This window comes from Luteimonas sp. A501 (genome assembly GCF_054052085.1).
This window is the reverse complement of the sequence record NZ_JBSVRI010000002.1, coordinates 165,000-221,840: the sequence shown is the minus strand read 5'-3', so window position 1 is coordinate 221,840 and position 56,841 is coordinate 165,000. Positions and strand designations below refer to the sequence as shown.

The following is a 56,841-nucleotide window of genomic DNA, read 5'->3' as shown; positions in this document are numbered from 1 at the left end:
ACCTGGTGCAGCGCCATCCGCCCGAGGCGCTGCGCCACGCGCTGATGTCGGCGCACTACCGGCAGCCGCTGGAGTGGTCGGACGGCCTGGTCGAGCAGAGCGTGCGCACGCTGGACCGGCTGTACGGGACGCTGCGCGACGTCGATGCGCTGCTGGCGCAGCACGGCGCCGTGGACGGCGGGATCGCCGCCCCGGTGGACGTCGCGATCCCGAATGCAATCGAAGCCGCGCTCGACGATGACCTGAACACCCCGCAGGCGCTGGCGGAGCTGGCGGCGATCGCCGGCAACGCGCGCGTGCTGCGCAGCGCGATCGCCAACGGTGACGCCAGCGGCGACGGCCCGCTGCTGGCGCTGGCCACGCTCGGCGCCAGCCTGCGCGCCGGCGGCCGCGCGCTCGGCCTGCTGCAGCAGGCACCGGCAGCCTGGTTCGCCCGCGGCACCTCCGGCGATGACGACGCCCGCATCCAGGCCCTGGTCGACGAGCGGGGTGCGGCCAAGCAGGCGCGCGACTTCGCCCGCGCCGACGCCATCCGCAACCAGCTTGCCGGCGAGGGCATTCTTCTTGAAGACACGCCGCAGGGCGTACGCTGGAAGCGAGGCTGAACCCATGGATGCCAGGACACACTTCCCGATCGAAACCACCGCCGCCGAAGCCCAGGCCACGATCCGCGACGAATTCGCCTTCTTCAGCGACTGGTCCGAGCGCTATCAGTACCTGATCGACCTCGGCCGCAAGCTGCCTGAATTCCCCGCTGAATTCCGCACCGAGGCGCACCGCCTGCACGGTTGCCAGTCGATGGTCTGGATCGTGCCTTCGGGCGATGCCTCGCGACTGGACTTCGCCGCCGCCAGTGACTCGGCCATCGTCTCCGGACTGGTGTATCTCGCGCTGCGCGTCTACTCCGGGCGCAGCGCGCAGGAAATCCTGGCCAACGACCCGTCCTACATCGCCGACATCGGCCTGGCCAAGCACCTGTCGCCGACCCGCAGCAACGGCCTGGCCGCCCTGCTCGCCTTCATCCGCGACGCGGCGCAGCGCGCACAGGCGTAAGCGGAAGCGGGCCGGGTTCCGTCGCCCCCACCCACGGGGCGACGCCGGGCGCGCCGGCCCACTGACACGGTACGCGATTGCCTAGAGACCGACTTCTTGGTGGACTTGCTGGCCGAAGTAGTTGATTTCCATGCCAGGCCTCAGCGCACAGCTGATGCTTGCGGCACTGAACGGGAACTGGGTTGCCGGCAGCACCGGATCCCAACCGATCACGCTGAATCCACCGGCCGGCACGCTGATCGTGGCCGGAGTGGAGACCGAGCCGTAGAACTCGTTCCCATTGACGAACGTGCACGACAGGGTGGCCGCTGCAGTGCCGCGATTGGTCACGCTTGCCGCCACCTTGAATGGGTTGGAGGGGTTTGCGTCGTCCCACACGGCGGAGCAGGTGACGAAGGCGATGCTTGCTCCCTCGTTGGCAATGGCTTTCGGACGTTTGCGAAGTGCGCCTTCGTAAGTGGGCAGCGCACCTGTGCAGGCACTACCGCCGTTGTGTACGTAGGCGCGCTCCACCGTCGCCGCGTCGGCCTGTGCTGGCATCGCGGACGCGCAAACGCCCACCGACAGCATCGCTGCGAAACAACAGGTGCTGGAGAACTTCATGCGTGGCATCCTGATCGACTGCCCCCGGGACAACCCGCGGGAATGGACCGTTGCCCCGCCTGACATAGACGACGCTGCAACCTGTTTCAGGACATTTGCGCGCGGGACACGCTTCTCTCCCAGCCGGGAGAAGGGCCAAAGAAAAACCCCGCCTGCGCGGGGTTTTCCGTGGGACTCGATGACGCAGCAGCCTCAGTCGCCGATCTGCTTCTGCAGGTGCTCCCAGCGCTCCTGCTCGTCGATGGTGCGCTCGGCGGTCAAGCGGGCCTCGAGGCGATCCAGGCCGATTTCTTCGCCGGAGTCGACGCTGAAGCCGTAATCACCCGAATCCACGCGCTTGAGCGTGCTGTCGATCTTGCCGATCAGCTTGCGGTAGCGATCGCGGGTACGCAGCTCCAGGGAATTCTCGGTCTCGCGCGTGGCACGCTCCGCGTCGTCGCCAACGTCGCGCACTTCGTCCTTGAGGTTCTCGATGGTCTGCTTGGACTCGTCCACGAGGTCGGCGCGCCAGTCCGCCAGGCGCTGGCGGAAGTACTCGAGCTGCAGCGCGCTCATGTATTCCTCGTCCGGGCCGGGCTTGTAGCCCGCCGGAAGGATCGGACGGCCGGTGGCCTCGTCGATCTTGTGGGGAATGGTCTTGTAGCGGGTCTTCGGCGCCGGAGTGGTGGCGGGCCTGTTGGTCACGGCGACCGCCACCTTACCCGCCGGACGTGCCGGGATCTTGCGTGCCGGTGGCACCTGGCCGACCTTGGTCGAAGGCTTGGCGGTCGCCTTCCGGGCCGCGGGCGCGGCCTTCTTCGCGACCGGCGCGCTGGCGGCGACCTTCGTCGCAGCCGCCTTCTTCACCGGCGGAGCGGCCTTCTTCGCCACCGCCTTCTTCACGACAGCCTTCTTCACGACGGCCTTTTTCGCCACCGGGGCGGACTTGCTGGCCGCGACCTTCTTTTCCACGACCTTCTTCACCGGAACTTTTTTCACAGCCACCTTCTTCACTGGGGTCTTTTCAACCGACGTTTTATTCACTGCCGCCTTCTTTGCCGCAGGCTTCGCGATCTTCTTCACCGCGGCCTTCGCCGGCGCCTTCTTCACCGCGGCCTTCACCGGCGCCTTCTTCACGGCGCCCTTGGCCGGCGCTGCCGCGAGGGCCTTCTTCGGGGCGGCCTTCTTCGGGGCGGCCTTCGTCGGCGCAGCCTTCTTCGAGGCCGCCTTCTTCGGCGCGACCTTCTTCGGCGCGACCTTCTTTGAAGCGGCCTGCTTCGAAGCGCCATTCTTCGCTGTGGGCTTGACGGCCTTCGCGGCCTTCTTGACGGTCTTCTTCACTGCCACGTTCGGCGATCCTTCTTGTAGAAGTGGGTTGCCGGTCCGCTCCACGCGGCCGGCCACCGGCCAATGCAGCGGAAGTGGGGCATCCAGCGGTACGTGGCCGCATCGCGGCGACGACTGACGTGTCCGGCCACCGGTAGCGTTTTTGAGGACGCGCTCGTGGCCGGCGCCACACTCCCGGCGCTTGGACGGGAAAGCGGGCTGTTATACCCTGCCCTGACTGCAGCGGCAACCGCGGCGCGCCGCGCACCCCACTTTTATCCGGCGCCCCCTTGATCGACCGCATGCTCATCGCGCTGCTGCGCGGCTATAAACGCTGGCTCAGCCCGCTGCTCGGTCCGCGCTGCCGTTTCCTGCCGACCTGCTCGGAATACGCCATGCAGGCCATTGCGCTGCACGGCGCCCTGCGTGGAAGCTGGCTGGCCGCGAAGCGCGTCGGGCGCTGCCACCCCCTCAACCCCGGCGGCATGGACCCGGTCCCGCCGCGCGACGACGGAAGCCCGCCATGACCGACACCCTCATCCTCAATGCGCGCCTGGTCAATGAAGGCCGCGAATTCGATGCCGACCTGCGCATCCGCGACGGCCGCATCGACGCCATCGGCAGCCTGGCGCCGCGCGCCGGCGAAACCATGGTCGATGCCGAGGGGCGCCGGCTGCTGCCGGGCATGATCGACGACCAGGTGCATTTCCGCGAACCGGGCATGGAATACAAGGCCGACATGGCCACCGAGTCCGCGGCGGCCGTGGCCGGCGGCCTGACCAGCTTCATGGACATGCCCAACACCAGCCCCCCGACCCTTGATGCCGCGGCGCTGGAGAACAAATACCAGCGCGCCGCCGGCCGCGCCCACGCCAACCATGGTTTCTACATGGGCGCCAGCAACGACAACCTGGAGGCCGTGCGCGCCATCGACCCGCGGGCCACGCCGGGGCTGAAGGTGTTCATGGGCGCCTCCACCGGCAACATGCTGGTGGACGATCCGGAGACCCTCGACGGCATCTTCCGCGACACCCCGGTGCCGATCATCACCCACTGCGAAGACACCCCGATGATCGACGCCGAGCAGGCGCGCTACCGGGAGAAGTACGGCGACGACATTCCCGCCGCCTGCCATCCCGACATCCGCTCGCGCGAGGCCTGCATCAAGTCCACGCGCCTGGCGCTGGAGCTGGCGCGCCGCCACGACACCCGGCTGCACGTGCTGCACATCTCCACCGCCGACGAGCTGGCGCTGTTCGAGGCCGGCCCGCTGGTCGACGCCGACGGCCGGCTGCGCAAGCGCATCACCGCCGAGACCTGCATCCACTTCCTGCGCTTCGACCGCGCCGACTACGCGCGCCTGGGCCACCAGATCAAATGCAACCCGGCGATCAAGGACGCCAGCGACCGCGAAGCGCTGCTGCGCGCCCTGGCCGACGACGTCATCGACGTGCTCGCCACCGACCATGCCCCGCACACCTGGGAAGAGAAGCAGGCGCCGTATACGCGCGCGCCCAGCGGCCTGCCGCTGGTGCAATACGCCCTGGTGGCGGCGCTTGAATGCGTGCACGAGGGCCATTTCGACGCCGCGCGCGTGGTGCAGAAGTTCGCCCACGCCCCGGCGCAGCTGTTCGACGTCGCCGAGCGCGGCTTCCTGCGCGAGGGCTACCACGCCGACCTGGTGCTGGTGGAGGACGTGCCGTTCACCGTGAAGCGCGAAGACGTGCTGTCCAAGTGCGGCTGGTCGCCCTTCGAGGGCACGACCTTCCGCTCGCGCATCGCCTCGACCTGGGTCAACGGCGAACTGGCCTGGGATGGCGCCCGGCTGGTCGGTGCGCCGAACGGCCGCCGGCTGGAATTCGCGCGATGAAGGTGACCGCAGCGCTGTTCGTCGGCCTGCTGTCCTCCCTGCCCTGGGCGCTGGCCATGGCCCAGGCGGTGCCTGCGGTGGCCGCGGCCGACACGGCGGCGGACCTGCGCGTGGCGTTTCCCGAACGCGTGCAGCAGGGCGCTCTGGTCCTGGGCAAGGTGCCGCCGGGAAGCCGCGTCGAGTACGACGGCCGCACCCTGCGCAGCACCGGCTACGGCACCGTGGTGTTCGGCGTCGGTCGCGACGCCAGCGGCCCGCTGCGGGTGGCGGTGACCCGCCCCGACGGCAGCCGCACGGAGGCCAGCATCCTCGTCGACCCGCGCGACTGGCCGATGGAACGCGTCAACGGGGTGCCGCCAAAGACCGTCGACCCGCCACCGGCGATCGCCGAGCGCATCCGCCGCGAGCAGGCCAAGGTGACCGCCGCACGCACCCGCGACGACGACCGCCCCGACTTTGCCCAGCGCTTCACCCGTCCGGTCGAGGGCCGCATCAGCGGCCGCTTCGGCAGCGGCCGGATCTACAACGGCAAGCCAGGCGCCGGCCATTCCGGCATGGACATCGCCGCCCCCACCGGCACCCCGGTGAAGGCCCCGGCCGCCGGCATCGTCACCTTCGCCGACCCGGGCCTCTACCTGACCGGCGGCACCGTGGTGATCGACCACGGCCACGGCGTGAGCTCCAACTTCCTGCACCTTTCACGCATCGACGTCACCGTGGGCGACCGCGTCGAGCAGGGCCAGGCCTTCGCCGCCGTCGGCGCTACCGGCCGCGCCACGGGACCGCACCTGCACTGGGGGATGAACTGGTTCAACGTGCGGGTGGATCCGTTGCTGGTGCTGGAGAGGCCTTGAAAGCTAGGACAATCTGCTTTTCCGCGGGCTCTCAACCAGGGCGTTGCATCAAGCGGCCCAGAAGCCCCGCACCGGGCGAGTTCGCAAGGTCCTGCGGAGAGACCAGGCGCGGGTTCGGAGCGTGGGCCAGGCTGGCGCCAGCGCCTGCGCTGCGCATCAGGCCGTGGTTGTCCGGCTGCAGCTGCGAGAGGACCCGCCGGCTTGCCTGGTCCAGGGCCTCGTCGGAAATATCTTCGCCCTCTTCGAACAGGGCTTCGGCGCTGCGGAATCCCGGGCCGGTACCGCGGGCAACCGCTTCCGCGGTGCCTGTGCCCAGCAGCGGGCCCATCTCGTCGATCAGCCTTTTCCAGTCGATTTCGGGGAACGGCGCCCTGCCGCGTTCGCCCTCGATGATCCGCGGCGCCAGCCGGCCGCGCGGCTCCACCGCGCACTCGGCCCAGCTGCGATAGACGACTTCGCTGCAGAGCATCGCCGGGGATTCGGACGGGACGGCGTGGTCCAGCGCCAGGCGCACGAGTTGGCGTGCCCAGGGGTGGACGGGCCACTTCCCGCGCAGCGCCATGATCGCGCCGAACAGCGCCAGCTGATCGACCGGGTACGGGGCACCCAGCAGGGCCTGCGCGTGTTCGCGAACCAGGCGGCGCTCGCCGGAATCGAAAGGACGGCCCTGGTCATCATGGGCGCGGAAGGCGTCGATCCAATGATAGTGGTCGACCTCGCCCAGGCGCTTCGCAAGCGGATAGCGCCGCACCCCGGACAGCGAGGCCTCGATCAATTCGCCCTGGTCCACGACCATCGCCGCATGGCTGTACGTGCCGTCGCTGGCCCAGGCGATCAGGTCCGACAACGGCCCATCACCCATCATCAACAGGATGTCGCCTTCCTGCAGGCTGTCAATCGCGATCGTGTCCATGCTGTCTCCGGTTGTCTTGCTGGTCATGATGTGGCCGTGGCCGGCTGGCCGTCCCCTGCACTCGAGACGCGGTTGCGCCCGCCCTGCTTGCTGACGTACAGCGCGGCGTCGGCGCGCTCGACCAGCGCCTCGGCGGATTCGCCGGCCACGTATTCCGCCACGCCGATGCTCAGGCTGCCATCCAGCCGCAGCATGTCGATCAGCAGCGGGCGGCCGTTGACTGATGCAAGCATGCGCCCGGCCACGTCCAGTGCCTCGCCGAGGCCGGCGCCTGGCAATACCGCCAGGAACTCATCGCCGCCATAGCGGCCAATGACATCCCCCAGGCGCAGCTGGTTGCGCACGCGCTTGGAGACGATGCGCAGGCCCTGGTCGCCGATGCCGTGCCCGTGCACGTCGTTGATCGTCTTGAAATTGTCGATGTCGAGGAAGGCGATGCTCATCGGCTCGTCCTTTTCCATCGCCCCCTGGATCGCCCGGCGCAGCTCGACCTCGATGCCGGCGCGGTTGAGCAGGCCAGTAAGTTCGTCCGCCCGTGCCAGCGCACTGGCCTGGTCGCGGTCGCGGCGGAGCTCGAGCAGCTTGTCCGCCAGGCCGATGGTCAGCAGCAGCCCGGCGAGGGCAAAGGCCCCGGCCAAGCCCTGGGGCAGCCACGCCGGGCCCGCCCACAGTCCCATCATCTCGCTCGCCATCAATGTGACGAGCAGCATCAGCGGCAGCCAGGACGCCATCACCACGCGCCCGGGACGATCGCCGCGCAGCGCCAGAATCGTGCTCCCCGACAGCAGCACGGCTGCCGACAGGATCAGTCCAATGTTGCCGATGCGCCCCAGCCACACCGCGTCGAAGAAAATGCTGCCGATGCCTGCCACCGCCGCCATGGCGGTGGTCGCCCACAGCATCCGGTCCAGGCGCGGCAGTTTGCCGCGAAGGTCGAGATATGCGCGCTGGAAGAGATTGCTGCAGACGATGCCGAACCCGCCGGCGATGCGGTTGACGCGATGCGAGTTTCCAAACAGCGCATCGGCACCCGTCAGCAAGCGGAAATCACCGCTGATCGACACCATGTACAGCACCGCAAAGCACAGCATCGCGCCAAACCAGGCAAAGCTTGGATCACCGGTTCCGAAGCGGAACGCGAAGGCCAGCAGGGCAAGGACCAGCAGCACCGACAGCACGGACGCCCGCCAGCTGGCATGGAACAGGTCGTCGCGATGCACGACATCGAGCGGTTCGATCGAAACCGGCATCTGCAGCGAGGATGCGGTGGAGATCCGAAGCCACACCGCCTGCCCCGCCGGGATGCCCTGCGGCAGGTCCACGACGAGGGCGCGGGGCGAGTGGCTCGGGTCCGCGTGCCTGCCGTACAGCGCATGGCGCGCGGGCTGGTCGCCGCCGGGCGCCCACGCCTGCACCTGGTTGAGGAAGGGCGCGCGCAGCAGCAGCTTCGGCTGGTCGCCGGCGCCCACGGGTTCGCGGGTCGTGACCCGCCACCAGGTCACCTCGTCCCTTGACGCCCTGATGACGGGTGCCACGGGCGGGCCGAGGCGGTCATCGAGCGCGCCGGAGAGGACCGCGGTGGGTTCAGGGTCGCCGGGCAGCGCTTGCAGCACGATTGCGGGATTCGCCCACGCGCCCGTACACGCGCACAGCAATACGATGCACAGCCAGACGCTGCACGACCAGGACTGCCGTTTGACCCTGCGCTTCCCCCACATCGCGCAATCGTACCCCGGCGGCGGGGCATCAGGAGATGTCTTCGCTTACCCCACCACACCCGTCACCCGCGCCACGGCGTCATGGGCGTGCAGGCTCTCGAAATGCGAGACGGTCACGTCGAAGCGGGCGACGCGCGGACTGGTGGACACGACGGCGGCAACGCGGCGGGCGGCATCCTCGCAGAACATGAGGTTGGCGGCGTTGGCGCGGGCGAAGGCCTGTTCGTCCTCGCGCTTGACCGCGGTCTGCACCGGGGTGCCGAGCGCGGCCTCGATGGCGTCGACCAGTTCCAGCAGCGGCAGCGCGTCGACGTCGTCGCGCAGGGTCACACGCACATCGGCGCGGCTGCGCTGGGCGTGCGGCGTGGCGGCCATGCCGCGGCCGGAGCCGAGCCATGCGTGCACGTCGACCTTGGACGGTGCCTGGTCATCGGCGAAATCGGTTTCGAAGGCGTCGGCATTGGCGCGGCGCGACAGCGCAGCCGAGGCCGGGCAGGTGCTGGAATATTCGACGCCAAAGGCGAGCACGATCTCCGCGCCCGAAGGCGACAGGCTGGCGTCGATCTCCACCGGATAGGACTTCCAGCCGGCGTTGTCACTGGCCAGCGCGCGGCGCTTCAGCAGCTGCTCCCAGCGCAGGCCCAGGCGCGCGGTGGTGGCAACGCCCGCCTGCGAATCGATGCAGTCGCGCAGCAGTGCGCGCAGCGAGGATGCGGTCAGCGGCTCCACCGGAAGCCGGTCCTGCAGCAACAGGTACAGGCGCGACATGTGGATGCCGCGGGTTTCGGCGCTGGCCAGGTCCACGCCGATGTCGGCCCAGGCCGGCACCTGCTGCGGTTGCCCGCCCTCGCCGGCCACGCACAGCGGCAGCGCGACGCGGCGCATGCCGACCCAGTCGAGCGGACGGGCCGCGGCGGCACGATCGTAGGCGACGTCGGGCAACGCCGGGGACGGGCTGGAAGAAGTCACGCGGAACCCTGCAAATGAGAACGGTCCGCAATTCTAACCGCGCACCGGTGCCGGACCGACGAAACGCTGCATGTCGCAGGCGTTGATCCTGGCCGCGATTCAGCCGGCCCTGCGCGCGCCGCGCCAGGCCGCGAGCAGCACGCGCAGCGGCGGCAGCGCCGCGCCGGGACGCGCAAGCCGCGCCTCCACCAGGGCTGCCTGCACGCCACGCGCCCTGCATCCCGCACGCGGCGCGGGGGACGATGGATCAGCCGTGGCTATCGGATCCATTGGCGCGCCGCGCATCAGGTTTCGCTCGGCCAACAGGCTGCGGAATACAACAGCGGCAGCCTCGACGTCGGAGGCGCGACCATCGAACAGCACCGCTTCGCAGTCCGCGACGGCGGCGGCGAACGCATGGCCGGCGTTCCCGGCATCGCTGCCCTGCGCCGGGTCCGCTCCAACGGCCGCGCCGCCGGGACCCACGATGTCATCGACGCCATCGCCTCCACGCAGCGCGCGCAGGTCCGGCAGCGCCCGGCCCAGCTGCAGCCAGGGCGCGGAACGTGGCTGCAGCAGCGCGCCCAGCGGATGGCGTCGCGCACCCTTCGCCCAGCCGCCCAGCTCCTCCTGCCACCAGGCGAGCTTGGCCAGTCCCGGCGTCGGATCGCCGCCGCCCCAGGCCGCGTCGATGAGCTCCTGCAGCAGGGTGAACCAGGCTTCGGCCAGCGGCTGCCGGTCCTTCGCCACGAAGGCCATCGCCACCGACCACTCCGGCCAGCGCGCGCGCCACTTGTCGACGAAGCTCGCCGCCTCGTCGCGGATGTCGACGTCGATGCTCACGGCCAGATGTCCGGATCAAGCAGGTCCGCTGGTGTTTCCGCCATCGCATCGGCCTGCCAGGCGAGCGGATCGTCGTGCTGCAGGCGGTAGCCCCAGAGCGCGACCAGCGAACGCATGCCAGCGGCGCGCGCGGCGAGGATGTCGCGCTCGTCATCGCCGACGTAGACGCAGTCGGCCACTGCGAAACCCATCGCTTCGGCGGCGTGCAGCAGCGGCAGCGGATGCGGCTTGCGCTCGGCAAGGGTGTCTCCACCGATCAGCACGCCGCTGCGCGTTTCCCAGCCCAATGCCGGCATCAGGCCGCGCGCGAGGTACTCGGGCTTGTTGGTGACGATGCCCCAGCGCGCGCCGTCGGCCTCCAGCGCGGCCAGCATCGCTTCGATGCCGTCGAAGGCCGCGCCGTGGCGGCCGAGTTCTTCGCCGTAGACGGCCAGGAACTCCTTGATCATGTCGGGCGGCACTTCGCCGGCGAGCTCCGGAAAGGCCGCCGCGCTCATCGCGCGTGCACCCTTGGAGACATGCGGCCGCAGGTCGGCCAGCGGCATCGACGGCGCACCGCGCGCCGTGCGCATGCGGTTCACCGTCGCGGCCATGTCCGGCGCGCTGTCGAGCAACGTGCCGTCGAGATCGAACAGCACGCAGCGCGGGAAGCGGGTGCGGGCGGCGATGCCGCTCATGCCGCGTCCGGCTTGCGCGCCGCGGCCAGGTAGTTGACGTCGGTCCGCGACGACAGCCGCGCGCGGTTGGCCCAGGGTTCGTAGGCGATGCCGCGGACGTCCCCGAGCTCCAGCCCCGCTGCGCGCAGCCAGGCACCGAGTTCGGAAGGCCGGATGAAGTCGCGGTACTGGTGGGTGCCGCGCGGCAGCAGGCGGGCCACGTACTCGGCACCGACGATCGCCAGCGCGAACGCCGCCGGGGTTCGGTTGAGGGTGGAGACGAACAGCCGGCCGCCCGGCTTCAGCAGCCGCGCACAGGCTTCGATGATCGCGCCCGGGTCCGGGACGTGTTCAAGCATCTCCATGCAGGTCACTGCATCGAAGCTGCCGGCGGCCTCGGCGGCCAGCGCCTCCACCGCCTGCACCCGGTAATCGACCGATACGCCCGACTCCAGCGCATGCAGCCGCGCGACCTTGATCAGGTCCGGCGCGAGGTCCAGCGCGGTGACTTCGGCGCCGTCGCGCGCCATGGCCTCGCTCAGCAGGCCCGCGCCGCAGCCGACGTCGAGCACCCTGGCACCGGCCAGCGGGCTGCGCGCGGCCACATAGCCCAGGCGCACCGGGTTGAGCGCGTGCAGCGGCTTCTGCGGGCCTTCGGGATCCCACCAGCGGTTGGCGAGCTCGGCGAATTTGTCGAGTTCGGACTGGCGGAAGTTCTGCGTGCCCTGGGGCGAGGCGGTCATGGCGACGTGCTCTGGATGATCGGGGTGGTTCGCGCCGGCGCGGCTCAGCCGGCGCCGGTGCGGATGCCGGCCATGCGCGTACGCCACTGGCGGGCGTTGGCGACCACGGCGGCGGTGTCGATGTCGACCAGCTCGCGCTCGCGCAGCTTGGTGACGCCACCGATCCAGACGTCGGAGACCTGGTGGCGCCCGGCGGCATAGACCAGCTGCGACACCACATGGTGCAGCGGCTGGGTCTCGAGGTCGCTGAAGTCGAAGCAGGCCATGTCGGCCTGCTTGCCCGGCTCCAGCGAACCGACCAGATGGTCGAAGCCCATCGCCTTCGCGCCGCCAAAGGTCGCTGCACGCAGCGCGGTGAAGGCATCGAACGCCGCGGCGTCCTGCGCCACCGCCTTCGCAAGCTGGGCCGCCGTGCGCGTTTCGCCAACCATGTCGAGGTCGTTGTTGCTGGCGCAGCCGTCGGTGCCGATGGCGAGGTTGACCCCGGCCCGCTCCAGCGCGCAGGCCGGGCAGAAGCCGGACGCGAGCTTGAGGTTGGACTCCGGGCAATGCACCACGCTCACGCCGCGCTCGGCGCAGAGGTGGATCTCGGCCTCGGTCAGCTGGGTCATGTGCACCGCGATCAGGCGGTCGTTGACCAGGCCCAGGCGATCCAGGCGCGCGAGCGGGCGCTGGCCGTAATCCTTGATCGACTGCTCGACCTCCTGCGCGGTCTCGTGCAGGTGCAGGTGCACCGGGATGTCGAGCTGGTCGGCGAGCATGCGCACGCGCTCGAAGTTGGCGTCGTTGACCGTGTATGGCGCGTGCGGCACGAAGGACATGGCGATCAGCGGGTCGCCGCGCCACTGGTCGTGGACCACGCCGGCCTTGTCGAAGTATTCGTCGTCACCCGAGGCCCAGGCGGTCGGGAAGTCGATCACCGGCAGGCCCACGCGGGCGCGGAAGCCGTGGCGCTTGTACACCGCGGCCTGCACGTCGGGGAAGAAGTAGTTCTCGTTGCAGCAGGTGGTGCCGCCGCGCAGCATCTCGGCGATCGCAAGCGTGACGCCGTCGGCGACGAAGTCCGGCGCCATCACCGCGGCCTCGATCGGCCAGATGTGCTGCTGCAGCCAGGTCTTGAGCGGCAGGTCGTCGGCGATGCCGCGCATCAGCGTCATCGGGTTGTGGGTGTGGGCGTTGACGAAGCCCGGCACCAGCACCCCGTCGGGACGCGACACCACCTCGGCCGGCGCGAAGCGCGCGCGCGCTTCGGCCCGTGGCAACACGGCGACGATGGTGCCTCCGCGCACGGCCACCGCATGGTCCTCGAGGACCACGCCGTGCGGTTCGACCGGGACGACGTATCCGGCCTCGACCAGCAGGTCGCAGGCTTCAGGGGCAGTGGAATTCACGGGATATCTCTCCATTCGCGAAGGCCGGGAGGGCCGGACCAGAACGCGTCGTCCTCACCAAGGAGCCGGTACTGCCGGCCGTCATATCGCAGCATGCCGCGTTCGGTGCGCAGCGCGGTCGCGTCGGATCCGCTCGACGCCCGGCTGATCCGCGCGGACAGGCGGATGTCCCGGTAGCCGGCATGCAGCTGTTCGCCCATCGCCAGCATGATGTCGGCCTGGTCGGTGACCACCGGCCCCATCGAAGGGCTGCAGGGCTCGCCCTCCACCCGCATCCATGCATCGAGGTGTTGACGCAGCACCGGCCGCAGCCGGCCACCATCCACCACGAACAGCCGCAGCTCGCGGTCATAGCGGTAGTCGGGGCAGCTGGGTCCCGGGGCCGCGTTCTCGACGATGACGCCGAAGGCACGGACGCCAGGCGCCAGGTCGTAGCGGGCGGTATCCAGGGTCAGGGCGTGGTCGAGAAGCTCGAAGCCGGCATCTTCCGATTCCTTCCAGGCGTGGCCGGCCAGGAAGCGGAGGTCCTGCGCATCCAGCACCGCCACCCGGATCTGCAGCTCCCTGTTGCCGGAAAAGCTCTCGTCGGTCGAATAGGCCGCCGCCACCAGCAGGCGGCCCGGATCGTACGGCCAGGCCTTGCAGGCCTCCGCCACGATGTTCATCAGGTACTCCGACGCGAAGGGTTCGCCGAAGGCATCGGACGTCCGCATCGACTCGACGACGCCGTCCGGGCAAGCGCCGGGCGCGGCCAGCGCAGGGACCCAGGCGGCCGCAAGCGCGGCGGCCAGGATCCAGGCGGTGCTGCTCCGGATACGCCGTGTCGGACCAGGCCCGGCCGTCACGGTTTTACTTGACCCGGCCGACGTATTCGCCAGAGCGCGTGTCGACCTTGACCAGCTCGTCCTGGTTGACGAACAGCGGCACGCGAACCACGGCGCCGGTCTCAAGCGTCGCCGGCTTGCCGCCGCCGCCAGAGGTGTCGCCGCGCACGCCAGGGTCGGTCTCGGTGATCTTCAGCTCGACGAAGTTCGGCGGCGTGACCTGGATCGGGCTGCCGTTCCAGAGCGTGACCACGCAATCTTCCTCGCCCTTGAGCCACTTCTCCGCGCCGGCCATGCCGGCCTTGTCGGCCTGGACCTGCTCGAAGCTCTCCGGGTCCATGAAGTGCCAGTACTCGCCGTCGGCGTACAGGTAGCGCATGTCGGTATCAACCACGTCGGCCGCTTCCATCGAGTCGGTCGCCTTCATGGTCACTTCCTGCACCCGGCCCGACTTGATCAGGCGGTATTTCACGCGGGTGAACGCCTGGCCCTTGCCCGGCTTGACGTACTCGGTGTCGGTGATGATCGCGGGTTCCCCGTGGACGAGGATCTTCATTCCGTTCTTGACGTCGTTCATGCCATGGCTGGCCATGCGTGCTCCTGCGAAGTGTTCGGCGGGGTCGGCCGCGCGAGCGGCTAGACTATGTGGGAAATGATACCCGCAGCCCCCCTTTCCATGCAGCCACCCGGCTGGCAGCAGGCGTGGCGCGCCTCGGTGCGCGACCCGCGCGAGCTGCTGGGCCTGCTCGGGCTGGATGCGGAGGCGGCGGCGGTACCGGAGGCGGCGATGGCCGCCTTCGCCCTGCGGGTGCCGCGCGGCTTCGTCGCCCGCATGCGCCATGGAGACCCCGACGACCCCCTGCTGCGCCAGGTGCTGCCGCGCGTGGACGAGCTGCGCAGCGTGCCCGGCTTCGGCCTGGACGCGGTCGGCGACGCCGCCGCGAAGACCGCCCGCGGCGTCATCCACAAGTACAACGGTCGCGCCCTGCTGGTCGCCACCGGCAGCTGCGCCATCAACTGCCGTTACTGTTTCCGCCGCCACTTTCCCTATGCCGAAGAAACCGCGGCCGCCGGCGGCTGGGCCGACGCCGTGGCGGCGATCGCGGCCGATCCCGGCATCACCGAAGTGATCCTGTCCGGCGGCGATCCGCTGTCGCTGGCGACCCGCAAACTGGCCGACCTCACCGACCTGCTGCGGGCGGTGCCCCACGTCCGCCGTCTGCGCATCCACAGCCGGCTGCCGGTGGTGTTGCCCGAGCGCGTGGACGACGAACTGCTGGCCTGGCTGCGCGGATTGCCCTGGCCGGTGGCGGTGGTGGTCCACGCCAACCACGGCAATGAATTCGACGCCACGGTGGATGCCGCCATGGCCGCGCTGCGCGGCACCGGGGCCAGCCTCCTCAACCAGGCGGTGCTGCTGGCCGGGGTCAACGACTCGGTCGACGCCCTGGCCGGGCTCTGCGAGCGCGGCTTCGAGGCCGGCGTGCTGCCCTACTACCTGCATCAGTTGGACCGCGTCGCCGGCACCGCCCACTTCGAGGTCGACGACGCCCGCGCCCTCGACCTGCACGCGGCCCTGGTGGCCCGCCTGCCGGGCTATCTTGTCCCGCGCCTGGTGCGCGAGGTCGCCGGCGATGCGTCCAAGCGCGCGCTGTGACCGCGGTCGCCATCAACCGCGACCTGCGCCCTGTTGCCATGCCCCCGCCGTGGACGCCGCGAGCCGGCGCATGGCATAACGCGGCTTCCACGGAGAACCCCATGTCGAAAAGCCAGGACACCGCGCTGCGACTGATGATCGTCGACGACAGTCCCGAGTCGGCCGAAGCCATCGTCAGCACCCTGCGCAACGCGGGCATCGCCGTGCGCCCGCTGCGCCCGTCGTCGGCGGACGAGTTCGCCAGCCTGGTCGGCGCGCAGGCGCTGGACCTGGTCGTCGCCCAGCAGGACTCGCGCATGCTGTCGCTCGCCGCGGTCGTGCAGCAGGTGGCGGCCACCGGCAAGGACGTGCCGGTGGTGGCGCTGGCCGATGCGATCGACAGGGACAGCTACATCCAGGCCAAGAGCGATGGTGCACGCGCGCTGGCGCTGCGCGAACCGTCCGCGCTGCTGCTGGCCGTGCTCCGCGACGCCTGGGCCGATCTGGAGGCGCGGCGCGCACAGCGCCGGCTGGAGGCACGCCTGCGCGAGACCGAGCGCCGCTGCGACGCGCTGATCGACTCTTCGCGCGATCCCATCGCCTATGTCCACGAGGGCATGCACATCCGCGCCAACCAGGCCTATCTGGAGATGTTCGGCTACGCGGATTTCGAGGACATCGAAGGCATGTCGCTGCTGGACATGGTCGCCCCGCAGGACGTGGAGGCATTCCGCCAGCTGCTGAAAGGCCTGGGCCAGGGCGAGGCGCCGCCGCCGCGCCACGAGCTGCAGGCACGGGACATCGACGGCAATGCGTTCCCGGCGGCGATGGAATTCGCCCAGGCGCAGTACGAGGGCGAACCCTGCGTGCAGGTGGTGATCCGCCGCCAGGAGCTCGATCCGGAGCTGGCGCAGGAGATCGAAGAGCTGCGCCAGCGCGACCAGGCCACCGGCCTGTACAACCGTGCCACGTTCCTGCTCGCGCTCGAGAACGCGGTGGACGCCGCTGCCCAGGGCCGCGCGCAGCACGGACTGCTGCTGGTCGAACCGGACCACTACCAACACCTGCTGGCCGACATCGGCCTGGACTCGGCCGACGACCTGCTGGCCGCGGCAGCCACCCGCCTCGGCGGCGTGGCCGAGGGCCTGGACGCGGTGGCCGCCCGCTTCGGCGAACACACCCTGGCTCTGCTGGTGCCCAACAGCGACCACGCCGGCACCGAGGCCGCGGCGCGCAAGGTGCTGGAGGCGTTCTCCGCCGACCTGTTCGAGATCGGTTCGCGCTCGAGCGTGATCACCGCCAGCATCGGCGCGGTCCAGATCGGCGAGAAGATCGCCAGCGTCAGCCAGGTCCTCGCCAAGGCCACCGAGGCCATGGCCTCGGCCAGCGCCACGGGCGGCAACCGCTTCGAGCTCTTCGACCCGAGCGCGGTGGATCGCGCCGAGGAGGAGCACATCCAGGCCTGGGTTTCGCGCCTGCGCGACGCGCTCGACCACGAGGGCTTCGTCCTGCACTACCAGCCGGTGATCAGCCTGCAGGGCGATACCGGCGCCGTGTACGAGGCCTTCCTGCGCCTGCAGGGTGCCGACGGCGAGCTGATCAAGCCGCTGAGCTTCCTGCAGATCGCCGAGGAGCACGGCCTGCTCTGGGAGATCGACCGCTACGTGGTCGGCCGCGCGATCGCGGTGATCGGCGAGCGCATCCGCGCCAACAAGCCCACCACCCTGCTGGTCAAGGTCAGCCAGGCCTCGCTGGCCGACGACAGCCTGCCGCGCTACATCGGCGAGCAGCTGCTGGCGCACGGCGTACCCGGCGAATACCTGGTGATCGAACTCGCCGAGGCCAAGGTGTTCACCCACCTCAAGGCCGCGCAGGAATTCGCGGCCGCGGCCGCGCGGCTGGACTGCCGCATCGCGCTGGAGAACTTCGGCGCCGGCCTGGACTCGTTCCAGCTGCTCGCGCACCTGAAGCCGAACATGCTCAAGATCGACCCCGGCTTCATCGAAGAGCTGCCGGCAAATGCCGACAACCAGGGCCGGGTACGCGAGATTGCCGCCAAGGCGCGTGAACTCGGCATCCAGACCATGGCCGACTTCGTCGGCGACGCGGCGACGATGTCGGTGCTGTTCGGCACCGGCGTGGACTACGTCTCCGGCAACTTCCTGGCCCCGTCGGGGCCGGACATGGGCTACGACTTCGAGTAAGGCCCGGGTGGCACCGCACGCGCGGTGCCACCGATGCCATCAGGCCAGCAGGCCCTGGCGCAGAGCGGCCTCGCCGTCCACGCTGCCGGCCTCAAGCGCGCGGATGCGCTCTTCCAGCGGCGGGTGGCTGAGCATCAGCCGGCGCAGGCCGTGGCCCATCGCACCGCTGATGCCGAAGGCCGCGACCTGCTTGGGCAGGGTGTTCTGGCCCTGGTTGAGCGACAGGCGCTTCAGCGCGGCGATCATCTTTTCCCGCCCCGCCAGCGCGGCGCCACCGGCATCGGCGCGGAACTCGCGATGGCGCGAGAACCACATCGCGATCATGCTCGCGAACAGGCCGAAGACCATGTCGAGCGCGAATACGATGGCGAAGTACGCCAGCCCGCCACCGCCGTTGTCACGGCCACCGCTCAGGTAGCCGTCGATCACCCGGCCGACCAGGCGCGCAAGCACGATCACGAAGGTGTTGAGCACGCCCTGCAGCAGCGCCATGGTGACCATGTCACCGTTGGCGACGTGGCTGACCTCGTGCGCCAGCACCGCCTCTGCCTCGTCCTGATCCATCGAGCGCAGCAGGCCGGTGGACACCGCCACCAGGGCGTTGTTGCGGTTGGCACCGGTGGCGAAGGCATTGATCTCCGGCGCATCGTAGATCGCGACCTCGGGCATGCCGATCCCGGCCGCCTGCGCCTGGCGGGCGACGGTGTCGACCAGCCAGCGCTCGACGTCGCTGTTCGGCTGGGTGATGACATGCAGGCCGGCCGCGCGCTTGGCCACCCACTTGGACGACAGCAGTGAGATCAGCGAGCCGCCGAAGCCGAACAGGGCCGCCATCACCAGCAGGCCGCCCATCGACTGCGGGTTGATACCGAACACCGACATGATGATGCTGAGCAGGGCCAGCACCGCCATGTTGGTGGCGAGGAAAAGGACGACGCGCTTGAGCATGGGAACGGTTCCTGCAAGGTTCGTGGTGCAATGCCATGAAGTGTGACCGGCCATCATTGAATTCAAGATGACGGCGCAGAGCCCGCCATGACGACCAGACCAACCCCTCCGGACAGTTTCCAGCCGCCGCCCGCCACCCCGTCCCCGGTGCGCGGCCGATTCGCGCCCTCGCCCACCGGGCCCCTGCATTTCGGCTCGCTGCTGGTCGCCTTCGGCAGCTGGCTGGCCGCGCGCAGCACCGGCGGCGAATGGTGGATCCGGATCGAGGACGTCGACCAGGGCCGCGAGGTGCCGGGCGCCGCCCGGGCGCAGTTGCGCACCCTGGCGGCCTTCGGCCTCGACCATGACGGACCGGTGGTCCGCCAGTCCGAACGCAGCGGGCTGTACGCCGCCGCGCTCGACCGCCTGCTGGACGGGGACCGGGCCTTCCAGTGCCACTGCAGCCGCAGCGACGTCGCCCTGTCGGGCGGCATCCATCGCGCCTGCCGCGCCGGTGCGCGCCGCCCGGACCCTGCCATGCGCCTGCGCGTGCCTGACGGCAGCCACGCGGCCTTCGACGACGCCGTCCACGGCCACGTGGCACAGGATGTCGCGCGCGAAGCCGGCGACTTCGTGCTGCGCCGCGCCGACGGCTGGTGGGCCTACCAGCTCGCCGTGGTCGTGGACGATGCCGCGCAGGGCATCACCGACGTGGTGCGCGGGGCCGACCTGCTCGACTCGACGCCGCGCCAGCTGTTCCTGCAGCGTGCGCTTGGCCTGCCGCGGCCACGCTACCTGCACCTGCCGCTTGTCCTCGACGGGGACGGCCGCAAGTTGTCGAAGTCGCGGGCATCGCTTCCGGTGGACGACGCCGACCCGCTGCCCGCGCTGCGCACCGCATGGAATGTACTCGGCCAGGATCCACGCAGGCTGCCCGCTTCCGCCACGCTTGCGGCGACGCTCCAGGCCGCAGTGCACGGCTTCGATCCGACCCGCATCCCGCCCGGGCCCGTTCCTGCCACCGCACTGCACAATGCCACTGCAATGCCGCGCGCATAGAATCGAACGCAGCGGGCGCACGCCGCGCCTGGCATCGGGAGCGATGACATGACGTCACGGGTTGCGTTGGTTACCGGGGGAACCGGCGGCATCGGCACTGCCATCTGCAAGCGCCTGGCAAAGGCCGGCCACAGGGTCGCGACCAATTACCGCAACGAGGAGAAGGCGCGCGCTTGGGAAAAGGCGATGCGCGACGAGGGCTTTGAATTCACCCTCGTCCAAGGCGACGTGTCTTCGGCCGAGGATGCCGAAGCCATGGTGCGCAAGGCGGAGGAGGCATTGGGGCCGATCGAGATCCTGGTCAACAACGCCGGCATCACCCGCGACTCCACCTTCCACAAGATGGCGCCCGAGCAGTGGACAGACGTCATCACCACCAACCTCAACGCCTGCTACAACGTCACCCGCCCGGTGATCGAAGGCATGCGCGAACGCAAGTGGGGCCGCATCGTGCAGATCAGCTCGATCAACGGCCAGAAGGGCCAGTACGGCCAAGCCAACTACGCTGCGGCCAAGGCCGGCATGCACGGCTTCACCATCTCGCTGGCGCAGGAAAACGCGAAGCTCGGCATCACCGTCAATACCGTCTCGCCCGGCTACATCGGTACCGACATGGTGATGGCGGTGCCTGAGGCGGTGCGCGAGAAGATCGTCGCCCAGATCCCGACGGGCCGCTTGGGCATGCCGGACGAAATCGCCTACGCGGTGGCCTTTTTCCTGCCCGATGAAGCTGCCTGGATCACCGGCGCCAACCTCGCCGCGAACGGTGGCCAATACATGGGCTGGTAGCCTGCGCGAAGCCTCGTGCAGGCCGGTTGCAAGCGCTGTTGCACTGCGTCATGCTGCGGTGAGTCAGGAAAATCGAGCACCGCAGCATGGCCATGCGCGTCATCAAGAAGTATCCCAATCGCCGCCTGTACGACACCGAGATCTCGAGCTACATCACCATCGAGGACGTGCGCCAGCTGATCGTCGACGGCGAGAGTTTCGAAGTCCGCGACGCCAAGAGCGGCGACGACCTCACCCGCCAGGTGCTGCTGCAGATCATTTCCGAGCAGGAGCAGGACGGCCAGCCGATCCTGTCGACCGAACTCCTGAGCCAGATCATCCGCTTCTACGGCGATTCCCTGCAGGGCTTCATGGGCTCCTACCTGGAGCGCTCGATGCATACCTTCCTCGAGCAGCAGCAGCAGTTCCGCCAGCAGATGGGCGGCATGCTCGGCCAGACCCCCTGGTCGATGATGAGCGGCATCACCGAACGCAACATGGCCATGTGGCAGGAGTTCCAGCGCACCATGGCTGCCGGCGCCAAGCCTGCTGAAAAGCCGCGCGAACCGGCCACCGGCACCAAACGCAAATAACCGTCCGCCCCGGATGGAGCAGCTATAGCTGCTCCTGCAACGGCACGCTTCGGGCGATCGCGTCTATAGCCGCTCCTACAAAAACCCCTGTGGGTCAGCCGCGAGGCGCCGTTGCCGCGTCAGCGCAGAAGCGCTGGCGGTATTCCATGGCCTTGGGCATCAGCGACTGCAGGTTCTCGATCCGCGTTCCCGGGTTGGGATGCGTCGACTGGAATTCAGGCGGTGCCTGGCCGCCGCTTGCCGCGCTCATGCGCTCCCACAGCGGCACCGATTCCTGCGGGTCGTAGCAGGCCGCGGCCGCCAGCATCAGGCCCACGTAGTCGGCCTCGGTCTCGTGCTTGCGCGCATAGGGCAGCAGGTAGCCGTAGCCCATCGCGGCCATCACCATCTGCTGCTGCTGCGGATCCATGCCGCTCATCGCGCCGGCCATCTGCCCGACCTGCGACAGCTTCTGCTGCGCCATGCGCTGGGCACCGTGGCGCAGCAGCGCGTGGGCGATCTCGTGGCCCATCACCACCGCCATCGCGTCCTCGTTCTGCGCCACCGGCACCAGGCCGGTGTAGACCGCCATCTTGCCGCCCGGCAGGCAGAAGGCGTTGGCCTGCTCGGACTGGATGACCTGGACATCCCATTCAAAAGTCGACGAAAAGCCGGTCGGCTGCTGGCCGTTCTCCGCCGCCAGCGCGGCCTCGATCTCGGGCACCTTGGCGATCAGCCGGCGCGCGATCTCCTGCACCTCGCGGGCGATCGGGGTGTCGGGATCGACCGGCCGCTCCTGCGACAGGATCTCCTCGAAGGCCTGCAGGCCCAGCGCCTTCTCGTCCTCGACCGACAGCGAGCGATCGATCAGGACCTTCTCGCCGGTCACCGGGTCAAGGGTCTGGTTGGAGAAATAGTAGTAGGCGCCGTAGCCGATGAAGGCGACGAGGACCAGGATCCTGGGGTTGAAGCCCCGCTTCCGCGGTCGCGCCGCCTGCTGCTGTTGCCGACGCCCCAAAGGATTCTGTCGCATGTGTCGCCCCTGCCTTGTTTTCAGATGTCGCGCGCAACCCGGAAGCCGACGCGCGCGTTGGTGTTGTCGACCGGCGATGGCGCGCGCCAGGAGCTGCGCGTCTGCGGCGGCGAGCTGGCCCAGGCACCACCCCGCACCACCTGCATGCGGCAGCCGGGGTTGACCCAGGCGGAGCCGGAAACCGGTGCGCGACGGTAGCTGTCGTGCCAGCAGTCGGCGACCCATTCGCTGACATTGCCCTCAAGATCGTGCACGCCGAATGCATTCGGCGTGAAAGTGCCCACCGGCGCCGGCCCCCAGTGGTCGTCGCCATAGTCCTTGAAGGCGTTGCTCCAGCCGCGGCCGCCGGGTGACCTGTCCTTGCTGCCGGTCAAGTTGCCGGCGCGCGCAGGCGGGGCATCGTCACCCCAGGGGTAACGGCCTTCGCCACCGGCACGCAGCGCGTACTCGAACTCGGCCTCGCTGGGCAGCCGGTAGCGCTGGCCACTGACCTCGGCCAGCCAGTCGGCGTAGGCCTGGGCGTCGCGCCCGCCGACGTGGACCACCGGCAGGTCGGCCGCGGCCGGTGAACCCGCGAAGTCCGAGCGCCAGTCGACGCCGCTGCGGCGCACGAAGTTGCCGCTGCGTTCGTCATATGCCATCGAGAAGCCGCGGCGCTCGGCGCGCGTGCGGTAGCCGGTGGCGTCGACGAAGCGGCGGAACTCGCCGACGCTGACTTCGTTGAGCGAGAGCGCGAAGCCACGATCGAAGCGGAGGTAGCGCCGCGGCCGCTCGTTGTCGTCGGCGTCGCCGTCGTCGTCCGCCGCGCCCATGCTGAAGCCACCGTGCGGCACCACCACCATCTGCGGCCCGCGGCCACCCGCGGCGGCGTCGGTGAAGCGCTGCCCGGGACGATGGTTGCCGTAATGGACGGCCAGGTCGATGCGCTCGCGAAGTTCGGCGACCGCGGCGTTGCCGGGCTCGGCCAGCACCAGCATGCGCGCCAGCAGCGCGCGCGCGCGCTCGATGCCATCGGCCTGCGGCAGCGCCGCGATGCCCTCGTCGCGCAGGCGCAGGATCCAGGCCCGGCGCTCGATGCCGATGCGGGCGCGGGCATCGGCCACCGTGGTGGCGTCTTCGCGCACCGCGCCGGCGTGGCCAAGCCAGGTCCCGGCGCCCTCGAAGTCGCCCTTGGACGCGGCTTCCTCGGCGCGCCGGATCAGGGCGCTTTCCACCGCTGCCCGGACCTGCAGCGCGCGCGGCTGGGCTTCATCAAGCGCCAACGCCTTGCGCACCAGGGCCAGGGCACCGCCGCCCGACTCGCCCAGGCGTCCGGCGCGGAGCTCGTCACCAGCGGCGCGATTGATCTCGGCCAGCTGTTCGGCGCGATCCACCCCGGCGAGGTACGCGCGCACCTTCCCATCGGCCGGACGCAGGCTGCGTGCCACCGCCGCGACCTCCCGCGCACGGCGCAGCGCGGCATCGTCGTCGCCCGCGTTGTCCAGGGCAGCGACACCCTGCGCGAGCAAGCCCTCAAGCGCGCGCTCAAGGCCTGCAGCGGCTTCCGCGCTGTCGGGGTCGCGTGCAAGCACCGCCTGGTACAGGGGAATCGCGGACTCCGGCCCCGTATCAAGGTTGTCGGCCTCCAGCGCCTGGTCGGCGCGCTCCAGGGCGTCGGGCAGCGCCGTCTCGTCGTCGCCCAGGTCCACCCGTGGCGCGTGCCAGGTCAGGCTTTCGGCCAGGCGGTCATCGCCGCTGATGGTGACGCTGCCATCGCCGCGGCTGGCGATGGCGGCCTCCGGTGCATCGGGAGCCTGGGCCTCGTCGCGCGCGCAGCCGGCGGTCAGCAGCATCGCAAGCGCGGCGGCGATACCGGCCCGGCGCGACCAGGCGGCGTGCGTGGAAAGCGTCTGTTGGGTAGTCACGGCCGCCAGATTACGGCAAGCAGGGCGCGTCGCGCAGCCGGGTGGTCCGCCGGCCGACGATTGCCGGGGATGCACGGCGGCCGGTAGGCTGGCGCCGATGGAACACGACTTCACCTGGGTCAGCGACCCCGCCGCACTGCTCGCCCGCTTCGAGACCCGCCCGTCCCGCATCGGCCTGGACACCGAATTCATCCGCGAACGCACCTGGTGGCCACACCTGGCGCTGGCGCAGATGGCCGTGCACGACGAGATCCTGCTGCTCGACATGCAGGCGCCCGGCATGCCCGATGCGCTGCGAGGCATCCTGCTCGACACCGGCATCACCAAGGTGATGCACAGCGCCAGCGAGGACCTGATCGCTTTCCTGCACGCCTGCAAGGCGGTGCCCGAAACACTGTTCGACACCCAGGTGGCCGCGGCAATCGCCGGCATCGCGGCGGGCGCCGGCTACCAGCGCCTTGTGGCCGACATAACCGGCGTGGCGCTGGGCAAGGGCGAGACCCGCTCCGACTGGACGCGCCGGCCGCTGTCCGACGCCCAGCTCGCCTATGCCGCCGACGACGTGCGCCACCTGTTCCAGCTCCACGACCACCTGCAGGCCCGGCTTGAAGCCCTGGGCCGCGAGGCCTGGCTGCGCGAAGACTGCGAGCGCATGGTCGCCAACGCCCGCGACGAGAGCCTGGAGCGCTGGCCGCACCTGCCGATCCGCGCCGCCCAGTACTTCAACCAGGCCGGCCAGCACCGCCTGTTGCGCCTGCTGCGCTGGCGCGACGCCTGGGCGCGTGAACACGACCGGCCACGCAGTTGGGTGCTCGACAACGACCTGGCCACGGCCATCGCGCGCAGCGAGCCGACCGACCAGGCCGTGCTGAAGACCCTGTTCGACCGCCACCCCAAGGCCCCGCGCAAGCTTCTGGCCGAGGTCTGGACCGCCCTGTTGACCCCGCTGGCCGACGAGGCCGACGCCCCGCCCATCCGCACCGAAGAGCGCGACAAGCGCGCCGTGCGCCGCCTGCAGGACGCGGTCGCCGCACGCAGCGCCGAGCTCGGCCTGCCCGACGGCGTGCTGGCCTCCCGCCGCCGCCTCGAGGCCCTGCTCGACGACCACGACTGGACCACGCTGGGCCGCTGGCGACGCGCCCAGCTTGAACCGGTGCTTGCGCCGCTGCTCGCCGCTGACGCGGGGGAATTGCCGACCGGGGACGCGCACGCGTAGAATGGTCCGCCTGATGGGGCGGTAGCTCAGCTGGGAGAGCGTCGCGTTCGCATCGCGAAGGTCAGGGGTTCGATCCCCCTCCGCTCCACCAATCAGACGTGTCACTCGCCGCAGTGATATCCACGCAAAAAGGCTGGACGGGAAACCGCTCCAGCCTTTTTTGTGGCTCTTCTCCCGACTAAGGGAGAGGCGTATGGCCGGCCCGGCTGAGTGGCTGGTTCTTCTCGAGGCTCCGGGGTGCTGACGTGACAGCTGGGGCCGGGAGCTTCTCCGCTGGGGTCCGCGCTGCATGTCCCGCGCATTTCTCCGTTGTAGTCCGCGCTGCCCGTCCCGCACACAGGGGGTGTGCTCCCCCGGCAGTCTCCGCGTCCTGCTCCCACTGCCGGCCGCCGACCATCCATGGCCGGCTGTACGCACACCCCCTGTGCACGGGACGGGCCGTGGAGTTTCTTGGCTTCGGGGCGGAGATCAGGAGCGGGCGCGCTCGCGCTCGTGGACGAAGCCGTGGCGTGGCTGTGCCGCTTGATCCGGGGCGATCCGCCCAGTTGCGACGTCGGCGTCGACGTTGCCTCCGTCCACGACCGCGCAAAAGGTTCGAGCCCGCCGTGGATGCAGGGGGGATGCCCAGAGCCGGCCATGGATGGCCGGCGGCCGGATCTGGGAGCAGGACGCGAATAATCCGGCTGGGCATCCCCCCTGCATCCACGGCGGGCAGCGCGCTCCCTCCCGGAGGGCACTCACGCGCACCCGCATTCTTTGCCCGTCCCGGAGGCACCGTGCGAGAATTGCCGGCTGCTGCCTCCGTAGCTCAGCTGGATAGAGCGTCCCCCTCCTAAGGGGAAGGTCGTGCGTTCGAATCGCGCCGGGGGCACCACATTTCGCCTCAAGGAGTTTTCCCCATGCCCCATCCCGTCCTCACCGCCCTCGGCCTTTCCGCCACCGAATCCGGCACCTACCTCGGCAATGGCGAGTGGTCCAAGACCCGCGATGCCGGCGTGCTGGAGCCCGTGAACCCGACCGATGGCGAAGTGCTGGCACAGGTGCACGCCACCTCGGCCGAGGACTACGAAGTCATCGTCGAGCGCGCCCAGCGCGCGTTCAAGACCTGGCGCACCACGCCCGCGCCGCTGCGCGGCGAAGCCGTCCGCCTGTGCGCGAACGCGCTGCGCGCCAACAAGGACATGCTGGGCTCGCTGGTCGCGCTTGAGATGGGCAAGTCCAAGCCGGAAGGCGACGGCGAGGTCCAGGAGATGATCGACATCGGCGACTTCGCCGTCGGCCTCTCGCGCCAGCTCTACGGCCTGACCATGCACTCCGAGCGCCCCGGCCACCGCATGTACGAGCAGTGGCAGCCGCTGGGCATCGTCGGGATCATCTCGGCCTTCAACTTCCCGGTCGCGGTCTGGGCCTGGAACGCGCTGATCGCGGCCGCCTGCGGCGACATCTCGATCTGGAAGCCCTCGGGCAAGACCCCGCTGTCGGCGATCGCCTCGATCCGGATCTGCAACGAGGCGCTGCGCGAAGGCGGCTTCCCGGACCTGTTCTTCCTGTTCAACGACACCGACAACGCGCTTGCCGAGCGCATGGTCGACGACCGTCGCGTGGCGCTGATCAGCTTCACCGGCTCGACCAAGGTCGGCCGCCAGGTCGGCGAGCGCGTCGCGCGCCGCCTCGGTCGTTCGCTGCTCGAGCTCGGCGGCAACAACGCGATGATCGTCGACGAGACCGCGGACCTGAAGCTTGCGATCCCGGCGATCGTGTTCGGCGCGGTCGGCACCGCCGGCCAGCGCTGCACGAGCACCCGCCGCGCCTTCATCCACGAGTCGATCTTTGATGACGTACTGGCGAAGCTGAAGGCCGGCTACGCCCAGGTCGAGACAAAGATCGGCGATCCGACCGACCCTGCAAACCTGATGGGCCCGCTCAACAGCCAGTCGGCGGTCGATGCATTCCTGGCGGCGATCGAACAGGCCAAGGCCGCCGGCGGCACGGTCGAGAGCGGCGGCACCGCGTTCACCGACCGCAAGGGCTTCTTCGTGCGTCCGGCCATCGTCACCGGCCTGGCCCACGACGCCGAGGTGGTGCAGACCGAGACCTTCGCGCCGATCCTGTACGTGATGAAGTACTCGGAGCTCGAGGACGCCATCGCCATGCAGAACGACGTGCCGCAGGGCCTGTCGTCGGCGATCTTCACCACCAACCTCAAGCGCGCCGAGGCCTTCCTGTCGGCGGCGGGCTCGGACTGCGGCATCGCCAACGTCAACATCGGCACCTCCGGCGCCGAGATCGGCGGCGCGTTCGGCGGCGAGAAGGACACCGGCGGCGGTCGCGAGTCGGGCTCGGATGCGTGGCGCGCGTACATGCGCCGCCAGACCAACACCATCAACTACTCCGACGCGCTGCCGCTGGCCCAGGGCATCAAGTTCGACCTCTGAGGACAGCATGTACGGCCTTGCGCGTCCCTTCCTCTTCGCACTCGACGCGGAGCGCGCGCACGGCCTTGGCCTGTCTTCGCTCGACGCGCTGCACCGCATGCGGGTGCAGCGCCTGCTGGGGGGCGTGCCACGCGCGTTCCCGACCAAGGCCTTCGGCCTGAGCTTCCCCAACCCGGTCGGCCTCGCCGCCGGGCTGGACAAGAACGGCGAGCACATCGACGCACTGCTGGGGCTCGGCTTCGGATTCGTCGAAGTCGGCACGGTCACGCCGCGGCCGCAGCCGGGCAACCAGAAGCCGCGCATGTTCCGCCTGCCGAAACACCAGGCCATCATCAACCGGCTGGGCTTCAACAACGATGGCGTCGACGCCCTTGTGCGCAACGTCGGCCGCGCGCGCCGCCGCAACCAGGGCCTGCTGGGCATCAACATCGGCAAGAACAAGGACACGCCCAACGCGTCGGCGCACGTCGACTACCTGCACTGCCTCGAGCGGGTGTATCCGCTGGCCGACTACGTCACGGTCAACATTTCCTCGCCCAACACCGCCGGCCTGCGTGAATTGCAGGAAGAGCAGTCACTGCGCCACCTGGTGGGCGAACTGCGCGAGGCGCAGGAGCGGCTGGCATCGCGCCACGGCCGCCGCGTGCCGATGCTGGTCAAGGTCGCGCCCGACCTCAGCGACGAAGACATCGACGCCGCCGCGCGCGTGCTCGGCGACCTGGGCGTGGACGGCGTGATCGCCACCAACACCACGGTGTCGCGCATCGCAGTGCAGGACCATGCGCACGCGCACGAGTCCGGCGGGCTGTCGGGCGAGCCGCTGATGAACAAGTCCACCGCGGTGCTGCGCATGCTGCGCACGCGCCTGCCGGAGGGCATCCCGCTGATCGGCGTTGGCGGCATCCTTTCCGGCGCCGACGCGGCAAAGAAGACCGCCGCCGGTGCATCACTGGTGCAGCTCTATACCGGCCTTGTCTACCGCGGCCCGGCGCTGGTCGGCGAGTGCGTCGAAGCCATCCGCCGGCGCAAGGAAGCGCCGAGCCGCGGCAACCTCCCGAACCTGTGAGTGCCGCCGCCATCGACGCAGACCCCGCGGTGCGCTGGACGCGCGACGCCGACCTCACCGCGCGCACCAGCTTCCGCGTGCCCGCGCGCGCGGCCTGGCTGGTCGAGGTGGCCGATGCCGATGCCCTGTCCGGCGTCCTGGCCGATCCCCGGGTGGACGATGGACTGCTGGTGTTCGGCAGCGGCAGCAACCTGCTGTTCGCGGGCGACTTCGGCGGCGTCGCGCTGGCGCTCACCGGCGATGCGATCACGCACGACGGGCACGACGGGCACGACATCGACGATGACGATGACGATGACGGCGATGGCGATGGCGATGGCGACACCGTCATCGTGCGCGCCGAAGCCGGCTGCGGCTGGCACGACTTCGTGCTCCACACCCTGGCGCTGGGACTGTCCGGACTCGAGAACCTCTCGCTGATCCCGGGCACGGTCGGCGCCGCGCCGATCCAGAACATCGGTGCCTACGGCGTCGAGCTCGACCGCCGCGTGCACGCCGTCGAGGTCTGGGACCGCGAACGCGACGCCGCCGTGCGCCTGGCCGCGGCCGACTGCGGCTTCGCCTATCGCGACAGCCGCTTCAAGCGCGAGCCCGGGCGCTGGGTGGTGACCGCGGTGGAATTCATGCTCTCGCGCACGCCGCGGCTGGAGCTCGGCTACGCGGGCCTGGGCGCCGAGCTGGAAGCGATGGGCATCGATGCGCCCACGCCGACGCAGGTCTCCGACGCCGTCTGCCGGATCCGCCGGCGCAAGCTTCCAGACCCGGCACTGCTCGGCAATGCCGGCAGCTTCTTCAAGAACCCGATCGTGCCCTCGGCGCAGGCGGACGCCCTGCTCTCCGAACATCCAGGACTACCCTGCTTCGAGGCCGGTGCGCCCGGCCTGCGCAAGCTGTCGGCCGCCTGGCTGATCGACGCCACCGGCTGGAAGGGCCATCGCGATGGCGACGCCGGCGTCGCGCCCGGCCACGCCCTGGTGCTGGTCAACCATGGTGACGCCAGCGGCGCGGACCTGCTTGCGCTGGCGCGACGCATCGCCGATTCGGTGCAGGCGCGTTTCGGCGTGGCGCTTGAGCCGGAGCCGCGCATCATCGGCGCCAGCTGGTGAGCGCGGCGGCGCCGAACCCGCAGGCACGCGCCGCGCTGCTGATGCTGGGCAGCACCAGCTTCTTCGCAGCGATGGCGGTCACCATCCGCCTCGCCTCGGCCGATCTTTCGACGTACCAGGTCGCGTTCTTCCGCAATTTCTTCGGCCTGCTGTTCCTGCTGCCCTTCCTGTTCCATGGCCGCTGGCAGCTGCCGCGCACCACCCAGCTACCCCGCTACGTGCTGCGCTGCGCGATCGGCGTCGGCTCGATGCTCTGCGGCTTCTGGGCGCTGGGCCACCTGCCGATGGCGCAGGCGATTGCGCTGTCCTACGCCACGCCGCTGTTCGCGACGGTGGCGGCGGTGTTCATCCTTGGCGAGGTCGTGCGCATGCGGCGCTGGTCGGCGGTGCTGATCGGCCTGGTCGGCGTGCTGGTGATCGTGCGCCCGGGCAGCACCGACTTCAGCCTCGGCACCCTGGTGGCCCTCTCCGGCGCCCTGCTCGGGGCCCTGGTCGCAATCCAGATCAAGCAGCTCTCGCGCGTGGATGCGGCCGACACCATCGTCTTCTACACCTACGTGTTCTGGGTGCCGATGTCGCTGGTGCCGGCGCTGTTCGCCTGGCAGTGGCCGCAGGGCATCACCTGGCTGTGGCTGCTCCTGCTGGGCGCGTTCGGTACCGGTGGCCAGTTGCTGTGGACGCGGGCGCTGAAGATCGGCGAGGTCTCGGCGCTGCAGCCGATCAGCTTCGTGCAGCTGCCGCTGGTGGCGCTGGCCGCGTGGCTGCTGTTCGGCGAGGAACCCACGCGCTGGACCCTGCTCGGCGCCGGCATCATCCTCGTCGCCAACGCCTATATCGCGCACCGCGAGGTGCAGCTCGGGCGGCGCGCGGCGACCACGGCGCCGGCCGAGGCTGCGAAGCCGGCGGAATAGCGTCGCCGCGTAGTCAGCCGCGGCGCCCGGGGTCGGCCAAGTCCTCGGCCAGCTTGCGCAGCGGCGGCGACAGTCCCTCGGGGTCGGCGGCCAGCAGCGGCGCGACCAGTTCCCTGCGCACCGCCGCGGCCTCGTCGACGCGCCCGACGGCATCCAGTGCGTCGGCCAGCTGCGCCGCGGTCCCGATCGTCACGTGGTGGTCGCCACCGAGCGACTCGCGCCGGTCGGCCAGCAGCCGCGCGAACGTCGTCGCGGCCGCCGCGTGGCTGCCGGTCTCCGCCTGGGCTTCACCCAGGATCTGCAGCGCCGCCTGCGCCTGGGGATGGCGGGCACCCAGGACTTCCCGCGCCAGTGGCGCCAGGGGTGCGACGGTCGCCAACGATTCCTCCGGTCGACCCGACTGCAGCAGCGTGCCCGCCCGGTTGATCGCGATGAAGACCGTGTCCGGATGCCCTGCCCCATACAGCCGCGTCCGCGCGTCCAGCACCTCCGCCTGCAGGGCGAGCGCGCCCTCGTGATCACCGATGCGCGCGAGTGCGGTCGACCGGTTGACCTTGGCGCGCAGCGTGGCCCGATGGCCGGGACCATGCGCGCGCTCCAGCGCCGCGATCACCTCCTCGCCCAGCCTGAGCGACGCCTCGAACTCCCCCGCGTCGGCGAGGAACGCGACCAGGTTCTCTCGCGCGCCAAGGGTCGTGGCATGTTCCGCGCCGAGCTGCCGCGTGCGCAGCTCGACGACCCGGCGTTGCAGTTCGATCGCGCCTTCGGGGTCCCCGGTCATCATGCGCATCGGGGCGATGTTGTGGAGGGCGTTGGCCGTCTGCGGCGCTTCGGGTCCGGACACGCGCTCATGGATCGCCAGCAACTGCTCCATCGATGCCAGTCCGGACTGTGGGTCGCCCATCCGTGCCTGCAGCACCGCGAGTCCGCCCAGGATCGAGGTGGACTCGAGCGCCTCGGCCCCGAGTGCGGCGACTGCGCGAACGTGCAGCGCTTCCAGCCGACTCCGGGCCCCTGGGCGATCGCCCATCGAAGCCAGGACGTCCGCATCGGTCTGCTCGATTTTCAGCCGGAGCGGATCACCGGCCGGCAGCATCGCCGCCAGTGCCAGCGCGTCGTCGATGACCGTGCGCGCAGCCTCGAACTCGCCTGACGCCCGCAGCGACTCCGCCTGTTCGCGGCGGGCAGCCAGGGTGGCCGGCGCGCCCGGACCGAGTTCACGCGCGCGGATCGCCGCGGCCCGGGCGTAGCTGCGCGCCGCCGCCGCCTCCAGGCCCAGGGCCTTGCGCACCCCGGCGACCGATTCGGTCAGGTCGGCTTCGAGCAGCGGCTGTCCGGCGAAATCACGCGCGATGGCGTCCTCGGCGCGGGCCAGGATGTTGCCGTCAACCAGGCCCCGCGCGATGTCGGTGGTATCGGCATGGAACAGCACCGCGTCCAGCGCCGTGGCTGCATCGGGCCCGGCGCGTTCCAGCTGCTCGCGCAGCCCGGCGGCCAGCGCACCGCCCATGGCCTCGATGTCGACGTCCTCGAGCATGGACTGCTGGAACGCGGCCACGGTTTCCAGCTGCGCGCTCCGCTCTTCGGCGATGGCGCGCTGCGTACGCGCCTGCACCAGGCCGTGCACCGACATCGCCAGGCCGGCGACGAGCGCCACCGCGGCCACCGAGGCCGCCGCAATGCCCGCGCGATGCCTGCGGATGAATTTCCCGGCCACGTAGCGGCGCGAGGCCGGCACCGCGGCCAGCGCACGGCCATCGAGGAAGCGGCGGAGATCGTCGGCCAGGGCCGAGGCCGACGCGTAGCGGTCGCCGCGGTCATGCGCCATCGCGCGCGCGACCACCCAGTCCAGCTCATGGCGGAGCAGGCGGCGCATCCGCGGCACGCTCACGCCCTGCCCGCGCGCCAGGCGCTTGCCTTCGACCGGAGGTAGCGTCGCGAGCTGATGCGAAGGCAGGCGCTGCGTGTGCGCGGTGCCGGCCACGGTTTCGCCGGCAAGCGTCGGGCGCTGGCCGGTCAAGAGTTCGAACAGCACCACGCCCAGCGAGTAGACGTCGCTGCGCGTGTCCACGCGTGCCTGGTCGCCGGCCGCCTGCTCGGGGCTCATGTAGTCCGGCGTGCCCGCGACTTCCCGGCCCGCGACCCCGGCGCCCGCCGCCGCGGTGGCGATGCCGAAATCGATGATCTTCGGCATGGGCCGGCCGTCGACCTCGTCCACCAGCAGGTTGGCCGGCTTCAGGTCGCGATGCACCACGCCCTTCTGGTGCGCGTGCTGCACGCCTTCGCAGATGCCGACCAGCAGGCGCAAGCGCTCCGCGAGCGGCAGCTGCTTTGCTTCGCAGTAATCGGTGAGCGCACTTCCGGCGATGAACTCCATCGCGAAATAGGGCTGGCCGTCGGGCGTGGTGTCGGCGTCGAAGACCTGCGCGATCGCGGGGTGGCGCATCTGCGCCAACATCTGCCGCTCGACCTCGAAATACGCCAGGTGCCGCGCCTCGAGCCGCCGGCCGCGCATCAGCTTGAGCGCCACCGTGCGGCGCACCGGCTCCAGCTGCTCCGCGCGGTACACCTCGCCCATGCCGCCGCGACCGAGCAGCTCCACCACCCGGTATCGCCCGATGCGGGCGCCCGGCGGCAAGGCCGCGGCGTCGACCACGACGGCGCCGGAGGCGCGCGTGGCCAGCAGTTCGGTGCGGTCCGGATCCTCGTCAACGCCCTGGATCATGCTGTTTTCCCCCTTCTGCCCATGCTACCGCGGGTGCCCGCCTGCGTGCGGGCGGCTACACTTGCGCGCTCACGAGAGGGGACGCCGTCGATGGCGGACGAGACCACGCAACGCACCATGATCAGCGCAGGGCCCACGCGGCCTGCGCCGCGCACGGCGTGCCTGGTGGTCATCCATGGCGAAGGCCTGGGCCGGCGCGTCGACGTGGAGGATGCGCCGGTGCTCATCGGTCGCTCCCACGACGCCGACCTCTCCATCAGCCACAAGAGCGTGTCCCGGGAGCACTGCCGGGTGTGGCGCGAAGGCGACGCATATCGCATCCGCGACCTCGGTGCGACCAACCCGGTGCAGGTCAACGACCAGCGCATCGACGAGTGCGGGCTGGTCGACGGCGACCACGTCACCGTCGGCGAGAGCATCCTCAAGTTCATCAGCCAGACCAGCGTCGAAGCCCGCTACCACGAAGAGATCTACCAGCTCGCCACGCACGATGCCCTCAGCGAGCTGTTCAACCGCCGCCACTTCTGCGAGCTGGCCGACAAGGAAATCGCGCGATCGGTGCGCCATGGCCGCCTGCTGGCGCTGTGCATCATCGACGTCGACCTGTTCAAGCCGGTGAACGACCACTACGGCCATATCGAGGGCGACGAGGTGCTGCGCCGGCTGGCCGCGGTGGTGCGTGCCCATGTGCGCGACGGCGATATCGCCGGGCGCATCGGCGGCGAGGAGTTCGCAGTGCTCCTGTGCGAAAGCGATACCGCGGCCGCGGAGGCATTCGCCGAGCGCCTGCGCCTGGCCGTGGCCGCGACCCGGTTTTCCCCGGGCGGCGACCCGCGGCAGGTCACGGTGAGCATCGGCATCGCCACGGTGTCGGCGGCACGCGCCACGCGCGCCAGCCTGATGGCCGCGGCCGACGCTGCGCTGTACCGCGCCAAGGCCGAGGGCCGCAACCGGACGCGCGTGAGCGCCTGAGTTCGCCGCGGGCGTGAATGTCCTGCGCGGCAGGGCTTGCACGTTTACGTTCCTGACCCGTCAGCCACAAGGAATCGGATTCATGCAGCTTGCTTCCGTCACCACCCTGTTCTCCACCGCTCTGCTCCTCGCCAGCACCGGCGACGCACTCGCCGCCGACATCACGCGCTTCCAGATCCGCGCAGCCGTCAATGTCTGCCAAGGCTCCCTGCCAAGCTTCGAAGGCGCGCTGCGCAAGCGGCCGCTTGCCATCGCGAACGAAGGCACGACGGGTGCATTCGTCGGGTGCTCGCTGGAAGCCAACAACATGTTCAATTACGAGCGCACCTCGGTGGCCGCTATCTTCGTCAACCGCGGCGCTGCGGCGGCAACCGTGAACTGCACGCTCGTCAACGGCCTGCTGAACCGGCTCACGCCCACGTACTTCCCGAAATCGGCCACGATCGCCCCAAGGGGCGAGGCTGTCCTGAACTGGAGCGCCCCCGAGTTCCCGGACGGCTTCGAATTCCCGAACCTCAACTGCTCGCTGCCGCAGGGCGTGGAAATCGGCTGGATCAGCGACGTCTATCCGGAGCCGGTGGGCGAGTAGCGGCCAGCGGGCCGGCACGCCGCCGCGGCATGCCGGCTACTCCCGCGGGGGGCGTCGCCAGCGGTGGCAGACCAGCACCCACGCCGCAGCCGTCCATGCCATCGCCGCGGCCCATCCCGCGAGGATATCCGACGGGTAGTGCACGCCCAGATAGACCCGCGAGAACCCGACCAGTGGCACGAAGACCAACATCGCGGCCAGCACCGGCCAGCGCCAACGCGTCTGCCAGCACAGCAGCACCAGCACCATCGCCAGCGTCATCGAGCCCATGGCGTGGCCACTGGGAAAGCTGAAGTTGTGCTCGGGCGCGATCGATTCCCACAGCGTGGGGCGGTCGCGCGCGAAGGCCTGCTTGGCGGCGACATTCAGCAGGCCGGAGCCCGCCAGGGAGACGCCCGCGAACAGGCCGTCACGACGCCGCCCGGCCAAGGCCAGGCCCAGCACCAGCAGGATGTCCACGGGGACCACGCCCCACTCGTAGCCCAGCTTCGAAGCCAGCAGGAACACGCGATCGAACCCTTCGCGCGCCAGTCCGTGCGCGAACAGCAGGATCGGCTCGTCGAAGGCGAACGGTTCGCCCTCCAGCACCTCGTCGGCCAGTTCGGCGAATCCCCAGAGCGGCAGCAGCAGGCCGGCGAACACCAGTACCAGGCGCCAACCGTGGCGCTGCAGGAAGCCGGCGCCGAAGCGGGCTTCCGACATCAGGTTCCCGACGGCCTCAGCCGGCGTGCGCGGCCCGGCCATACCGCTGGTCGACGTAGGTGTCGATGAGGCCGACGAATTCGGCGGCGATGTTGTCACCGCGCAGGGTCACGGCCTTCTGGCCATCGATGAACACCGGCGCCGCCGGTGCCTCGCCCGTGCCCGGCAGCGAGATGCCGATGTCGGCGTGGCGCGACTCTCCCGGGCCGTTGACGATGCAGCCCATCACCGCCAGCGTCAGGTGCTCGGCGCCGGGATGGGTGATCTTCCACTCCGGCATCTTCGCGCGCACGTGCTCCTGCACGACCTTGGCCAGCTCCTGGAAGAACTCCGAGGTCGTCCGACCGCAGCCCGGGCAGGCGGTGACCATCGGCGTGAACGCGCGCAGGCCCATGGTCTGCAGCAGCTCCTGCGCCACGATCACTTCCTGGGTGCGCGACGCGCCCGGATCGGGCGTGAGCGAGATGCGGATGGTGTCGCCGATGCCTTCCTGCATCAGCACCGCCAGCGCCGCGCTGGACGCGACGATGCCCTTGCTGCCGATGCCGGCCTCGGTGAGCCCGAGGTGCAGGGCGAAATCGCTGCGCATCGCCAGGTCGCGATACACCGCCACCAGCTCCTGCACGCCGCTGACCTTGGCCGAGAGGATGATCCGCTCGCGCGGCAGGCCAAGCTCCACCGCACGCTCCGCGGAATCGATCGCCGAACGGATCAGCGCCTCGCGGAGCACGCGGCCGGCGTCGCGCGGCTCCGCCAGCGCGGCGTTTTCGTCCATCAGCGCGGTCGCCAGCGACTGGTCCAGCGAGCCCCAGTTGGCACCGATGCGCACCGGCTTGCCATACCGCATCGCGAACTCGATCAGCTGCGCGAACTGCAGGTCCTTCTTCCTTCCGAAACCCACGTTGCCCGGATTGATGCGGTACTTGGCCAGCGCCTCGGCGCAGGCGGGCTCGCCGCCGAGCAACTGGTGCCCGTTGTAGTGGAAGTCGCCGATGATCGGCACTTCGATGCCCATCATCGCCAGCTTGTCGACGATGCGCGGCACCGCCGCCGCCGATTCGGGGTTGTTCACCGTCACCCGCACCAGCTCCGAACCGGCGCGCCAGAGTTCGGCCACCTGCTTCACGGTCGAAGCGACGTCGGCGGTGTCGGTATTGGTCATCGACTGCACCACGACCGGCGCATCGCCGCCCACGGTGATCCGGCCGACCAGCACCTGGCGCGTGGCGCGGCGCGGCGAGGGGCCGAACGCCCATTCCTGGAGGCTCTGGGATGTACCGGTGTGTGCGGTGCTGGGGATGGCGTTCATCGTTCCATTTTAGTCCCTGGCGCGGCGGTTGTTCGGTTTCCGGTCGTCCCCAGTTCATGACCACGCCCACCCGAGGAACCTCCATGCCCTCTTCCACCGCCCACATCGCCACCGCCGACGGCAGCCGCCTGATCAAGCGCCTGTGCACCCATTGGGCCCACAAGCTCGAGGTCGAATTCGACGAAACCAGCGCGCGCGTGGTGTTCGACGCCGGCACCAGCACCGATCTCGCCGCCACTGCGGACACCCTCAAGGCCCGGGTCACGGCACCCGACGCGGCAAAGCTGGCGCAGTTCCAGGACGTCGTCGCTTCCCATCTCGAGCGCATGGCGCGCGATGAGACCCTCGAGATCACTTGGCAGCTGGACAGCGACCGCGGCTGAGGCGGGGGCGGAGGGTGGTGCGTAGTGAACATTCAGGGGCCGCCCAGCTGACCTGTTCACGGAGTACCCACCAATTCGCCGTTCCGCGGACCCTGCGGACCCTGCGCCCGCGCCCCGGTATCCTGAGCGCATGCCGATGCCGCCCAACGACAACGTCCTAAATCCCAGCCAGCTCAACGCGCTGGCGCGCAGCCTGCTGGAAGACGCGTTTCCGGTGGTGCTGGTGGAAGGCGAGCTCGGCAACGTCTCGCGCCCGGCCTCCGGGCACATGTACTTCACCCTCAAGGACGCCCGCGCGCAGGTGCGCTGCGCCCTGTTCAAGCCCAAGAGCCAGTGGCTGAAGTTCCAGCCGCGCGACGGACTGAAAGTGCTGGCCCGCGGGCGCCTGACCCTGTACGAAGCACGCGGCGACTACCAGCTGATCCTGGACTCGCTGGAGGAGGCCGGAGAGGGCGCGCTGCGCCGGGCATTCGACGAGCTGAAGGCGAGGCTGCAGGCCGAGGGCCTGTTCGATGACGTCCGCAAGCGCCTGCTGCCGGCGTATCCGCGGCGGCTTGGCATCATCACGTCACCGTCGGGCGCGGCGGTGCGCGACGTCTTGAGCGTGCTGGCGCGGCGATTCCCGCTGGTCGAGGTCGAGGTGCTTCCGGTGCCGGTGCAGGGCGATGCGGCGGCGGCGCAGGTCCGCGCCATGCTCGATCGCGCCGGGGCCAGCGGTCGCTACGACGTGCTGGTGCTGGCCCGCGGCGGCGGCTCGCTGGAGGACCTGTGGGCGTTCAACGACGAAGCCCTGGCGCGCGCGATCGCGGCGTCGCCGGTGCCGGTGGTGTCGGCCATCGGGCATGAGACCGACTTCACCCTGGCCGACTTCGCCGCCGACCTGCGCGCGCCCACGCCCTCGGTGGCGGCGGAGCTGCTGGTGCCCAACGCAGTCGACGTCGGCACCCGCGTGCGCGGGCTGCACCAGCGCCTCGAGGCACTGCATTTGCAGCGCATGCGCGACCGGATGCAGCGTGCCGATCGCGCTTCGCTGCGGCTGCAGGCGCTGCGGCCGCAGGCGCGGCTGCAGGCGCTGGGCGAACGCCAGCAACAGGCGCTGCGCCGGCTGCACGCGGCCTGGCAGACGCACGAGGCGGGGCTGCGCGCGCGGCTGCGCCACGCCGACGCCGTGCTGCGTGCAACGCGGCCCGATCGTCGGCTCGCCATGCTCCGCGAGCGCCTGGCCATGCTTGCACCGCGCCCGCAAGCTGCCGTCGCGCGCAGGCTGCAGAACGACGCGCTGCGATTGCGCGGCATCGCGCGCTCGCTGGAAGCCGTCAGCCCGCTGGCCACCGTGGCGCGCGGCTACGCCATCCTCCAGCACGAGGATGGCCGAGTGGTCCGCGGCATGCGCGACGCCGCGCCCGGCGACCACCTGTCCGCGCGCGTGGGCGACGGCCAGCTGCGCCTGCGGGTGGAGCCCGGCGACGCCTGACTCCTGCCGCGCGAGCGACCACGGCCCGCTGTTGTGGGAGCGGCTATAGCCGCGATCGCTGCGTGGCGGTATCCATCGTCGTAGAGCGATCGCAGCTACAGCTGCTTCTACTGTCGATGGCGATGGCTGCAGCTGTTGGCGATGGTCGTCAGGTGGCGGGCGGGGTGCATGCTCGCCTGTTGCTAACGTCTCGGCTTCCATACTGCCTGCACCGATGGCAGTCGAAGGAGGCAGCACCCCCATGGCCAAGGCGTCTGATCTGTTCGTCGCCGCGCTCCAGGCCGAAGGCGTGGAGTATGTGTTCGGCATTCCGGGCGAGGAGAACCTCGACCTGCTCGAGTCACTGCGCACTTCGGGCATCCGCCTGGTGCTGACCCGCCACGAGCAGGCCGCGGGCTTCATGGCCGCGACCTGCGGCCGGCTCACCGGCCGCGCCGGCGTCTGCCTGAGCACGCTCGGACCCGGGGCCACCAACCTGGTCACCGCGGCGGCCTACGCCCAGCTGGGTGCGATGCCGATGCTGATGATCACTGGCCAGAAACCGATCCGCAGCAGCCGCCAGGGCCATTTCCAGATCATCGACATGGTCGGCACCCTGCGCCCGCTGACCAAATACACGCGCCAGCTGGTGTCCGCCGACAGCATCCCGGCACGCGTGCGCGAAGCCTTCCGGCGCGCGGAGGAAGAGCGCCCCGGCGCCACCCACCTGGAGCTGCCGCAGGACGTAGCCGGCGACCCGACCGATGCGGTACCGATCGCGAAGTCGTACTCGCGCCGGCCGGTGGCCGAGCACAAGGCGATCGCCCACGCCGCCGAAGCGATCCGCGCCGCCCGCCATCCACTGCTGATGATCGGCGCCGGCGCCAACCGCAAGACCACCGCGCGCGCGCTGCGCACCTTCGTCGACCGGCTCGGCATCCCATTCTTCAGCACCCAGATGGGCAAGGGCGTGCTGGATGAAACCGACCCGCTGTGGATCGGCACCGCGGCGCTGTCCGACCACGACTATGTGCACCGCGCGATCGACGCCGCCGACTGCATCGTCAACATCGGCCACGACGTCATCGAGAAGCCGCCGTTCTTCATGCGCGAGGGCCGGCGCACGGTGATCCACGTCAACTACGACGGCGCCGCGGTCGATGCCGTGTACTTCCCGCAGGTCGAGGTGGTCGGCGACATCGCCGATGCGGTCTGGCGCCTGTCCGAGGCCGTCGAGCCGCAGGCCCACTGGGATTTCGCCTTCTTCGATCGCGTGCGCGCGGCACTGTGCGAGCAGCTGCAGGAGCGCAGTGACGACGGGCGCTTCCCCATGATCAGCCAGCGCATCGTCGCCGACCTGGCGCAGGCGCTCGGTCCCGACGACATCACCTGCCTCGACAACGGCCTCTACAAGCTCTGGTTCGCGCGCAACCACCGCTGCCGCCGGCCCAACACCCTGCTGCTGGACAACGCGCTGGCAACGATGGGCGCCGGCCTGCCTTCGGCGATCGCCGCGGCCATCGTGCATCCCGGGCGCAAGGTGGTGGCGGTGTGTGGCGACGGGGGCTTCATGATGAACTCGCAGGAGATGGAGACCGCGGTCCGCCTTGGCCTGGACCTGGTGGTGCTGGTGCTGCGCGACGACGCCTACGGCATGATCAAGTGGAAGCAGGCGCACGAGGACTATCCGAACTTCGGCATGGACCTCGGCAATCCGGATTTCGTGAAATACGCGGAGAGCTACGGCGCGCGCGGCCACCGCCCCGCATCGGCCGATGAATTCCTGCCGCTGCTGCGGAAGGCGCTGGCAAGCCCCGGCATCGACCTGATCGACGTGCCGATCGATTACAGCGACGACGACTGGCTGTTGAACGAGGAGATCCCGCGGCTCAGCGCAGCGGTGGAGTGAGCGACCGGCACAAGGATTCGAGGAGGACAGCAACCATGCCCAGGCAGAAGAAGACGAATGCAGGAAGCCCGGCAGCCGGGACAACCGGCACTTCGGGAAAGACCGGCAAGACCAACAAGTCCGGCAAGGCTGGCAAAGCCGGCGGTACTGCCACGCCCGGCAAGTCCGGCACATCGGGCACATCCGGCAAGCGTGACGGACTTGCCGCCAGCTACCCCTATTACCTGGCCAACCGGCCGGTCGCGGCCAACACCGACCTGGACGTGCTGGACAAGTACAGCGGCAAGGTCGCCACGCGGGTCGCATTCGCCGATGCCGGCGCCGTGCGCAAGGCGATCGTGGCAGCGCACAAGGCGCGCCCGGCGATGGCCGCGTTCCCGCCCGATGCGCGCCGCGACGTGCTCGAACACTGCGTCCGCCGGTTCGGCGAACGTGCGGAAGAGCTTGCGCTGGCGCTGTGCATCGAGGCCGGCAAGCCGATCAGCGACGCCCGCGGCGAGGTCGAGCGCCTGGTCGACACCTTCCGCATAGCCGCCGGCGAAGCCACGCGCATCGGCGGCGAGGTGCTTGAGCTGCAGCTGTCCGAGCGCACCCGCGGCTACCGCGGCATGGTCAAACGCGTGCCGATCGGTGCATGCAGCTTCATCACGCCGTTCAACTTCCCGCTCAACCTGGTCGCGCACAAGGTCGCGCCGGCGATCGCGGCCGGCTGTCCCTTCGTGCTCAAGCCGGCGGCGAAAACCCCGATCGGCGCACTGATCATCGCCGAGGTGCTGGCCGAGACCGACCTGCCCAAGGGCGCGTTCTCGGTCCTGCCCTGCAGCAACGACGACGCGGCGCAGCTGGTGGAGGACGAGCGCATCGCCCTGCTGAGCTTCACCGGCGGCCTGGTCGGCTGGGAGCTGAAGGCGCGCGCGGGCAAGAAGAAAGTGACCCTGGAGCTCGGCGGCAACGCCGCCTGCATCGTCGACGCCGACCCCGGCGTCGATCTCGACCATGTGGTCGAGCGTCTGGTCTCCGGCGCCTATTACCAGTCGGGCCAGAGCTGCATCAGCGTGCAGCGCATCATCGCCCATGCCGACGTCTATCCCGCCTTGCGCCGCAAGCTCAAGGCTGCGGTCGCGAAGCTGCGCACCGGCGACCCGCGCAACGAGCGGACCTTCGTCGGCCCGATGATCGACGAGGCCGCGGCAACGCGCGTCGAGCAGTGGATCCGCGACGCGCGCAAGGCCGGCGCGAAGCTGGTCGCCGGCGGCGGGCGCGAGGGCAACATGCATCCGGCGGCATTGCTGGAAGGCGTGCCGCGCGATGCCGACCTGTACCGCAAGGAGGCGTTCGGGCCGGTGGCATGCATGGAATCGTTCGACGATTTCGACGACGCCCTGGCGCGCGCCAACGACAGTGATTTCGGCCTGCAGGCCGGCGTGTTCACTGCCAGCCTCGCGCACGCGATGCGCGCCTGGGACCGGCTGGACGTTGGCGGCGTGGTGGTGGGCGACGTGCCGAGCTTCCGCGTCGACAACATGCCCTACGGCGGCGTGCGCGACTCCGGCCTCGGCCGCGAAGGCGTGAAGAGCGCCATCGAGGACATGACCGAACCGCGCCTGCTCGTCATCCGCGACCACCCCGCGCCGTTGTAAGAGCAGCTACAGCTGCGACCGCCCCGATTTGCAGGAGCAGCTACAGCTGCGACCGTACCGGTCGTGGTGGAAGAAAAGGCCATAGCCGAGACCATCCAAGCCGTTGTGGGAGCGGCTATAGCCGCGATTGCTGTTTAGCGGCAAGCGCCGTGGAAGAGCGGCCGCAGCTATAGCTGCTCCTACAGGTAGGGGCGAGACGTGGAACCGCGGGAACCCCGATCCGCGCCGCGGCGCGTTGTCGCTCCTGCCCAACGACGGAGTCCCGCCCATGAACCGCCTCGCCTTCACCGCCACGCTCGCGGCCAGCCTGCTGCTCGCCGCCTGCCAGACCTCGCAGCACACCGTCGACACCCTCGACGCCCGCGCGCCGGATCCGTCCACGCCGCACGCGCCGATGCACGCGCCACCGCCCGCACCGCCCGCGCCATCCACCACGATGGCCCTTGAAACCACCGCCATGTCCGTGCAGGCGGATCGCGCCGCCGGCGCGCAGGCGCGAAAGCTCCACGCCGCCTCACCGTTCCACCCCGGTCACCAGGTGATGCCCCCGCCGCGCCCCTGGCCGGCCGAACCCGCCAACACCGAGGAATACGCCGAGGTCGAGGACAACCCCGTGCGCCGCGCCTCCGAGCATCCGGTATCGACCTTCTCCGTCGACGTCGATACCGGCAGCTACAGCAACGTGCGCCGCATGCTGCGCATGGGCGTGCGCCCGCCGCCGGATTCGGTGCGCGCGGAGGAGTTCATCAACTACTTCAGCCATGGCCATCCGGCACCCGCCACGCGCGAGGTGCCGTTCCGCGTCACCACCGAAATCGCGCCCGCGCCCTGGGATCCGGCGCGGCACCTGCTGATGGTCGGCATCAAGGGCTATGACGTGTCCAAAGCCGAACTGCCACCGGCCAACCTGGTGTTCCTGGTCGACACCTCGGGCTCGATGCATTCGCCCGACAAGCTGCCGCTGCTGCGCCAGGCGTTCGCGGCGCTCACCGACCAGCTGCGCGCGCAGGACAAGGTCTCGATCGTGGCCTATGCGGGTTCCGCCGGCCTGGTGCTGCCGCCAACCCCGGGCGACCGCAAGGGCGAGATCCTGGCCGCGCTCGAGCGCCTGCAGGCCGGCGGTAGCACCAACGGCGGCGCCGGCATCACGCTGGCCTACGCCATGGCGCGCCAGGGCTATGTCGAAGGCGGCGCCAACCGCGTGATCCTGGCCACCGACGGCGACTTCAACGTCGGCACCATCGAACGCGGCTCGCTCGAGGCCCTGGTCGCCGACCAGCGCACGTCCGGCATCGCCCTGACCACGCTCGGCTTCGGCACCGGCAACTACAACGACGCCATGGCCGAGCGCCTGGCCGATGCCGGCGACGGCAACCACGCCTACATCGACACCCTGCTGGAGGCGCGCAAGGTGCTGGTGGAAGAGATGTCCTCGACGCTCCTGACCATCGCCCGCGACGTCAAGGTGCAGGTCGAGTTCAACCCGGCCGTCGTCGCCGAATATCGGCTGGTCGGCTACGCAAACCGCATGCTGCGCGAAGAGGACTTCGCCAACGACCGCGTTGACGCAGGCGACATCGGCGCCGGGCACGAGGTGACCGCGCTGTACGAGATCGCGCTTGCCGGCTCCGGCGCCGAACGCCTGCCGCCGCTGCGCTACGGCGCAAGCGATTCGCAGGCCAAGGCCCGTACTAGCGAACTGGCCCACCTGCGCCTGCGCTACAAGCAGCCCGAGAGCGACACCAGCCGCCTGATCGAAGTGCCCCTGCGCCGCGAGGACATCCGTGCCCAGGCCGGCCCTTCACTGCGCTTCGCCGCCACCGTCGCCGCCTTCGCCGATGCCCTGCGCGGCGGCCACAACCTCGGCGTCTGGGACTGGGACGCGATCTCGGCCAGCGCACGCGGCAGCCGTGGCGACGACCGCTGGGGCCTGCGCGCGGAATTCGCCGAACTGGTCGAGGCCGGGCGCGCGGTCACCCGCGGCGACAGTGATCGCGAACATGGCCGCGATGACGGCGGCCGCGACGAGGGCCGCGACACCCACGGTCACACCGGCGGCTGATCGATGCCCGCGCCCCGCCGCCGCTCAGGCCGCGCCGCGGCTCCCGGCGGCGGCCGCGGGCTTCGGTTGCCCGAACAGGAAGCCCTGGCCCATGGTGCAGCCGAGCTGGCGCAGGACCGCCGCCTGCCCTTCGGTCTCCACGCCTTCGCCGATGGTGTCGATACCGAGCGTGCCGGCCAGGGCCAGGATCGCGCGCACCAGTGCCAGGCTTTCGGGATGCATGGCATCGTCCAGGCCGGCGACGAAGCTCTGGTCGATCTTCAACGCGTGGATCGGGAACCGGTGCAGGTAGGACAGTGCCGAGAAGCCGGTGCCGAAGTCGTCGAGCAGCGCAAGGATGCCGCGTGCGCGCAACGTCTCGAGCATGCGCAGCGCGCGCGGGGCGTCGTCCAGCAGCGCCACCTCGGTGATCTCGATGCGCAGCCGCGCCGGTTCCGCGCCGCTGTCCTCGAGCATCTGCAGCAGGCGCTCGGCGAAGTTGTCGGAGTGGAAGTGCCGCGGCGACACGTTGATCGACACATAGCCCTCGCGGTGCTGCGCCATCCACGCGAACGCGCGCCGGTACACCAGCCAGTCGACCTGCTCGATCAGGCCGCTGTCCTCGCCCACGCCGATGAACTCCCCCGGCGGCAGCGGGCCACGCAGCTCGTGGTTCCAGCGCAGCAGCGCTTCGTGGCCAACCACCTGGCCGGTATCAAGATCGATGATCGGCTGGAACCAGGGCTCGAAGTCATCGGCAAGGATCGCGCGCCTGAGGTCGGCCTCGAGGTCCAGCAGGCGCGTGGCCTCGGCGCGCATCTCTTCGTCGAACAGTTCGCTGCGGTCGCGCCCGCGGGCCTTGGCGCGGTACATCGCGGCGTCGGCGTCGCGCAGCAGGTCCTCGCCGTGGTGGTAGCGCGGCTGCCACATGGCGATGCCCACCGAGGCCGAGGGGAACAGTTCGCGGCCGGCGACCCACATCGGGCGGCCCAGCTCGGCGAGGATCCGCGCCGCCACGGCCTCCGCCACCGATTCGTCGCCGGCGTGGGCGAGCATGACCGCGAACTCGTCGCCGCCAAGGCGCGCGACCACGTCGTCCTCGCGCAGCATCCGCGCGATCCGACGCCCCGCTTCGACCAGCATCTCGTCACCGGCCGCGTGGCCGACGCTGTCGTTGACCAGCTTGAAGCGGTCGAGGTCGAGGAACAGCACCGCGAACGGCCCGCGCGCCTGCGTGCGGGTTTCGGCGATGGCAGCGTCGAGCCGGTCGAGCAGGTGGATGCGGTTGGGCAGCCCGGTGAGGTGGTCGTGTCGTGCCTGGTGGATCAGGCGCTCTTCGGCGCGCATGCGCTCGGAGACCTGCGCGCGCAGCTCGCGGTTGGTGTCCTCCAGCTCGCGCGTGCGCGCATCGACCCGGTGCTCGAGTTCGGCGTGGGCCGCCTTGAGGTGGTCCTGCGAACGCTTGCGCGCCAGCGCGCCGCCGATGTGGTGGGCGACGAAGGTCAAGAGCTTCTGGTCCTGCACCGTGAAGGCGATATCCTGCGAATAGCTCTGCACCGCGATCACGCCCACCGCGATGCCGTCGCGCAGCAGCGGCACGCCGAGCCAGCAGTGCGCCAGCGTGCCGTGGTGGCGGAGCTCGCCGGAGGACTCCAGCCGCATGATCACTTCGCGATCGGCGAGCAACGCACGCCCGCTGTTGATCACGTATTCGCTCAGCCCGTGGATCATCCGCCGCGGCCGGCGCACGATGTCGCGCTCGTCCACCGAGTACGGGAACTCGATCCGGCCACCATCGCCCGACACCATCGCGATGTAGAAGTTGCGCGCGTACAGCAGCTCGCCGACCACCGCGTGCAGGTCGCCATAGAAGCCTTCCATGCTTTCGGCGGTGAACGACAGTTCGCTGATCCGGAACAGCGCGCGCTGCAGGCGCTCGGCGCGCTGGCGTTCGATGATTTCCGCCTGCAGCACCTGGTTGGCCTGCTGCAGTTCGCGCGTGCGCGCATCCACCCGGCGCTCCAGCTCGGCCTGGGCGTGCTTGCGGTCCAGCGCGGTCAGGATGTGCTGGGCCACGAACTCGAGCAGCGCGCGGTCTTCGTCGGTGTAGCAGTCCGGCTGGTCGTAGCTCTGGACCACGATCGCCCCGCTGACCCGGCCCTCGCGGCGCATCGGCACGCCCAGCCAGTCCGCGGCATCCGGGCCGTGGGCCAGGTCGAGATCGACGGCCAGCTGCTTGCGGATCCGCTCCGTGGCCCCACGCAGCGGATGTCCGTGGCGCAGCAGGGCCACGGTCAGGCTGTTGGGCATCGTCGCGATCGGCGTCTCGATGCTGGCATCGGCAAGCCAGGGATCCAGCCTGTCGGCGAAGTACAGGAAACGCATGGTGTCGCGCACATCGTCATACAGGACGATGTAGAAATTCGCGGCCGACATCAGGCCGCCAACGATGCCGTGGATGCGCTTGAGCACCTCGGCCATCTCAAGGCCCGATCCGGCGAGGTCGGCGATCTCGTACAGGCTCTGCTGCAGCCGTTCCGACTTGCGCAGGGACTCGATCCGGGCCTCGGCCTGGGCCGAGGCGATGGTGGCCGAGACCAGGCGCCGCGCCAGCGCGCGCCAGGCATCGCGCGAGGACGGCGTCAGCGGCTCCGGCAGGCGTGCGGCAATGGCGACGCGCGCCTCGCCTTCGTTCCAGCATTCATCGATCATCGCGCCCCTGGACCCGCCCACGGCGGGCTTGCCGGCCATGAGGGCGGCCGCATGGGCCCTGAGCTGGCCCGGCACGCCCTCGACCTCCGAGGAACCCTGCCCCAGCCGCTCGTCGTCCCAGCACACGACCACGCCGGAGCCGGTGGGCAGCGATTGCGCAAGCATGCCCGCAAGCGCGGCCAGGTCGACCTCGCGCGGCGGCGATGTGAGCGCTATGTCCAGCATGACCTGCACCTGCGACGCCCTCTTCTCCAGTCAAGCACCATGAGGAAAACGGCGTATGCGCCGAGCGACGGCAAGACCGCGAGCCCACCCCCCGCGGGCACGGCTGCCATCATGCCCGCTGGACCCGGCCCGCGCACGGACTTCCCGCGATGTCGCCCAGGGCTTAACCTCATGCCGATGGACGCCTCACGGGGACATGGCCACGTCGATGCCAGCGACGCGGCCGACGACGATGCGCTGATGCTGGCCTGGGCGCAGGGCGACATCGGCGCGTTCGAAACCCTGTATGCGCGCCACCGTGAGCGCCTGTACCGCTTCCTGCGGCGCCAGCTGCGCGACCCCGGCCTGGCCGACGAGGTCTTCCAGGACACCTGGCAGCGGGTGGTGGCAGCCGGCCGCGACTGGCGCCCGGAGACCGCGTTCGCATCCTGGCTGTACCGGATCGCACGCAACCTGGTGGCCGACCATTGGCGCGCCCGGCAGTATCGCCCGCCGGCGCCCGTCGACGCCGAGGAGCGCACGCTGCGGGTCGAAGACCCGGACAGCCCGGAGCTTCAGATGGATGCCTTCGAGCGCCGCCGTGAGCTGCAGCAGGCCCTCGACACCCTGCCCGACGAGCAGCGCGAGGTGGTGCTGCTGCGCCTGGAGCAGGAGCTCAGCCTTGAGGAAATCGGCGAGATCACCGGCGTTGGCCGTGAAACGGTGAAGTCGCGCCTGCGCTACGCCATGGACAAGCTGCGCGCGGCCCTGGCCCCGCCGGCCGCTGCCACCGCGCAGGAGGAAGGACGATGACGCGCCCGACCGGCCCCGACCCGCTGCAGCCGACCGAGCGCGAGCTGGCCGATGCGCTGGCGCAGACGGCGTCGACGCGAGGTCCGTCGGCAGGGCTGGACGCGACCATCCTGGCGGCTGCGCGCGAGGCTGCAGGCGATAGGATGACTGCGCAGGCAGCGGACGTGGCGGCCGAAACGGTGCGATCGGGAACGACGGCCGCGACAGCAACGGCAACGGCAACGACGTCGACGTCAGGCGCCGGGCATCACCGCCGGCGGCGCAGTCCCGCCTGGCTGCGCGGTGGCGCGCTGGCCGCGACCCTGGTGATCGCGGTCGGCGTGGCGTGGCAGATGAGGTCATCGCTGGAGCCGCCCGTAATGACGGTTGAAACCGAAGCGCCCGCAGCGTCGATCCGTTCCGTGCCGGAAGCCGCCCCATCACCGGCGGAGGCTCCACGAGCGCGCACGGCCGCGCAGGATGCGGCCAGCGAGGCGATGCCGGCCTCGGAACCGGCTGCGCCTCCACTCGAACCATCCGCCGCTCCACGCCCTGCCGTTCCTTCCCGAATTGAAACGACATCGGCCGCGGTCGATGCCCGCGATGCCGCCGCCGCAGGACAGGCGCGCCGCGCAGCGGCATCATCGCGCCCCGACGCCGCATCGGAAGCGCTGAAAGCACGGGTAGAACGCCGCGAAGCGCCACCCGTGGTCTTCGACGCACCCTCGCCCATGGACACGCCGGCAGCCGCTCCGCCGCCCGCACCGCCTGCGCCCCCGGCCCCACCAGCCCCCTCGCCGCAACGACCCGCGTCGATGCTCGTGCTGCCACCCCCGGCCGATTCCGCAGCCCGGCCGGAAGCCGCCGCCACGCAGTCCGCGGACATGGCTGAAGACCACGACCACGTCGAGGACTGGTTCGACCAGCCGCTGGACGACACGCCACCGGCCTCGGTGGACTCACCCGCCGTGCGCGAAGCCTGGCTGGCCCGGATCCGCGAGCTGGTCGCCGCCGAACGCTATTACGAGGCACGCGAAAGCTTCGCCGAGTTCCGCCGCCGCCACCCCGACGCGCCGCTGCCCGAGGGGCTGCGCTCCCTGCTGGAAGAATGAGCACCACGCTGGCCGCGGCCGCCGCGCACGAACTCGTGATCAAGCACAGCCGCTTCCTGGCCAACGCGATGCCGGTGGAGGATGTCGACGCCGCCGCGGCCTTCATCGCCGCGATTTCGGTGCCCGACGCCACCCACAACTGCTGGGCCTGGCGCCTTGGCAGCACCTACCGCTCCAGCGACGACGGCGAACCCGCCGGTACCGCCGGCCGCCCGATCCTGGCCGCGATCGACGGCCAGGGCCTCGATGGCGTGGTGGTGGTGGTCACGCGCTGGTACGGCGGCATCAAGCTCGGCGCAGGCGGCCTGGTGCGCGCCTACGGAGGCACCGCGGCCGAATGCCTGCGCACCGCCGAGCGGCGCGAAGTGGTGGAGATGGCCGAAGTCGAGGTCACCTGCCCCTTCGCCGACCTCGCTGCGGTACACGCCGCGCTGCCTGCATTCGATGCAGAAAAGCTGAGCGAGGACTTCGCCGTCGACGGCGTCCACTTCCGCCTGCGCCTGCCGGCCAGCCGCCTGGCGGACCTGGTCGGCCACCTGCGCGACGCCACGCGCGATCGCGCACGCGTAAGCGACCCATAGGCCCGGGGCATCGGCGACAATGGCCGGATGGCCCAGTTCGCGAACACTCCCACCCCGCCCCCTGCGCAAGGCGCGCGCGAAGACGATCCCACCGGCAAGACCAGGGTCCCGCTGTCGACCCTGCGGCCGCTGTGGCCGTTCCTGGCCCGCCACAAGGCCCTGCTGGCGGCATGGCTGCTCGCCCTGCTGGCATCCAGCACCGCGACCCTGAGCCTGCCGCTGGCGGTGCGGCGCATGATCGACGACGGCTTCGCCAGCGGTGCCGGCATCGATGCCGCGTTCGTGCTGCTGTTCCTGGTGACGCTGGCGCTGGCCATCGCCACCGCGGCGCGCTTCTTCTTCGTCTCCCTGCTCGGCGAGCGCGTGGTCGCGGACCTGCGCACGCAGCTGTTCAGCCACCTCATGGGCCTGGACCAGTCCTTCTACGAACGCAGCCGCACCGGCGAGCTGGTCTCGCGCCTGACCGCCGATACCGAGCTGCTGCGCGGCGTGGTCGCGACCAGCATGTCGGTGGCCCTGCGCAGCGTGGTGATGGTGCTCGGCAGCGTGGCCATGCTGATGGTGACCAGCCCCCGGCTGGCAGCCTGGACGCTGGTCGGGATCCCGCTGGCGGTGCTGCCGCTGGTGCTCGGCGGGCGCCGCCTGCAGAAGATCTCGCGCCAGAGCCAGGACCGCGTGGCCGACGCCAACGCCCTGGCCACCGAGACCCTGGGCGCCGTCGACACCGTGCAGTCGCATGCCCGTGAAAACCATGAGCGCGGCCGCTTCGGCACGGCCGTGGCGACCGCGGTGGCGGTGGCGCGCAAGCGCATCGGCGTGCAGGCGCTGGTGACCGCGGTCGCGATCTCGGTGATTTTCGGCGCCATCACCCTGGTGCTGTGGCTGGGCGCTCACGACGTCGCCGACGGCCGCATGAGCGCGGGCACGCTGGGGCAGTTCGTGCTGTACGCGATGTTCGGCGCGGGCTCGGTGGGCGCGCTTGCCGAAGTCTGGAACGAGCTGCAGAAGGCGGCCGGCGGCATGGGCCGGATCGGCGAACTGCTGGATGAAGAGGCCGCCGTGGTGGCACCTTCCGCGCCGAAGACGCTGCCGCAGCCGGTGCGCGGCGCGGTGGCGATGCGCGACGTCGTATTCCACTACCCCACCCGACCCGACGCAGCGGCGTTGGAAGGCTTCACGCTTGAAGTCGCGCCTGGCGAAACCGTGGCCCTGGTCGGCCCCTCGGGCGCCGGCAAGAGCACCGTGTTCTCGCTGCTGCAACGCTTCCGCGATCCACAGTCGGGCAGCGTCTCGCTCGATGGCATTGACCTGCGCGAACTCGAACCCACCGCCCTGCGCGAGGCCATGGCCCTGGTGCCGCAGCGGCCGACGATCTTCGCCGCCAGCGCCGCTGACAACATCCGCTACGGCCGCCTGGATGCGACCGACGCCGAGGTCGAAGCGGCCGCGCGCGCCGCCGAAGCGCACGAGTTCATCGCCGAGCTGCCCGAAGGCTATGCCTCCGAGCTGGGCGAGCGTGGCGCCCGCCTGTCCGGCGGCCAGCAGCAGCGCGTGGCCATCGCCCGCGCCCTGCTGCGCGACGCACCGGTACTGCTGCTGGACGAGGCCACCTCCGCGCTCGACGCGCAAAGCGAGCGCGCGGTGCAGCACGCACTCGAGCGCCTGATGGAAGGTCGCACCACGATCGTGGTCGCCCACCGCCTGGCCACCGTGCTGCGCGCCGACCGAATCGTGGTGATGGACCACGGCCGCATCGTCGCCGAAGGCACCCACGCCGAACTGCTGGCGCAGGGCGGCCTGTACGCCGAACTGGCGCGCCTGCAGTTCCTCGACGCCGCGCCCGCCTCTGCGCCATAGGCCGGCAAACCCATCTGCAGGAGCAGCTATAGCTGCGATCCGCACAACGGCATCCCGCACCCTGTGGGAGCGGCTATAGCCGCGATCCGTACAACGACGTCGCAGCTGTGGCTGCTCCTGCAACAGCCGAATCTTCCCGGCCGCTTCACCTCTGCCATCGATTTTTCCGCTCTATCCGCGTAAATCCGCTCTGATCCGCGTAAATCCGTGGCAAAAAAGGCTTTTCAACCAGGTAACGCCCGCGCAATGACCTCGCCATGGCCAACCCCGACCGGCAGCGTTCCCAACGCCAGACCATGCTCGCATCCCAGGCGGCTGCGGCAGAAATCTTCAGCCACCGGGCTACCGGCACGCAGCAGCACCGAGGCCTGCAGCGCCAGCGCCAGGCGTTCGACCAGCATCCTTGATCCCGCCTCATCCGCGGCCACGAGCAGGTCTTCAAGCGTTGCGGCCACGGCGTCTAGCGCGGGATGCATTCCGCGCGCGGCTTCGATCTCGGCGCGCAGCGCGTTCGCGGCCGCCGGCTCGCGCTTCAGCGCGCGCAGCACGTCCAGGCACTGGATGTTGCCGCTGCCTTCCCAGATGGAGTTCAGCGGCGCCTGCCGATACAGCCGCGGCAGGAGCGACTCCTCGATGTAGCCGGCGCCGCCCAGGCACTCCTGCGCCTCGTTCACCACCGCGGGCGCGCGGCGGCAGATCCAGTACTTGCCGATGGCGGTGGCGATGCGCGCGAACGCGGCTTCGGCAGGATCGCGTTCCGCGGCGTCGACCGCGCGCGCCACGCGCATTGACAGCGCCAGCGCGGCTTCGGTCTCGATCGCGATGTCGGCCAGCACGTTGCGCATCAGCGGCTGCGCCGACAGCGGCCGCCCGAAGGCGCTGCGGTGGCGTGTGTGGTGGACCGCCTGCGCCAGCGCCATGCGCATGCAGCCAGCCGAGCCCAACATGCAGTCCAGCCGCGTCAGCATCACCATCTGCAGGATGGTCGCCACGCCGCGGCCCTCGTCGCCGACACGCCACGCCAGCGCATCCTGGAACTCGACTTCGCTGGAGGCATTCGACCAGTCGCCGAGCTTGTCCTTCAGGCGCATCAGGGTGAAGGCGTTGCGTTTGCCGTCGGGCAGCCTGCGCGGCATCAGCAGGCAGGTCAGGCCGCCGGGCGCCTGCGCCAGCACCAGGAAGCCGTCGGACATCGGCGCCGACATGAACCACTTGTGGCCGACCAGGGTGTAGGCGTCGCCGCCCTCACCGCTGGGCGTGGCGATGGTCGCGTTGGCACGCACGTCGCTGCCGCCCTGCTTTTCGGTCATGCCCATGCCGAGCGTGACGCCTGGCTTGTCGCCGATCGCCACGTCGCGCACGTCGTAGCGGCAGGCGGCGACCTTGTCGGCCCACTCGCGCAGCGCGGGCGCCTGGCGCAGCACGGGCATCGCGGCGTGGGTCATGGTCAGCGGACAGCTGCTGCCGGGTTCGGCCTGGTAGTGCAGGTAGGCCAGCGCCGCGCGCGCGACGTGTGCGCCGGGTTCCGGCCGCGCCCACGACAGCCCGGCGACGCCGTGCGCGATCGCGGTCTCCATCACGCGGTGGTAGGAGGGGTGGAATTCGACGCGGTCGATGCGGTGCCCGGTGGCGTCGTGCGTGAGCAGTCGTGGGCGGTCGCGATGTGCGTCGTGCGAAAGCGCCAGCAGCTCGCCGCCGGCGAGCGCGCCGTAGGTCGCAACCTCATTGGCGAACGCCTGGCCACCTTCGCGGGCCAGCGCCTCGCGCAGCGCGACATCGTCATGCCAAAGGTCGCGCGACGTGAACGGCGGCGGCTGGTTGTCGACCACGTGCGTCTGGAATGGCTTCATCGCACAGCTCCCGGCGGGTCCATCGCGAACGTTAGCACCCTGTGGGAGCGGCTATAGCCGCGATGCTTCTACCGGCTTGGATCGCGGCTATAGCCGCTCCCACAAAAACCGGGCGTGGTCTGCGACGCTGCGGCGCTACCAGTCGGTCGGGCGGTAGTCCTTCAGGAACTGGCCCCAGACGTGCTCGCCGGTGTTGAGGCCGGCGATGATCGGGTCGACGATGCGCGCGGCGCCGTCGACGATGTCGAGCGGCGGGTGGAAGCGCTCTTCGATGGTCTTGCGCGCGGCGATCTCCACCGGGTCCTCGTCGGTCACCCAGCCGGTGTCGACCGAGTTCATGTGGATCCCGTCGCCGTGGTAATCGGCGGCCGAGGTGCGCGTCATCATGTTGAGCGCGGCCTTGGCCATGTTGGTGTGCGGGTGCCGGGTGGTCTTGAAGTTGCGGTAGAACTGCCCCTCCACCGCCGACACGTTGACGATGTGGCGGTCGGGCGCGGGCGGCGAGCCGTCCGGCGTGCGCAGCATCAGCGGCTTCAGGCGCGCGTTGATCAGGAAGGGCGCGATCGCGTTGACCAGCTGCACTTCCAGCAGCTCCACCGAGGGCACCTCGTCCATCTGCAGGCGCCAGGAGTTGCGCCCGCGCAGGTCGACCTGCTGCAGGTCCTGGTCCAGGCGGCCTTCGGGGAACAGGTGCGACTGGCCCAGCAGCTCTTCGGCCAGCAGCGGCACCTGCGACAGCTCCGCGGCGCGGGTCAGGCCGGCGGCGGCCTCGTGCCGCGGGTCGCGGCCGGCAAGCGCGGTGGTCGCGCCGCCCGGCAGCAGCGCGTCCGCGCGCAGGCCTTCATAGCGGCCCAGCAGCCTGCGCAGGTGCTCCGGCGCGTCGTGCAGCGCCGCGGTCTCGGCGGCCATCATGTGGGTGTAGAAACCCGGCGGGCGGCGCACGGTCTGGCAGGCGTTGTTGATGATGAAGTCGAGCCGGTCGTGGGTGGCCAGCAGTTCGCTGCAGAACGCCTCCACGCTCGGCGTATGCCGCAGGTCGAGCCCGAAAATTTCCAGGCGATCGTGCCATTCGGCGAAGTCCGGCTCCTCGGCGTAACGCGCCGCGGAGTCGCGCGGGAAGCGCGTGGTCACGATCAGCCGCGCGCCGCAGCGCAGCAGCTTCAGCCCGGCCTGGTAGCCGATCTTGACCCGGCCGCCGGTCAGCAGCGCCACCCTGCCGGTCAGGTCGGTGAGCTCGGTGCGCTTGGCGAAGTTGAAGTCCGCGCACTCCGGGCACAGCTGGTCGTAGAAGTGGTGGATGCGCGAGTACTTCTGCTTGCACACGTAGCAGTGCTGCGGCTCCAGGGTCTCGTGGTGCGCGGGCACGTCGGCGTCGAGGTCGCGCGGGGTGAAGTCCGCCGGCGGGAAATAGTTGGGCGTGGTGAACACCGGCTGGCGACGCAGGGTGCGGATGCCGGTGGCGTCGAGGATCGCATCGTCGCGCTCGTTTTTGGCCTGCACGCGGCTGCGCTTCTGTTGCTTGCGGCGCTGGCGGCGCGCGACGGCATCCACCGGCGCGCCAAGTGCTGCGACCGCGCGGTGCAGGCGCTCGCGGGTGGCATCGTCCAGCGCGTCGAGCAGCGCATGGTCCGCGGCGACGGTTTCAAGGGTGTCGGTGGCAAGCTTCAGCCGCGCTTCGATGGATTCAGCGGGCAGCTGCGGGCGGGCGCCAGGAGCACCCGGTGGGTTCGTGGTCATGCGCATAGTTTGCGGGCTGGGCGGCGCAAACGACAGCGCGGGCTTGCGCCGCCGGGCGGCCAACGCCGTTACCGCCGTCACCGCGCCGGGCTTATCCTGTGCGCCCCGCCCCCTTGGCCACACCCCATGCACGCCCCCGACAGTGAGTTCGACCCCGACGACAACTACGCCGGCGGCTTCGACCCGGACCTGGAGATCGACGAGGACGCCGGCAGCGAAGCGCTGGTCTGGCAGCTGCTGCTGCTCATCAATCCGGGCGACGAAGAAACCGCCCTGCAGCAGTTCAGCGCCTACCAGGACACCACCGCCGACGCCGGCGAGGACGAGTACGAGCCGGCCTGGGTGCTGAAGGACATCATCGACTGGAAGTCCGGTTTCCAGGTCCACGACGACGATGCCGCCGCGTTGGTGGAAAGCATCAACGAACTGGTCGCCCGCTGGAACCTCGAGCTGGACTGGGGCGTGGAGGATCCGACCGATGCCGAGTTCCTGGACGACGCCAGAATCCCCGATCTGGTGCACGTGGCCTACGACGCGCTGCGCGCCTATGGCTACACGCTGTGGGTGTGGGAGACGGGCACCGAGACCACGGCCGGGTGGATTGCGCTGAGTCGGGATGACGAGGCGATGCGCGTGATTGCGCCGGCGCTGGGAATCGAGCTGCGGCCGGGTGGGTTGGCCTGACGCGGCCGACTGACCCGGGGAGCCTTCGACCAGGTCTTCCGCCAGGCGCGTGCGTGCGCAGCCGCGACACACAGTTCCAGGCAGGATCCGCCCGGAAACCGGGACTTCGCGGCCTCCGGGGCCACAATGGCCAATGGCCCGATGATGGGCGATAAGAGGACGCGAACATGAAGGCTTACCGGATCCCGCATGGCGGGAAGATCGACGGACTGCGGCTGGAAGATATTGCGGAGCGGCCGCTTGGAGCCCACGAGGTGCGCGTCAAAGTGCGTGCCGTGTCGCTGAACTATCGCGACCTGATGGTCGCCAACGGTGTGTATCCGGTAAAGGTCGATGACCCTGTCATCCCCTGTTCCGACGGCGCCGGCGATGTCATCGCGGTCGGCTCGATGGTCAGCCGGGTCAAGCCGGGTGACCGGGTGGCGGCATCCTTCTTTCCTCATTGGCTTGAAGATGCGCCGGATCAAAACAAATTCCGGAGCGCACTCGGTGGCGACATCGACGGCATGCTCGCAGAGGAAGTCACCCTGCATGAAGACTCCCTGGTGCAGTTCCCGGACGCGCTGGACTACTTCGAGGCCTCCACCCTCCCCTGCGCAGGCGTCACCGCATGGAACGCCATCTTCGAATCATCCGATCTCCGCCCCGGCGATACCGTGCTCCTGCTGGGCACCGGTGGTGTTTCGATCCTGGGCCTGCAGCTGGCAAAGGCCGCGGGCCTGCAGGTGATCATCACCTCGTCCAGCGATGAAAAGCTGGCGCGCGCCCGTGCCCTGGGTGCGGACGTGGCGATCAACTACCGCACGACCCCCGAGTGGCAGGACGAGGTGCTGCGCCACACTGGCGGCAAGGGAGTCGACGTGGTGCTGGAAGTGGGCGGCCAGGGCACCGTCACCCGTTCAGTCGCATCCACCGCCGTGGGCGGCACCATCGCCATCATCGGCGGCGTCAGCGGTTTCGGCGGCGAGCTCAACCCGTTCACTTTGGCGACCACCGCCAAGCGCATGGTCGGCATTTACGTCGGCAGCCGC

General features: G+C 70.1%; 48 protein-coding genes and 2 tRNA genes (2 of these 50 running past the window's edge). 30 read left to right on the top strand and 20 right to left on the bottom strand.

Translation table 11 applies throughout. The features are described 5' to 3' along the window. Positions 1-605: the 3' end of a cysteine--tRNA ligase gene (cysS, locus tag ACW7G5_RS07525; protein ID WP_457003248.1), read on the top strand. The gene continues 838 nt to the left of window position 1, outside the view; only the last 605 of its 1,443 coding nucleotides appear in the window; its start codon lies beyond the left edge, outside the window; the stop codon is at positions 603-605. 4 nt (positions 606-609) lie between these two features. Then, positions 610-1,053: a SufE family protein gene (locus tag ACW7G5_RS07520; protein ID WP_457003246.1), complete on the top strand. Its 444-nt coding sequence runs from the start codon at positions 610-612 to the stop codon at positions 1,051-1,053. An 81-nt stretch (positions 1,054-1,134) separates the two neighbouring features. Here ACW7G5_RS07520 and ACW7G5_RS07515 read toward each other — a convergent pair whose 3' ends face one another. Together ACW7G5_RS07515 and dksA are read right to left on the bottom strand one after the other, a co-directional pair. Then, a complete protein-coding gene (locus ACW7G5_RS07515) occupies positions 1,135-1,656 on the bottom strand; it encodes a hypothetical protein (RefSeq protein ID WP_457003244.1) in 522 nt (173 codons plus the stop codon). Positions 1,657-1,848: 192 nt separating this feature from the next. Beyond that, positions 1,849-2,982, bottom strand: coding sequence for an RNA polymerase-binding protein DksA (gene dksA, locus ACW7G5_RS07510; RefSeq protein WP_457003242.1), 1,134 nt, complete (start codon positions 2,980-2,982; stop codon positions 1,849-1,851). 281 nt (positions 2,983-3,263) lie between these two features. On the opposite strand from dksA, the gene yidD reads away from it, so the two are divergent. Genes yidD through ACW7G5_RS07495 form a run of 3 tightly spaced genes read left to right on the top strand, consistent with a single transcriptional unit; the run spans position 3,264 to position 5,685 of the window. Continuing rightward, positions 3,264-3,488, top strand: coding sequence for a membrane protein insertion efficiency factor YidD (gene yidD, locus ACW7G5_RS07505; RefSeq protein WP_457003240.1), 225 nt, complete (start codon positions 3,264-3,266; stop codon positions 3,486-3,488). Beyond that, a complete protein-coding gene (locus tag ACW7G5_RS07500) occupies positions 3,485-4,831 on the top strand; it encodes a dihydroorotase (RefSeq protein WP_457003239.1) in 1,347 nt (448 codons plus the stop codon). The genes yidD and ACW7G5_RS07500 overlap by 4 nt, the downstream gene beginning before the upstream one ends. A gap of 56 nt (positions 4,832-4,887) precedes the next feature. Continuing rightward, positions 4,888-5,685: a M23 family metallopeptidase gene (locus ACW7G5_RS07495; RefSeq protein WP_457003970.1), complete on the top strand. Its 798-nt coding sequence runs from the start codon at positions 4,888-4,890 to the stop codon at positions 5,683-5,685. 31 nt (positions 5,686-5,716) lie between these two features. On the opposite strand, the gene ACW7G5_RS07490 is transcribed toward ACW7G5_RS07495, so the two are convergent. The 9 genes from ACW7G5_RS07490 to efp form a co-directional block, all read right to left on the bottom strand. Then, the gene (locus tag ACW7G5_RS07490) at positions 5,717-6,625 is read right to left on the bottom strand and encodes a hypothetical protein (protein WP_457003237.1); all 909 of its coding nucleotides are present in this window, start codon (positions 6,623-6,625) and stop codon (positions 5,717-5,719) included. Then, complete coding sequence (locus ACW7G5_RS07485; protein WP_457003236.1) at positions 6,622-8,211, bottom strand: diguanylate cyclase; 1,590 nt, start codon at positions 8,209-8,211, stop codon at positions 6,622-6,624. The genes ACW7G5_RS07490 and ACW7G5_RS07485 overlap by 4 nt, the downstream gene beginning before the upstream one ends. 150 nt (positions 8,212-8,361) lie before the next feature. Continuing rightward, positions 8,362-9,285 (bottom strand): GTP cyclohydrolase FolE2, encoded by a 924-nt coding sequence (gene folE2 / locus ACW7G5_RS07480; RefSeq protein WP_457003234.1) that lies wholly within the window; start codon positions 9,283-9,285, stop codon positions 8,362-8,364. Between the two features lie 99 nt (positions 9,286-9,384). Next, complete coding sequence (locus ACW7G5_RS07475; protein ID WP_457003232.1) at positions 9,385-10,107, bottom strand: phytoene/squalene synthase family protein; 723 nt, start codon at positions 10,105-10,107, stop codon at positions 9,385-9,387. Next, the gene (gph, locus tag ACW7G5_RS07470) at positions 10,104-10,784 is read right to left on the bottom strand and encodes a phosphoglycolate phosphatase (RefSeq protein ID WP_457003230.1); all 681 of its coding nucleotides are present in this window, start codon (positions 10,782-10,784) and stop codon (positions 10,104-10,106) included. Before gph ends, ACW7G5_RS07475 begins: the two co-directional genes overlap by 4 nt. Continuing rightward, a complete protein-coding gene (gene ubiG, locus ACW7G5_RS07465) occupies positions 10,781-11,506 on the bottom strand; it encodes a bifunctional 2-polyprenyl-6-hydroxyphenol methylase/3-demethylubiquinol 3-O-methyltransferase UbiG (RefSeq protein WP_457003228.1) in 726 nt (241 codons plus the stop codon). The genes gph and ubiG overlap by 4 nt, the downstream gene beginning before the upstream one ends. Positions 11,507-11,550: 44 nt before the next feature. Next, positions 11,551-12,897 (bottom strand): TRZ/ATZ family hydrolase, encoded by a 1,347-nt coding sequence (locus ACW7G5_RS07460; RefSeq protein ID WP_457003226.1) that lies wholly within the window; start codon positions 12,895-12,897, stop codon positions 11,551-11,553. Continuing rightward, on the bottom strand, positions 12,894-13,610 hold the full coding sequence (locus tag ACW7G5_RS07455; protein ID WP_457003224.1) for a PA3715 family protein: 717 nt from the start codon (positions 13,608-13,610) through the stop codon (positions 12,894-12,896). The genes ACW7G5_RS07460 and ACW7G5_RS07455 overlap by 4 nt, the downstream gene beginning before the upstream one ends. Before the next feature lie 136 nt (positions 13,611-13,746). Continuing rightward, positions 13,747-14,313 carry an elongation factor P gene (gene efp, locus ACW7G5_RS07450; RefSeq protein ID WP_457003222.1) on the bottom strand — a complete coding sequence of 189 codons (567 nt, stop codon included), beginning with the start codon at positions 14,311-14,313 and terminating at the stop codon, positions 13,747-13,749. Between the two features lie 60 nt (positions 14,314-14,373). Between efp and epmB the strand changes: the two genes are divergently transcribed. Both epmB and ACW7G5_RS07440 read left to right on the top strand, forming a co-directional pair. After that, positions 14,374-15,378, top strand: coding sequence for an EF-P beta-lysylation protein EpmB (gene epmB / locus ACW7G5_RS07445; RefSeq protein ID WP_457003220.1), 1,005 nt, complete (start codon positions 14,374-14,376; stop codon positions 15,376-15,378). Between the two features lie 101 nt (positions 15,379-15,479). After that, a complete protein-coding gene (locus ACW7G5_RS07440) occupies positions 15,480-17,561 on the top strand; it encodes an EAL domain-containing protein (protein ID WP_457003218.1) in 2,082 nt (693 codons plus the stop codon). Between the two features lie 39 nt (positions 17,562-17,600). On the opposite strand, the gene htpX is transcribed toward ACW7G5_RS07440, so the two are convergent. Beyond that, positions 17,601-18,509, bottom strand: a complete 909-nt coding sequence (htpX, locus tag ACW7G5_RS07435; protein WP_457003217.1) for a protease HtpX — start codon at positions 18,507-18,509, stop codon at positions 17,601-17,603. Positions 18,510-18,596: 87 nt separating this feature from the next. On the opposite strand from htpX, the gene gluQRS reads away from it, so the two are divergent. The 3 genes from gluQRS to phaR all read left to right on the top strand — a co-directional run bounded on the left by gluQRS (position 18,597) and on the right by phaR (position 20,908). Then, a complete protein-coding gene (gluQRS, locus tag ACW7G5_RS07430; protein ID WP_457003215.1) occupies positions 18,597-19,547 on the top strand; it encodes a tRNA glutamyl-Q(34) synthetase GluQRS in 951 nt (316 codons plus the stop codon). A gap of 48 nt (positions 19,548-19,595) precedes the next feature. Then, the gene (phbB, locus tag ACW7G5_RS07425; RefSeq protein WP_457003213.1) at positions 19,596-20,336 is read left to right on the top strand and encodes an acetoacetyl-CoA reductase; all 741 of its coding nucleotides are present in this window, start codon (positions 19,596-19,598) and stop codon (positions 20,334-20,336) included. An 86-nt stretch (positions 20,337-20,422) separates the two neighbouring features. Then, positions 20,423-20,908, top strand: coding sequence for a polyhydroxyalkanoate synthesis repressor PhaR (gene phaR / locus ACW7G5_RS07420; RefSeq protein ID WP_457003211.1), 486 nt, complete (start codon positions 20,423-20,425; stop codon positions 20,906-20,908). A gap of 94 nt (positions 20,909-21,002) precedes the next feature. Here the strand turns inward: phaR and ACW7G5_RS07415 are convergent, their stop codons facing one another. Beyond that, positions 21,003-21,920 carry a M48 family metallopeptidase gene (locus ACW7G5_RS07415; protein WP_457003210.1) on the bottom strand — a complete coding sequence of 306 codons (918 nt, stop codon included), beginning with the start codon at positions 21,918-21,920 and terminating at the stop codon, positions 21,003-21,005. 20 nt (positions 21,921-21,940) lie between these two features. Continuing rightward, positions 21,941-23,752, bottom strand: a complete 1,812-nt coding sequence (locus tag ACW7G5_RS07410) for an SUMF1/EgtB/PvdO family nonheme iron enzyme (RefSeq protein ID WP_457003968.1) — start codon at positions 23,750-23,752, stop codon at positions 21,941-21,943. Between the two features lie 169 nt (positions 23,753-23,921). On the opposite strand from ACW7G5_RS07410, the gene rnd reads away from it, so the two are divergent. The 7 genes from rnd to ACW7G5_RS07375 all read left to right on the top strand — a co-directional run bounded on the left by rnd (position 23,922) and on the right by ACW7G5_RS07375 (position 30,558). Further along, positions 23,922-25,040 carry a ribonuclease D gene (gene rnd / locus ACW7G5_RS07405; protein WP_457003208.1) on the top strand — a complete coding sequence of 373 codons (1,119 nt, stop codon included), beginning with the start codon at positions 23,922-23,924 and terminating at the stop codon, positions 25,038-25,040. Between the two features lie 15 nt (positions 25,041-25,055). Next, positions 25,056-25,131: transfer RNA gene (locus tag ACW7G5_RS07400), tRNA-Ala, on the top strand. Between the two features lie 706 nt (positions 25,132-25,837). Continuing rightward, a tRNA-Arg gene (locus ACW7G5_RS07395) sits at positions 25,838-25,914 on the top strand. A gap of 25 nt (positions 25,915-25,939) precedes the next feature. Further along, positions 25,940-27,475 (top strand): L-piperidine-6-carboxylate dehydrogenase, encoded by a 1,536-nt coding sequence (amaB, locus tag ACW7G5_RS07390; protein ID WP_457003206.1) that lies wholly within the window; start codon positions 25,940-25,942, stop codon positions 27,473-27,475. Between the two features lie 7 nt (positions 27,476-27,482). Then, positions 27,483-28,541 (top strand): quinone-dependent dihydroorotate dehydrogenase, encoded by a 1,059-nt coding sequence (locus ACW7G5_RS07385; protein ID WP_457003204.1) that lies wholly within the window; start codon positions 27,483-27,485, stop codon positions 28,539-28,541. Beyond that, a complete protein-coding gene (gene murB / locus ACW7G5_RS07380; RefSeq protein WP_457003202.1) occupies positions 28,538-29,647 on the top strand; it encodes a UDP-N-acetylmuramate dehydrogenase in 1,110 nt (369 codons plus the stop codon). The genes ACW7G5_RS07385 and murB overlap by 4 nt, the downstream gene beginning before the upstream one ends. 41 nt (positions 29,648-29,688) lie before the next feature. Then, positions 29,689-30,558, top strand: a complete 870-nt coding sequence (locus tag ACW7G5_RS07375) for a DMT family transporter (RefSeq protein ID WP_457003966.1) — start codon at positions 29,689-29,691, stop codon at positions 30,556-30,558. A 13-nt stretch (positions 30,559-30,571) separates the two neighbouring features. Here the strand turns inward: ACW7G5_RS07375 and ACW7G5_RS07370 are convergent, their stop codons facing one another. Continuing rightward, entirely contained in the window at positions 30,572-33,283 is a 2,712-nt protein-coding gene (locus ACW7G5_RS07370; RefSeq protein WP_457003200.1) for a protein kinase domain-containing protein, read from the bottom strand. Positions 33,284-33,373: 90 nt separating this feature from the next. Here ACW7G5_RS07370 and ACW7G5_RS07365 point away from each other — a divergent pair, with 90 nt between their 5' ends. Together ACW7G5_RS07365 and ACW7G5_RS07360 are read left to right on the top strand one after the other, a co-directional pair. Then, positions 33,374-34,255, top strand: a complete 882-nt coding sequence (locus ACW7G5_RS07365) for a diguanylate cyclase (protein WP_456999720.1) — start codon at positions 33,374-33,376, stop codon at positions 34,253-34,255. A 13-nt stretch (positions 34,256-34,268) separates the two neighbouring features. Continuing rightward, a complete protein-coding gene (locus tag ACW7G5_RS07360) occupies positions 34,269-34,844 on the top strand; it encodes a hypothetical protein (protein WP_457003199.1) in 576 nt (191 codons plus the stop codon). Between the two features lie 36 nt (positions 34,845-34,880). Here the strand turns inward: ACW7G5_RS07360 and ACW7G5_RS07355 are convergent, their stop codons facing one another. Together ACW7G5_RS07355 and ispG are read right to left on the bottom strand one after the other, a co-directional pair. Continuing rightward, positions 34,881-35,546 carry a phosphatase PAP2 family protein gene (locus ACW7G5_RS07355; protein WP_456965927.1) on the bottom strand — a complete coding sequence of 222 codons (666 nt, stop codon included), beginning with the start codon at positions 35,544-35,546 and terminating at the stop codon, positions 34,881-34,883. Positions 35,547-35,562: 16 nt separating this feature from the next. After that, positions 35,563-36,855 carry a flavodoxin-dependent (E)-4-hydroxy-3-methylbut-2-enyl-diphosphate synthase gene (gene ispG, locus ACW7G5_RS07350; RefSeq protein ID WP_457003197.1) on the bottom strand — a complete coding sequence of 431 codons (1,293 nt, stop codon included), beginning with the start codon at positions 36,853-36,855 and terminating at the stop codon, positions 35,563-35,565. Between the two features lie 83 nt (positions 36,856-36,938). Between ispG and ACW7G5_RS07345 the strand changes: the two genes are divergently transcribed. The 5 genes from ACW7G5_RS07345 (at position 36,939) to ACW7G5_RS07325 (ending at position 44,302) form a co-directional block, all read left to right on the top strand. Continuing rightward, on the top strand, positions 36,939-37,238 hold the full coding sequence (locus ACW7G5_RS07345; RefSeq protein WP_457003196.1) for a DUF2218 domain-containing protein: 300 nt from the start codon (positions 36,939-36,941) through the stop codon (positions 37,236-37,238). Positions 37,239-37,374: 136 nt separating this feature from the next. Continuing rightward, positions 37,375-38,712, top strand: coding sequence for an exodeoxyribonuclease VII large subunit (gene xseA / locus ACW7G5_RS07340; RefSeq protein ID WP_457003964.1), 1,338 nt, complete (start codon positions 37,375-37,377; stop codon positions 38,710-38,712). Between the two features lie 241 nt (positions 38,713-38,953). Further along, positions 38,954-40,600 (top strand): acetolactate synthase large subunit, encoded by a 1,647-nt coding sequence (locus ACW7G5_RS07335; protein ID WP_457003195.1) that lies wholly within the window; start codon positions 38,954-38,956, stop codon positions 40,598-40,600. Between the two features lie 35 nt (positions 40,601-40,635). After that, positions 40,636-42,240, top strand: a complete 1,605-nt coding sequence (locus tag ACW7G5_RS07330) for an aldehyde dehydrogenase family protein (protein ID WP_457003193.1) — start codon at positions 40,636-40,638, stop codon at positions 42,238-42,240. A gap of 268 nt (positions 42,241-42,508) precedes the next feature. Then, on the top strand, positions 42,509-44,302 hold the full coding sequence (locus ACW7G5_RS07325) for a vWA domain-containing protein (protein ID WP_457003191.1): 1,794 nt from the start codon (positions 42,509-42,511) through the stop codon (positions 44,300-44,302). 24 nt (positions 44,303-44,326) lie between these two features. On the opposite strand, the gene ACW7G5_RS07320 is transcribed toward ACW7G5_RS07325, so the two are convergent. Beyond that, entirely contained in the window at positions 44,327-47,218 is a 2,892-nt protein-coding gene (locus tag ACW7G5_RS07320) for an EAL domain-containing protein (RefSeq protein ID WP_457003189.1), read from the bottom strand. 171 nt (positions 47,219-47,389) lie between these two features. Here ACW7G5_RS07320 and ACW7G5_RS07315 point away from each other — a divergent pair, with 171 nt between their 5' ends. From ACW7G5_RS07315 to ACW7G5_RS07300, 4 genes are read left to right on the top strand one after another with little or no spacing between them, the layout of a single operon-like run. Further along, the gene (locus ACW7G5_RS07315; protein WP_457003188.1) at positions 47,390-48,010 is read left to right on the top strand and encodes an RNA polymerase sigma factor; all 621 of its coding nucleotides are present in this window, start codon (positions 47,390-47,392) and stop codon (positions 48,008-48,010) included. Next, on the top strand, positions 48,007-49,101 hold the full coding sequence (locus ACW7G5_RS07310; RefSeq protein WP_457003187.1) for a hypothetical protein: 1,095 nt from the start codon (positions 48,007-48,009) through the stop codon (positions 49,099-49,101). The genes ACW7G5_RS07315 and ACW7G5_RS07310 overlap by 4 nt, the downstream gene beginning before the upstream one ends. After that, positions 49,098-49,682 carry an IMPACT family protein gene (locus tag ACW7G5_RS07305; protein ID WP_457003185.1) on the top strand — a complete coding sequence of 195 codons (585 nt, stop codon included), beginning with the start codon at positions 49,098-49,100 and terminating at the stop codon, positions 49,680-49,682. The genes ACW7G5_RS07310 and ACW7G5_RS07305 overlap by 4 nt, the downstream gene beginning before the upstream one ends. Positions 49,683-49,709: 27 nt before the next feature. Beyond that, entirely contained in the window at positions 49,710-51,539 is a 1,830-nt protein-coding gene (locus ACW7G5_RS07300) for an ABC transporter transmembrane domain-containing protein (RefSeq protein ID WP_457003183.1), read from the top strand. 224 nt (positions 51,540-51,763) lie between these two features. Here ACW7G5_RS07300 and ACW7G5_RS07295 read toward each other — a convergent pair whose 3' ends face one another. Further along, positions 51,764-53,389, bottom strand: a complete 1,626-nt coding sequence (locus ACW7G5_RS07295) for an acyl-CoA dehydrogenase family protein (RefSeq protein ID WP_457003181.1) — start codon at positions 53,387-53,389, stop codon at positions 51,764-51,766. A 135-nt stretch (positions 53,390-53,524) separates the two neighbouring features. Beyond that, entirely contained in the window at positions 53,525-55,126 is a 1,602-nt protein-coding gene (locus tag ACW7G5_RS07290) for an SDR family NAD(P)-dependent oxidoreductase (protein WP_457003179.1), read from the bottom strand. A 126-nt stretch (positions 55,127-55,252) separates the two neighbouring features. Between ACW7G5_RS07290 and ACW7G5_RS07285 the strand changes: the two genes are divergently transcribed. Together ACW7G5_RS07285 and ACW7G5_RS07280 are read left to right on the top strand one after the other, a co-directional pair. Continuing rightward, positions 55,253-55,810, top strand: coding sequence for a DUF6630 family protein (locus tag ACW7G5_RS07285; RefSeq protein ID WP_457003177.1), 558 nt, complete (start codon positions 55,253-55,255; stop codon positions 55,808-55,810). A gap of 167 nt (positions 55,811-55,977) precedes the next feature. Further along, a protein-coding gene (locus tag ACW7G5_RS07280) for a zinc-dependent alcohol dehydrogenase family protein (protein WP_457003175.1) crosses the window boundary here: on the top strand, positions 55,978-56,841 show its 5' portion. Its footprint extends 156 nt past the window's final position; only the first 864 of its 1,020 coding nucleotides appear in the window; the start codon lies at positions 55,978-55,980; its stop codon lies off the right edge, out of view.

What these genes read in the sequence shown, in the direction of transcription:
- epmB (WP_457003220.1), top strand. Translation starts at nt 14,374, where the DNA reads ATGATACCCGCAGCCCCCCTTTCCATGCAGCCACCCGGCTGGCAGCAG.
- gph (WP_457003230.1), bottom strand. Translation starts at nt 10,784, where the DNA reads ATGAGCGGCATCGCCGCCCGCACCCGCTTCCCGCGCTGCGTGCTGTTC.
- ACW7G5_RS07325 (WP_457003191.1), top strand. Translation starts at nt 42,509, where the DNA reads ATGAACCGCCTCGCCTTCACCGCCACGCTCGCGGCCAGCCTGCTGCTC.
- ACW7G5_RS07370 (WP_457003200.1), bottom strand. Translation starts at nt 33,283, where the DNA reads ATGATCCAGGGCGTTGACGAGGATCCGGACCGCACCGAACTGCTGGCC.
- ACW7G5_RS07310 (WP_457003187.1), top strand. Translation starts at nt 48,007, where the DNA reads ATGACGCGCCCGACCGGCCCCGACCCGCTGCAGCCGACCGAGCGCGAG.
- ACW7G5_RS07290 (WP_457003179.1), bottom strand. Translation starts at nt 55,126, where the DNA reads ATGACCACGAACCCACCGGGTGCTCCTGGCGCCCGCCCGCAGCTGCCC.
- ACW7G5_RS07385 (WP_457003204.1), top strand. Translation starts at nt 27,483, where the DNA reads ATGTACGGCCTTGCGCGTCCCTTCCTCTTCGCACTCGACGCGGAGCGC.
- ACW7G5_RS07330 (WP_457003193.1), top strand. Translation starts at nt 40,636, where the DNA reads ATGCCCAGGCAGAAGAAGACGAATGCAGGAAGCCCGGCAGCCGGGACA.
- ACW7G5_RS07315 (WP_457003188.1), top strand. Translation starts at nt 47,390, where the DNA reads ATGCCGATGGACGCCTCACGGGGACATGGCCACGTCGATGCCAGCGAC.
- ACW7G5_RS07515 (WP_457003244.1), bottom strand. Translation starts at nt 1,656, where the DNA reads ATGAAGTTCTCCAGCACCTGTTGTTTCGCAGCGATGCTGTCGGTGGGC.
- ACW7G5_RS07375 (WP_457003966.1), top strand. Translation starts at nt 29,689, where the DNA reads ATGCTGGGCAGCACCAGCTTCTTCGCAGCGATGGCGGTCACCATCCGC.
- yidD (WP_457003240.1), top strand. Translation starts at nt 3,264, where the DNA reads ATGCTCATCGCGCTGCTGCGCGGCTATAAACGCTGGCTCAGCCCGCTG.
- phbB (WP_457003213.1), top strand. Translation starts at nt 19,596, where the DNA reads ATGACGTCACGGGTTGCGTTGGTTACCGGGGGAACCGGCGGCATCGGC.
- ACW7G5_RS07365 (WP_456999720.1), top strand. Translation starts at nt 33,374, where the DNA reads ATGGCGGACGAGACCACGCAACGCACCATGATCAGCGCAGGGCCCACG.
- ACW7G5_RS07355 (WP_456965927.1), bottom strand. Translation starts at nt 35,546, where the DNA reads ATGTCGGAAGCCCGCTTCGGCGCCGGCTTCCTGCAGCGCCACGGTTGG.
- ACW7G5_RS07320 (WP_457003189.1), bottom strand. Translation starts at nt 47,218, where the DNA reads ATGCTGGACATAGCGCTCACATCGCCGCCGCGCGAGGTCGACCTGGCC.
- amaB (WP_457003206.1), top strand. Translation starts at nt 25,940, where the DNA reads ATGCCCCATCCCGTCCTCACCGCCCTCGGCCTTTCCGCCACCGAATCC.
- ACW7G5_RS07410 (WP_457003968.1), bottom strand. Translation starts at nt 23,752, where the DNA reads ATGCTGCTGACCGCCGGCTGCGCGCGCGACGAGGCCCAGGCTCCCGAT.
- rnd (WP_457003208.1), top strand. Translation starts at nt 23,922, where the DNA reads ATGGAACACGACTTCACCTGGGTCAGCGACCCCGCCGCACTGCTCGCC.
- ACW7G5_RS07490 (WP_457003237.1), bottom strand. Translation starts at nt 6,625, where the DNA reads ATGACCAGCAAGACAACCGGAGACAGCATGGACACGATCGCGATTGAC.
- ACW7G5_RS07295 (WP_457003181.1), bottom strand. Translation starts at nt 53,389, where the DNA reads ATGAAGCCATTCCAGACGCACGTGGTCGACAACCAGCCGCCGCCGTTC.
- efp (WP_457003222.1), bottom strand. Translation starts at nt 14,313, where the DNA reads ATGGCCAGCCATGGCATGAACGACGTCAAGAACGGAATGAAGATCCTC.
- ispG (WP_457003197.1), bottom strand. Translation starts at nt 36,855, where the DNA reads ATGAACGCCATCCCCAGCACCGCACACACCGGTACATCCCAGAGCCTC.
- xseA (WP_457003964.1), top strand. Translation starts at nt 37,375, where the DNA reads ATGCCGCCCAACGACAACGTCCTAAATCCCAGCCAGCTCAACGCGCTG.
- ACW7G5_RS07520 (WP_457003246.1), top strand. Translation starts at nt 610, where the DNA reads ATGGATGCCAGGACACACTTCCCGATCGAAACCACCGCCGCCGAAGCC.
- htpX (WP_457003217.1), bottom strand. Translation starts at nt 18,509, where the DNA reads ATGCTCAAGCGCGTCGTCCTTTTCCTCGCCACCAACATGGCGGTGCTG.
- ubiG (WP_457003228.1), bottom strand. Translation starts at nt 11,506, where the DNA reads ATGACCGCCTCGCCCCAGGGCACGCAGAACTTCCGCCAGTCCGAACTC.
- ACW7G5_RS07455 (WP_457003224.1), bottom strand. Translation starts at nt 13,610, where the DNA reads ATGCGGACGTCCGATGCCTTCGGCGAACCCTTCGCGTCGGAGTACCTG.
- ACW7G5_RS07345 (WP_457003196.1), top strand. Translation starts at nt 36,939, where the DNA reads ATGCCCTCTTCCACCGCCCACATCGCCACCGCCGACGGCAGCCGCCTG.
- ACW7G5_RS07415 (WP_457003210.1), bottom strand. Translation starts at nt 21,920, where the DNA reads ATGCGACAGAATCCTTTGGGGCGTCGGCAACAGCAGCAGGCGGCGCGA.
- ACW7G5_RS07285 (WP_457003177.1), top strand. Translation starts at nt 55,253, where the DNA reads ATGCACGCCCCCGACAGTGAGTTCGACCCCGACGACAACTACGCCGGC.
- ACW7G5_RS07300 (WP_457003183.1), top strand. Translation starts at nt 49,710, where the DNA reads ATGGCCCAGTTCGCGAACACTCCCACCCCGCCCCCTGCGCAAGGCGCG.
- ACW7G5_RS07335 (WP_457003195.1), top strand. Translation starts at nt 38,954, where the DNA reads ATGGCCAAGGCGTCTGATCTGTTCGTCGCCGCGCTCCAGGCCGAAGGC.
- ACW7G5_RS07305 (WP_457003185.1), top strand. Translation starts at nt 49,098, where the DNA reads ATGAGCACCACGCTGGCCGCGGCCGCCGCGCACGAACTCGTGATCAAG.
- phaR (WP_457003211.1), top strand. Translation starts at nt 20,423, where the DNA reads ATGGCCATGCGCGTCATCAAGAAGTATCCCAATCGCCGCCTGTACGAC.
- ACW7G5_RS07440 (WP_457003218.1), top strand. Translation starts at nt 15,480, where the DNA reads ATGTCGAAAAGCCAGGACACCGCGCTGCGACTGATGATCGTCGACGAC.
- ACW7G5_RS07500 (WP_457003239.1), top strand. Translation starts at nt 3,485, where the DNA reads ATGACCGACACCCTCATCCTCAATGCGCGCCTGGTCAATGAAGGCCGC.
- ACW7G5_RS07495 (WP_457003970.1), top strand. Translation starts at nt 4,888, where the DNA reads ATGGCCCAGGCGGTGCCTGCGGTGGCCGCGGCCGACACGGCGGCGGAC.
- gluQRS (WP_457003215.1), top strand. Translation starts at nt 18,597, where the DNA reads ATGACGACCAGACCAACCCCTCCGGACAGTTTCCAGCCGCCGCCCGCC.